This is a genomic window from Serinicoccus shuyuelongi (assembly GCF_045032955.1).
Taxonomy (GTDB): Bacteria; Actinomycetota; Actinomycetes; order Actinomycetales; family Dermatophilaceae; genus Ornithinicoccus.
Map to the genome: position 1 here is coordinate 166,707 of NZ_JBJFZU010000010.1, position 56,366 is coordinate 223,072.

The 56,366-nt window shown below is 73.2% G+C and carries 49 protein-coding genes (2 of these 49 cut by a window edge); 23 read left to right on the forward strand and 26 right to left on the reverse strand.

The window, feature by feature from the left end:
* The 9 genes in view from ACI3EY_RS12640 to ACI3EY_RS12680 are tightly spaced (at most 32 nt apart) and all read right to left on the reverse strand, a layout consistent with a single transcriptional unit that may run on beyond the window.
* A protein-coding gene (locus tag ACI3EY_RS12640) for a DUF58 domain-containing protein (RefSeq protein ID WP_405038263.1) crosses the window boundary here: on the reverse strand, window positions 1-155 show its start. It extends 1,153 nt beyond the left edge of the window; the window shows 155 of its 1,308 coding nt (coding positions 1-155); it begins with the start codon at window positions 153-155; the stop codon falls past the left edge of the window.
* A 7-nt stretch (window positions 156-162) separates the two neighbouring features.
* Complete coding sequence (locus ACI3EY_RS12645) at window positions 163-1,173, reverse strand: AAA family ATPase (protein WP_405040601.1); 1,011 nt, start codon at window positions 1,171-1,173, stop codon at window positions 163-165.
* Window positions 1,170-2,420, reverse strand: a complete 1,251-nt coding sequence (locus ACI3EY_RS12650; protein WP_405040602.1) for a DUF4350 domain-containing protein — start codon at window positions 2,418-2,420, stop codon at window positions 1,170-1,172. The genes ACI3EY_RS12645 and ACI3EY_RS12650 overlap by 4 nt, the downstream gene beginning before the upstream one ends.
* Window positions 2,417-3,088, reverse strand: coding sequence for a DUF4129 domain-containing protein (locus ACI3EY_RS12655; protein WP_405040603.1), 672 nt, complete (start codon window positions 3,086-3,088; stop codon window positions 2,417-2,419). The genes ACI3EY_RS12650 and ACI3EY_RS12655 overlap by 4 nt, the downstream gene beginning before the upstream one ends.
* 18 nt (window positions 3,089-3,106) lie before the next feature.
* Window positions 3,107-4,267, reverse strand: coding sequence for a hypothetical protein (locus ACI3EY_RS12660; RefSeq protein ID WP_405040604.1), 1,161 nt, complete (start codon window positions 4,265-4,267; stop codon window positions 3,107-3,109).
* Entirely contained in the window at window positions 4,264-4,920 is a 657-nt protein-coding gene (locus ACI3EY_RS12665; RefSeq protein ID WP_405040605.1) for a uridine kinase family protein, read from the reverse strand. Before ACI3EY_RS12665 ends, ACI3EY_RS12660 begins: the two co-directional genes overlap by 4 nt.
* Window positions 4,921-4,952: 32 nt before the next feature.
* Window positions 4,953-5,570: a hypothetical protein gene (locus ACI3EY_RS12670; RefSeq protein ID WP_405040606.1), complete on the reverse strand. Its 618-nt coding sequence runs from the start codon at window positions 5,568-5,570 to the stop codon at window positions 4,953-4,955.
* 21 nt (window positions 5,571-5,591) lie between these two features.
* Window positions 5,592-7,289, reverse strand: coding sequence for a phospho-sugar mutase (locus ACI3EY_RS12675; RefSeq protein WP_405040607.1), 1,698 nt, complete (start codon window positions 7,287-7,289; stop codon window positions 5,592-5,594).
* A 12-nt stretch (window positions 7,290-7,301) separates the two neighbouring features.
* Window positions 7,302-8,135, reverse strand: coding sequence for a purine-nucleoside phosphorylase (locus tag ACI3EY_RS12680; RefSeq protein WP_405040608.1), 834 nt, complete (start codon window positions 8,133-8,135; stop codon window positions 7,302-7,304).
* A 31-nt stretch (window positions 8,136-8,166) separates the two neighbouring features.
* On the opposite strand from ACI3EY_RS12680, the gene ACI3EY_RS12685 reads away from it, so the two are divergent.
* On the forward strand, window positions 8,167-9,633 hold the full coding sequence (locus ACI3EY_RS12685) for an NAD(P)H-quinone dehydrogenase (RefSeq protein ID WP_405040609.1): 1,467 nt from the start codon (window positions 8,167-8,169) through the stop codon (window positions 9,631-9,633).
* A gap of 38 nt (window positions 9,634-9,671) precedes the next feature.
* Window positions 9,672-9,854 (forward strand): PspC domain-containing protein, encoded by a 183-nt coding sequence (locus ACI3EY_RS12690; protein WP_405038253.1) that lies wholly within the window; start codon window positions 9,672-9,674, stop codon window positions 9,852-9,854.
* A gap of 136 nt (window positions 9,855-9,990) precedes the next feature.
* Here the strand turns inward: ACI3EY_RS12690 and ACI3EY_RS12695 are convergent, their stop codons facing one another.
* The gene (locus ACI3EY_RS12695) at window positions 9,991-11,766 is read right to left on the reverse strand and encodes an acetyl/propionyl/methylcrotonyl-CoA carboxylase subunit alpha (RefSeq protein ID WP_405040610.1); all 1,776 of its coding nucleotides are present in this window, start codon (window positions 11,764-11,766) and stop codon (window positions 9,991-9,993) included.
* A gap of 54 nt (window positions 11,767-11,820) precedes the next feature.
* Window positions 11,821-12,207, reverse strand: coding sequence for a MerR family transcriptional regulator (locus ACI3EY_RS12700; RefSeq protein ID WP_405038280.1), 387 nt, complete (start codon window positions 12,205-12,207; stop codon window positions 11,821-11,823).
* Between the two features lie 128 nt (window positions 12,208-12,335).
* Between ACI3EY_RS12700 and ACI3EY_RS12705 the strand changes: the two genes are divergently transcribed.
* The 3 genes from ACI3EY_RS12705 to ACI3EY_RS12715 all read left to right on the forward strand — a co-directional run bounded on the left by ACI3EY_RS12705 (window position 12,336) and on the right by ACI3EY_RS12715 (window position 15,688).
* Window positions 12,336-13,520, forward strand: coding sequence for an acyl-CoA dehydrogenase family protein (locus tag ACI3EY_RS12705; protein ID WP_405038251.1), 1,185 nt, complete (start codon window positions 12,336-12,338; stop codon window positions 13,518-13,520).
* A gap of 20 nt (window positions 13,521-13,540) precedes the next feature.
* Window positions 13,541-15,109 carry an acyl-CoA carboxylase subunit beta gene (locus ACI3EY_RS12710; protein WP_405040611.1) on the forward strand — a complete coding sequence of 523 codons (1,569 nt, stop codon included), beginning with the start codon at window positions 13,541-13,543 and terminating at the stop codon, window positions 15,107-15,109.
* 144 nt (window positions 15,110-15,253) lie between these two features.
* Entirely contained in the window at window positions 15,254-15,688 is a 435-nt protein-coding gene (locus tag ACI3EY_RS12715) for an SRPBCC family protein (protein ID WP_405040612.1), read from the forward strand.
* Between the two features lie 53 nt (window positions 15,689-15,741).
* Here ACI3EY_RS12715 and ACI3EY_RS12720 read toward each other — a convergent pair whose 3' ends face one another.
* A complete protein-coding gene (locus tag ACI3EY_RS12720) occupies window positions 15,742-16,218 on the reverse strand; it encodes a hypothetical protein (protein WP_405038247.1) in 477 nt (158 codons plus the stop codon).
* Window positions 16,219-16,289: 71 nt separating this feature from the next.
* Window positions 16,290-18,224: a S9 family peptidase gene (locus ACI3EY_RS12725; protein WP_405038246.1), complete on the reverse strand. Its 1,935-nt coding sequence runs from the start codon at window positions 18,222-18,224 to the stop codon at window positions 16,290-16,292.
* A gap of 63 nt (window positions 18,225-18,287) precedes the next feature.
* On the opposite strand from ACI3EY_RS12725, the gene ACI3EY_RS12730 reads away from it, so the two are divergent.
* Window positions 18,288-19,571, forward strand: a complete 1,284-nt coding sequence (locus tag ACI3EY_RS12730; protein ID WP_405040613.1) for an HNH endonuclease signature motif containing protein — start codon at window positions 18,288-18,290, stop codon at window positions 19,569-19,571.
* 77 nt (window positions 19,572-19,648) lie between these two features.
* Here ACI3EY_RS12730 and ACI3EY_RS12735 read toward each other — a convergent pair whose 3' ends face one another.
* Window positions 19,649-20,602: a dihydrofolate reductase gene (locus ACI3EY_RS12735; RefSeq protein ID WP_405038244.1), complete on the reverse strand. Its 954-nt coding sequence runs from the start codon at window positions 20,600-20,602 to the stop codon at window positions 19,649-19,651.
* A complete protein-coding gene (locus ACI3EY_RS12740) occupies window positions 20,599-21,420 on the reverse strand; it encodes a thymidylate synthase (protein WP_405040614.1) in 822 nt (273 codons plus the stop codon). The genes ACI3EY_RS12735 and ACI3EY_RS12740 overlap by 4 nt, the downstream gene beginning before the upstream one ends.
* Window positions 21,421-21,522: 102 nt before the next feature.
* Between ACI3EY_RS12740 and ACI3EY_RS12745 the strand changes: the two genes are divergently transcribed.
* Window positions 21,523-23,208: a ribonuclease J gene (locus tag ACI3EY_RS12745; RefSeq protein WP_405038242.1), complete on the forward strand. Its 1,686-nt coding sequence runs from the start codon at window positions 21,523-21,525 to the stop codon at window positions 23,206-23,208.
* Window positions 23,209-23,246: 38 nt separating this feature from the next.
* On the opposite strand, the gene ACI3EY_RS12750 is transcribed toward ACI3EY_RS12745, so the two are convergent.
* On the reverse strand, window positions 23,247-23,615 hold the full coding sequence (locus ACI3EY_RS12750; protein WP_405038241.1) for a 2TM domain-containing protein: 369 nt from the start codon (window positions 23,613-23,615) through the stop codon (window positions 23,247-23,249).
* Between the two features lie 10 nt (window positions 23,616-23,625).
* Window positions 23,626-24,021 carry a 2TM domain-containing protein gene (locus tag ACI3EY_RS12755; protein ID WP_405040615.1) on the reverse strand — a complete coding sequence of 132 codons (396 nt, stop codon included), beginning with the start codon at window positions 24,019-24,021 and terminating at the stop codon, window positions 23,626-23,628.
* A gap of 370 nt (window positions 24,022-24,391) precedes the next feature.
* Between ACI3EY_RS12755 and ACI3EY_RS12760 the strand changes: the two genes are divergently transcribed.
* The 8 genes from ACI3EY_RS12760 to ACI3EY_RS12795 all read left to right on the forward strand — a co-directional run bounded on the left by ACI3EY_RS12760 (window position 24,392) and on the right by ACI3EY_RS12795 (window position 32,822).
* The gene (locus tag ACI3EY_RS12760) at window positions 24,392-27,064 is read left to right on the forward strand and encodes an FtsK/SpoIIIE family DNA translocase (RefSeq protein WP_405040636.1); all 2,673 of its coding nucleotides are present in this window, start codon (window positions 24,392-24,394) and stop codon (window positions 27,062-27,064) included.
* Between the two features lie 4 nt (window positions 27,065-27,068).
* Window positions 27,069-27,833 carry a maleylpyruvate isomerase family mycothiol-dependent enzyme gene (locus ACI3EY_RS12765; RefSeq protein WP_405040616.1) on the forward strand — a complete coding sequence of 255 codons (765 nt, stop codon included), beginning with the start codon at window positions 27,069-27,071 and terminating at the stop codon, window positions 27,831-27,833.
* A gap of 53 nt (window positions 27,834-27,886) precedes the next feature.
* Window positions 27,887-29,392 carry a 30S ribosomal protein S12 methylthiotransferase RimO gene (gene rimO, locus ACI3EY_RS12770; RefSeq protein ID WP_405040617.1) on the forward strand — a complete coding sequence of 502 codons (1,506 nt, stop codon included), beginning with the start codon at window positions 27,887-27,889 and terminating at the stop codon, window positions 29,390-29,392.
* Window positions 29,389-30,000: a CDP-diacylglycerol--glycerol-3-phosphate 3-phosphatidyltransferase gene (pgsA, locus tag ACI3EY_RS12775; protein WP_405038237.1), complete on the forward strand. Its 612-nt coding sequence runs from the start codon at window positions 29,389-29,391 to the stop codon at window positions 29,998-30,000. Before rimO ends, pgsA begins: the two co-directional genes overlap by 4 nt.
* Entirely contained in the window at window positions 29,997-30,500 is a 504-nt protein-coding gene (locus ACI3EY_RS12780) for a CinA family protein (protein WP_405040618.1), read from the forward strand. The genes pgsA and ACI3EY_RS12780 overlap by 4 nt, the downstream gene beginning before the upstream one ends.
* An 82-nt stretch (window positions 30,501-30,582) precedes the next feature.
* The gene (locus tag ACI3EY_RS12785; RefSeq protein ID WP_405038278.1) at window positions 30,583-30,915 is read left to right on the forward strand and encodes a helix-turn-helix domain-containing protein; all 333 of its coding nucleotides are present in this window, start codon (window positions 30,583-30,585) and stop codon (window positions 30,913-30,915) included.
* A gap of 39 nt (window positions 30,916-30,954) precedes the next feature.
* Window positions 30,955-31,371: a rhodanese-like domain-containing protein gene (locus ACI3EY_RS12790; RefSeq protein WP_405040619.1), complete on the forward strand. Its 417-nt coding sequence runs from the start codon at window positions 30,955-30,957 to the stop codon at window positions 31,369-31,371.
* Window positions 31,371-32,822 (forward strand): DUF6395 domain-containing protein, encoded by a 1,452-nt coding sequence (locus ACI3EY_RS12795; RefSeq protein ID WP_405040620.1) that lies wholly within the window; start codon window positions 31,371-31,373, stop codon window positions 32,820-32,822. The genes ACI3EY_RS12790 and ACI3EY_RS12795 overlap by 1 nt, the downstream gene beginning before the upstream one ends.
* A 6-nt stretch (window positions 32,823-32,828) precedes the next feature.
* Here ACI3EY_RS12795 and ACI3EY_RS12800 read toward each other — a convergent pair whose 3' ends face one another.
* From ACI3EY_RS12800 to ACI3EY_RS12820, 5 genes are all read right to left on the reverse strand, one after another.
* Window positions 32,829-33,686, reverse strand: a complete 858-nt coding sequence (locus ACI3EY_RS12800; RefSeq protein WP_405040621.1) for a DNA-formamidopyrimidine glycosylase family protein — start codon at window positions 33,684-33,686, stop codon at window positions 32,829-32,831.
* A gap of 194 nt (window positions 33,687-33,880) precedes the next feature.
* Complete coding sequence (locus ACI3EY_RS12805) at window positions 33,881-35,608, reverse strand: ABC-F family ATP-binding cassette domain-containing protein (protein ID WP_405040622.1); 1,728 nt, start codon at window positions 35,606-35,608, stop codon at window positions 33,881-33,883.
* A gap of 111 nt (window positions 35,609-35,719) precedes the next feature.
* Entirely contained in the window at window positions 35,720-36,610 is an 891-nt protein-coding gene (locus ACI3EY_RS12810; RefSeq protein ID WP_405040623.1) for a hypothetical protein, read from the reverse strand.
* A 59-nt stretch (window positions 36,611-36,669) separates the two neighbouring features.
* On the reverse strand, window positions 36,670-41,661 hold the full coding sequence (locus ACI3EY_RS12815; RefSeq protein ID WP_405040624.1) for an Lhr family ATP-dependent helicase: 4,992 nt from the start codon (window positions 41,659-41,661) through the stop codon (window positions 36,670-36,672).
* A gap of 90 nt (window positions 41,662-41,751) precedes the next feature.
* The gene (locus ACI3EY_RS12820) at window positions 41,752-41,979 is read right to left on the reverse strand and encodes a hypothetical protein (protein ID WP_405038229.1); all 228 of its coding nucleotides are present in this window, start codon (window positions 41,977-41,979) and stop codon (window positions 41,752-41,754) included.
* Window positions 41,980-42,107: 128 nt separating this feature from the next.
* On the opposite strand from ACI3EY_RS12820, the gene ACI3EY_RS12825 reads away from it, so the two are divergent.
* Entirely contained in the window at window positions 42,108-44,009 is a 1,902-nt protein-coding gene (locus ACI3EY_RS12825) for an ABC transporter transmembrane domain-containing protein (RefSeq protein WP_405040625.1), read from the forward strand.
* A complete protein-coding gene (locus ACI3EY_RS12830) occupies window positions 44,006-45,955 on the forward strand; it encodes an ABC transporter ATP-binding protein (protein WP_405040626.1) in 1,950 nt (649 codons plus the stop codon). The genes ACI3EY_RS12825 and ACI3EY_RS12830 overlap by 4 nt, the downstream gene beginning before the upstream one ends.
* A gap of 58 nt (window positions 45,956-46,013) precedes the next feature.
* On the opposite strand, the gene ACI3EY_RS12835 is transcribed toward ACI3EY_RS12830, so the two are convergent.
* Complete coding sequence (locus tag ACI3EY_RS12835; protein ID WP_405038226.1) at window positions 46,014-47,897, reverse strand: carboxyl transferase domain-containing protein; 1,884 nt, start codon at window positions 47,895-47,897, stop codon at window positions 46,014-46,016.
* A gap of 64 nt (window positions 47,898-47,961) precedes the next feature.
* On the opposite strand from ACI3EY_RS12835, the gene ACI3EY_RS12840 reads away from it, so the two are divergent.
* Genes ACI3EY_RS12840 through ACI3EY_RS12850 form a run of 3 tightly spaced genes read left to right on the forward strand, consistent with a single transcriptional unit; the run spans window position 47,962 to window position 49,519 of the window.
* Window positions 47,962-48,882 (forward strand): AEC family transporter, encoded by a 921-nt coding sequence (locus tag ACI3EY_RS12840; RefSeq protein ID WP_405038225.1) that lies wholly within the window; start codon window positions 47,962-47,964, stop codon window positions 48,880-48,882.
* 14 nt (window positions 48,883-48,896) lie between these two features.
* Window positions 48,897-49,118: a DUF3046 domain-containing protein gene (locus tag ACI3EY_RS12845; protein WP_405040627.1), complete on the forward strand. Its 222-nt coding sequence runs from the start codon at window positions 48,897-48,899 to the stop codon at window positions 49,116-49,118.
* A gap of 17 nt (window positions 49,119-49,135) precedes the next feature.
* A complete protein-coding gene (locus ACI3EY_RS12850) occupies window positions 49,136-49,519 on the forward strand; it encodes a VOC family protein (protein WP_405040628.1) in 384 nt (127 codons plus the stop codon).
* A gap of 23 nt (window positions 49,520-49,542) precedes the next feature.
* On the opposite strand, the gene ACI3EY_RS12855 is transcribed toward ACI3EY_RS12850, so the two are convergent.
* Together ACI3EY_RS12855 and ACI3EY_RS12860 are read right to left on the reverse strand one after the other, a co-directional pair.
* Window positions 49,543-50,664, reverse strand: coding sequence for an aspartate-semialdehyde dehydrogenase (locus tag ACI3EY_RS12855; protein ID WP_405040637.1), 1,122 nt, complete (start codon window positions 50,662-50,664; stop codon window positions 49,543-49,545).
* Between the two features lie 41 nt (window positions 50,665-50,705).
* The gene (locus ACI3EY_RS12860; RefSeq protein ID WP_405040629.1) at window positions 50,706-51,977 is read right to left on the reverse strand and encodes an aspartate kinase; all 1,272 of its coding nucleotides are present in this window, start codon (window positions 51,975-51,977) and stop codon (window positions 50,706-50,708) included.
* Window positions 51,978-52,142: 165 nt separating this feature from the next.
* Between ACI3EY_RS12860 and ACI3EY_RS12865 the strand changes: the two genes are divergently transcribed.
* The 3 genes from ACI3EY_RS12865 to ACI3EY_RS12875 all read left to right on the forward strand — a co-directional run bounded on the left by ACI3EY_RS12865 (window position 52,143) and on the right by ACI3EY_RS12875 (window position 55,238).
* The gene (locus ACI3EY_RS12865) at window positions 52,143-53,294 is read left to right on the forward strand and encodes an NYN domain-containing protein (RefSeq protein ID WP_405038221.1); all 1,152 of its coding nucleotides are present in this window, start codon (window positions 52,143-52,145) and stop codon (window positions 53,292-53,294) included.
* A gap of 280 nt (window positions 53,295-53,574) precedes the next feature.
* Window positions 53,575-54,621 (forward strand): recombinase RecA, encoded by a 1,047-nt coding sequence (gene recA, locus ACI3EY_RS12870; protein ID WP_405038276.1) that lies wholly within the window; start codon window positions 53,575-53,577, stop codon window positions 54,619-54,621.
* A complete protein-coding gene (locus tag ACI3EY_RS12875; RefSeq protein ID WP_405038220.1) occupies window positions 54,621-55,238 on the forward strand; it encodes a regulatory protein RecX in 618 nt (205 codons plus the stop codon). Before recA ends, ACI3EY_RS12875 begins: the two co-directional genes overlap by 1 nt.
* Before the next feature lie 4 nt (window positions 55,239-55,242).
* On the opposite strand, the gene ACI3EY_RS12880 is transcribed toward ACI3EY_RS12875, so the two are convergent.
* Window positions 55,243-56,366, reverse strand: partial view of a S41 family peptidase gene (locus ACI3EY_RS12880; RefSeq protein ID WP_405040630.1) — the 3' end only. 2,152 nt of this gene lie beyond the right edge of the window; only the last 1,124 of its 3,276 coding nucleotides appear in the window; its start codon lies beyond the right edge, outside the window; it ends in the stop codon at window positions 55,243-55,245.

Consider the following 56,366-nt stretch of genomic DNA (forward strand, 5'->3'; position numbering starts at 1 on the left):
GCGGCGGGGGAGGTGGCCAGCAGCGTGTCCAGCACCACCAGCAGGGCGGTGCCGAGCAGCCAGGCGAGCGCCACCGGCCCGGCCCGGCCCGGCCACAGCAGGACCGGGACCAGGCCCAGCAGGACCAGGCCTACGACGGGTCCGCGGACGATCATCGACGCCTCAGCGCGGGACGGGGACGCTGGCCAGGACCGAGTCCAGCACCGAGGCTGCGGTGACGCCCTCGAGCTCGGCCTCGGGGCGCAGGGACACCCGGTGCGAGAGGGTGGCCCGGGCCAGCGCCTTCACGTCGTCGGGGGTGACGAACTCGCGTCCCGAGAGCCAGGCCCAGGCGCGGGCCGTGCCCATCAGGGCGGTGGCCCCACGGGGGCTCACGCCCAGCTGCAGGGACGGGGCGCTCCGGGTCGCCCGGGCCAGGTCCACGACATACCCGATGACCTCGGGGGTGAGCTGCACCTGGCGGACCGCCGCTGCCCCGGCGGCCAGGTCGGCGGGGGTCGCGACGGCGCGCACCCCGGCCGCGGCCAGGTCGCGGGGGTCGAAACCGGCGGCGTGCCGCTCCAGCACCTGGACCTCGTCCTCGCGGGGCGGCAGCGGCAGCACCACCTTCATCAGGAAGCGGTCCAGCTGGGCCTCGGGCAGCGGGTAGGTGCCCTCGTACTCGACCGGGTTCTGGGTGGCGGCGACCAGGAAGGGGGAGGGCAGCGGGCGGGCGGTGCCGTCCACCGTCACCTGACGCTCCTCCATCGCCTCCAGCAGCGCGGACTGGGTCTTCGGCGGGGTGCGGTTGATCTCGTCGGCCAGCATCAGGTTGGTGAAGACCGGTCCGGGGCGGAACTCGAACTCACCGCGCCCGGCGTCGTAGACCATCGACCCGGTGACGTCGCCGGGCATCAGGTCGGGGGTGAACTGCACCCGCTTGGTGTCGATGGACAGCGCCGCCGCGAGGGTCCGCACCAGCAGGGTCTTGGCGACCCCGGGCACCCCCTCGAGCAGGATGTGCCCGCCGGCCAGCAGCGCGACGATCATCCCGGAGACGGCCTGCTCCTGGCCCACGACGGCCTTGCCGACCTCGGCCCGCACGGCGTGCAGGGCGGCACGGGCCGCCGCACCGTCGGTGTCTGCGGTGCCGCGAGCGGTGTCCCGGTCCTGCGGGTCTGTCTCCTCGGTCATGGTGTCCTCTCGGTCGTGCCGGGCCCGGTCGTGCTCGGGTCGGTCGTGCTCGGGTCGGTGGTGCTCGGGTCGGTCGTGCCCTGTCGGGCGGGGTCGGACAGCTGCTCCTCCAGGACGCGGACCTGCCGCACCCGGTGCACCAGGGCGGCGTCGTCCGGGAGGTGGCCGGGGTCGACGAGCAGCGTCCTGACCTCCGCGGCGGTGCGGCCGGTGGCGGTGGCGACGGCGTCGGCGAGGGCCTCCGGGTCGATGCTGCGGGGCAGCCCGAGCCGGGGGGCGGTGCGCCGTCGTGCCCCGGCCTGCACGGCGCGCAGCGCGTGCTCCCGGTCGGCCGCCTGACGGTAGAGCCGACCCCGGCTGCTGGTGGTCTCGCTGGCGCGAACCACCGCCGGGAGCGGCTCGACGACGACCGGCCCGAGCCGGCGCCCCTGCCACAGGGCGAGGGCCAGCACCGCGCCGGTGAGCAGCACCACGGCGGCGGTCAGGTTGCGGGGCAGCACGTCCCACAGCGAGCCGGCGGCGTCCAGACCGGCGTCGCCGGGCTGCGGGAGGACCCAGACCAGCCGGTCCCCGCCGCCGAGCAGGCGCAGGGCCAGCGCGGCGTTGGCCTCCTCGGTGACCCGCGCGTTGGTCCAGCTGGTGGCCGCCCCGACCAGCACCGTCTCCGGCCGGTCCTCGGTCGCCGGGAAGGTCAGCAGCGCGCCCTCGCGTCCGCCTCCCAGGTTGTGGCCCGCCCCGGGCGGGTAGCAGGCGGTGACCTCGGTGCGGTCCGGGCCGTCGGCCGAGAGCAGCACGTCCCAGCCGCTGAGACGGTCCCCGTCCCGGGCGAACGGGTCGTCGCAGTCCGCGACCACCGGTATACCGGACCCCCAGGCGGTGCTCACGTCCAGGCCGAGGGCCTCTCCGACCCGGGTCTGGGCCCCCGGGACCAGCACCACCAGCCGGTCCGCCCCGGTCAACGAGGCCACCAGCTCGGGGCCGGACTCGGGGCCCAGGTAGTCGGTGTGCGGGAGCAGCACCGTGGTCCCGGCGGTGACGTCGCCCGGGTCCAGGTCGGCCGACCCGGTGACCAGCTGCACCTCGACGCCCTGCTGCTGCAGCACCTGGGCCACCGCCTGCGCACCGCCGGGGCCGTTGTTGCGCGGGTGCAGGGGTTCGTCGGCCTGCGGGGTGCTCAGCAGCGCGGCCACCAGCACGGTCGCGACCAGGAGCAGGACCCAGGGGGCGAACCGGCGCACCCGCGTCACCGGAACGGTCCTGCCAGGCCGGGCGCGGCCGCCAGCTCGGGCCGGGTGTCCCGCAGCCCCGCGTCGAGGTCGATCAGCTCCTGCGCCGTGCCGGCGTCGCCCCGCCCGCTGCCGTAGCGCACGGTGTCGAAGGCCTGGGCGGCGCGGCCCAGCGGGTCCGCGTGCCCGGGGAAGACCGGCCCGAGGGCGAGGGCCACCTCGTACGCGGTCAACCCCGGCCGGTCCTGCAGCAGGGTGCGTTCAACGGCGCCGGCGGTGATGGCGCGGTAGGCCTCGAGGGTGGCGGTGCCGTGCTCACCGCGGGCCAGGGCGGCACGGGCCTCGGCGCGGTACTCCTCGGCGCTACGGCGGACCCCGTCCAGCACCGACCTCCCGGGGGCCTGCTCGCGCAGCCGTCCGGTGCGCCAGCGGTCACGGGTGGCGAAGGCGAGCACCGCGGCGACCACGGCCAGCACCAGCACCAGCAGGGCCCACGGCGTCCACGAGGGCAGCTGCCCGGCGAGCGAGACGTCCGGGAGCAGGTCGACGAACCAGCTCCACAGCCGGACCAGCCAGGACTCGCGCAGCTGGTAGTCGCCGTCGGCGAGCTCGCTCTCGAGCAGCCGGCGCGCCTCGTCCCGGTCCGGGTCGAGGGCGGCGCGCGGCAGGGTCAGGACGCGGGGTGGCACGGGGTCGACGGCGTGGCCTCAGCGGGCCCGGGAGGCGGCGCGGTCCTGGGCGGCGCGGACCAGCACCAGGTCCAGGCCCTCACGACGCATCCGCTGGTCCAGGTAGAGCAGCGCCGTCACACCGGCGGTGAACGGGATGGTCACCGCCCCGACCACCAGCTGCAGCAGGTGGTCGGTCACCAGCACCGTCGTCGAGACGGGCGAGGTGGGCAGGCCCGCGGACTCCAGGCCGAAGATGAGCACGGCGGTGACCGGCAGCTGGACGACGGTCGCGAAGATCGTGGTGACGATGCCCGCCAGGAAGGTGATGCCGACGATGCGCCAGGCCTGGGCCCCCTTGGTCAGCTGCCAGGCGCGGGTCAGCCCCCGCCAGGGACCGACCCGCTCGAGGACGACCGGCGCCGGGGCGAGGGAGAGCCGGCAGCCGGCCCACACCATGACGACCAGGCCGCCGAGCACCAGCAGGATGATCCCGAGGACCCCCAGGACGCCCGATCCGGACTCGGACGCAGCCACCGCGACGCCGGCGATACCGAGGATCAGGCCGACCGTGAGGATGGCGAACAGCACGCCGATGAGCAGCACGGTCCCGATCAGCGCGGGCAGCCGGCCACGGACCGTCTGCCAGGTGCCGGCCAGGCCCGCGCGCTCGCCGAGCACGGCCTCGCCGACGACGTGCACGATCATCCCGGTCAGGGCGATCGAGGACAGCATCGAGAAGACCACGTTGATCAGCCCGGTCGCCGCGGCGGCGTCGACCTCGGACACCCCGGACAGCGCCTGCACGGCGAGCAGGGTGAGCAGCAGGGACGGGACCAGCAGCACGGCGAGCACGATCAGGCCCATGCCGATGGTGGCCTCGGGGTTGCGGCGCAGCGTCTGCAGCGCCCCGCCGAAGATGTCGCCGAGGGAGAGCGGGCGCAGCGGCACCACGCCCGGCTGGTGCATCCGGGCCAGCTGCTCCGGCGGGAGCTGGTGCCAGCTCGGCGGCTGCTGGCCGGTGCTGCCGGGGCCGTAGGCGGAGCCCTCAGCACCGAACCCGCCCGGGACCGGCTGACCCGGGACCGGCCCGCCCGGGGGCGCGACTCCGCCCGGGGCCTGCGGGATGGGGGGCGGGCCGGGCTCCCCGCCCGGGTGCCTGAAACCCCCGGGTGGCGGCCCGAAGGGTGGCTGGCTCATCCGCCTGCTCCTCGCGTCGTCCGTCGCTGGTCGGAGGCCTCCTGCACCGCGAACCCCCCGGCCCGCTGCTCTGCCTCGCGTGCGGTCATCGGCTCGGCGCCCAACGCCTCCTGCGCCGCCACGATACCCGGCTCGGCACGTCGCAGGACGTGCCCACGCCGCCACAGCGTGAGCGGCGGCTTGCGTCGTTCCGCGAGGTCGCGGACCAGCCGTCGCCCGAAGGTCGTCCAGGGTCGGTTGCGGATGCACCAGGCTTCCGCGAGCAGCCCGCGCTCACGCAGCCCGGCCACCGTGTGGGCCGCGAAGATGCCCTCGGCGATCACCACCGGGTGCTCGCCCCGCTCGACGACGTGGTGCCCGCTGACGGCGGAGGCCCCCAGGTCGTAGACCGGCATCCTGGCCTCGCGCCGGGTGCACAGCGTCTCCAGGGCCACCAGGGCCGCGTCCAGGTCCCAGGACCCGACGTCGTCCCAGTCGGGCAGACCGAGGGGGCTCATCGGCAGGTCGGTGTCGGTACCCGCGCGGTAGAAGTCGTCCAGCTGGACGACCGGCCACCCGTGCCCCTCGTGCAGCCGGGCGGCGAGCCGCGACTTGCCGGCACCGCTGGGTCCGGCGAGCACGAGGACCCGGGCGGTCGGCAGGGGGCGGTCCATGGGGGTCAAGTGTAGGCAGCGTCCGGGCCGGGTCAGCCCAGGACGGAGATCAGGCCCAGGGCCAGCGCCGCCCCGAGGGCGGCGATCGCGGGCCAGGACAGGTCCTGCCGCGTCCGGGCGCCCTCGCCGACCTGCAGCTGGCCCCCGTCGAGGCGCCAGCGCTGCAGGGCCCGCTGCACGACGTCGGCGACGGTCTGCGCGGTCACCCCACCGGTGCCGCGACGTCGGGTGGTCTCGGCGAAGTCGTCGATCCCGGTACGGCGCACCCGCTCGCGCTTCACCGGCACGGCCCAGGAGCTGTGCCGCCGTCCCTGGTGGTCACGCAGCTCGAGCGACCACTGGTGGGTGATCTCGTCGACGGCGTCGAAGGGGACGGTCGTGTCGCTCACCACGTTGGCCAGCACGACCCGGTCGGCCAGCAGCCGGACGTGCGGGCGCAGGAACAGCACCCACGCCACGGTGGCGATGCCGACGATCAGCGCGATCGCGCCCAGCACACCGTCCTGGCGGCCCACGGACACGTCCCAGGCGGTGAGCGCGGTGAGCACACCGGCCCCGGCGACCATGGTCCAGCCCAGGATGCGGGCGGGCATGGTGCGGTAGACACCGATCAGCTCACCGGTGGGCCGGGCACCCGGGGTCTGCGTCATGGGAAAAGTCTACGGGCCACCTCAGAGCGCGGTGAGCTCCTGCATACCGGCGCGCACCGCGTCCAGCCGAGCCGTGGCCTCGTCCCGGGCGGCGGCGAGCCCGTCGCGGGAGCCCACCGGGACGATCGCCTCCAGGTAGACCTTGAGCTTGGGCTCGGTGCCGCTGGGACGCACGATCACCCGGGTGTCGTCCTCGAGCAGGAAGCGCAGCCCGTCGGTCGGCGGCAGGTCACCGTCACCGAGCGACAGGTCCTCGACGCTGCGGACCGGCACCCCACCCAGGTCCCGCGGCGGCTGCTCCCGCAGCCGAGCCATCACCGGGGGGATCTGGGCGAGGTCGTCGACCCGGACCGAGAAGGCATCCGTCTGGTGGACCCCGTGCCGGACCGCCAGGTCGTCGAGCACGTCGGGCAGCGTGCGCCCCGCGGCCTTGAGCACGGCCGCCTGCTCGGCGGCCAGCAGGGCCGCCGTGACGCCGTCCTTGTCCGGCACGGTGGCCGGGTCGACGCAGTAGCCGAGCGCCTCCTCGTAGCCGTAGGCCAGGCCGGGGACCCGACCGATCCACTTGAACCCGGTCAGGGTCTCGACCGGTTCCAGCCCGGCGTCCACCGCCATCGCGCCGAGCAGCCGGGAGGAGACGATGGACCTGGCCAGCACCCGGCGCCCGCCGATGGCCCTGCCGCGGTCGATCACGTGCTGGCCGAGCAGCGCGCCCACCTCGTCGCCGCGCAGCATCCGCCAGCCGGCACCGTCGCGGACCGCCAGCGCGCACCGGTCGGCGTCCGGGTCGTTGGCGATGACCAGGTCCGGCCCGACCTGCTCCGCCAGCTCCAGCGCGGCGTCGATGGCGCCGGGCTCCTCCGGGTTCGGGAAGGCCACCGTGGGGAAGTCGGGGTCCGGGCGGGCCTGGGAGGCGACCAGGGCGGGGGCCGGGAAGCCGGCGCGCTCGAAGGCGGCCTGCACGACGTCGGAGCCGACCCCGTGCAGGGAGGTGTGCACCACCGACAGGTCCCGCGGGGTGGCCGGGTCCAGCACCGCCACCGCGGCCTCCAGGTAGGCCTCCAGCACGGACCCGTCCACCGTCTGCCACCCGTTCTCGGCGCGCGGGACCTCGGCGACCGAGGTCACGGCCGCGATCTGGTCGGCGATGTCGCGGTCCGCGGGCGGCACGATCTGCGACCCGTCGCCGAGGTAGACCTTGTAGCCGTTGTCCTGCGGTGGGTTGTGGCTGGCGGTGACCATCACCCCGGCGTCCGCGCCCAGGTGGCCGATCGCGAAGGCCAGGACCGGGGTCGGCAGCGGACCCGGCAGCACCAGCGCGCGGCCCCCCGCGGCGGTGACCACGGCGGCGGTGTCCAGCGCGAAGACGTCGGAGTCGTGCCGCGCGTCGAAGCCGATGACCACGGTCGGCCTGGTGGCGGCCGCGTCGTCACCGGGGTCGGCCTTCTCCAGCACGTCCTGCAGGTATGCCGTCAGCCCAGCCGCGGTGCGGATCACCACGGCCCGGTTCATCCGGTGCGGTCCCGCACCCAGCTCGCCCCGCAGCCCTGCGGTGCCGAACTCCAGGAAGCCCGAGAAGCGGTCGGCGAGGTCGGTCGCGGCCTCGTCGTCACCGGCCTCGGCCCGGTCGAGGACCTGGGCCAGCTCCTCCTGGGTCCGAGTGTCGGGGTCGTCGGCCAGCCAGGCCCGGGCGGTCGTCAGCAGCTCGTCGTGCGTCATGGCGCTCACCTCTCAGATGCGCTCGACGATGCGGGCCAGCAGCTCGCCGCAGCGTTGGGCGGCCGCCTGCCCGGCGTCGAGGACCTCCTGGTGGTCCAACGGGTTCTCGCTGATCCCGGCCGCGGCGTTGGTGACCAACGAGACGCCCAGCACCTCGAGCCCCGCCTGCCGGGCCGCGATCGCCTCCAGGGCGGTCGACATACCGACCAGGTCGCCACCGAGCACCCGGGCCATCCGCACCTCGGCGGGGGTCTCGTAGTGAGGTCCGGGGAACTGGACGTAGACGCCCTCGTCGAGGGAGGGGTCGATCTCGCGGGCGAGGTCGCGCAGCCTGGCGGAGTAGAGGTCGGTGAGGTCGACGAAGTTCGCGCCCTCGACCGGGGAGGTGGCGGTGAGGTTGATGTGGTCGCCGATGAGCACCGGGGTGCCCGGTGCCCACTCCGGACGCAGCCCGCCGCAGCCGTTGGTGAGCACGACGGTGGAGCACCCGGCGGCGGCCGCGGTGCGCACGGCGTGCACCACGGAGCGGACGCCCTTGCCCTCGTAGTAGTGGGTGCGGGTCCCGTAGACCAGGGCGCGGCGGCCGCTGGCCAGCGGGATCGAGCGCATCGTCCCGGAGTGGCCGGCCACCGCGGCGGCGGAGAAGCCCGGCACGTCCGCGTGGTCCACCTCCGCGTCGGCCGCACCGAGCGCGTCCGCCGCGGGCTTCCAGCCGCTGCCCAGCACCAGGGCGATGTCGTGCCGGTCGGCACCGGTCCGCTCGGCGATCACGGCGGCGGCCGCCCGGGCCACCTCCTGGGGGTCCGTGCGGGGGTCGTCGAGATCGAGGTCAGCACCAGAAGTCACGACGCCAGGGTAGCGATGGTTGGATGGGTGCGTGAGTGCTGCCAACAAGTCCGTCGTCGTCATCGGTGGTGGCCCGGGTGGCTATGAAGCTGCGCTGGCCGCCGCGCAACTCGGGGCGGAGGTGTGCGTCGTCGAGCGTTCGGGCCTGGGCGGGGCCGCGGTGCTCACCGACTGCGTGCCCAGCAAGGCCCTGATCGCCACCGCGGACTTCATGGACCGGTTCAGCGCGGCCAAGCGGATCGGGGTCCACTTCGACGGGGCGCAGGTGCCCGGCGACCAGGGGGTCACCGCGCACATCACCGACGTCAACGCGCGCATCCTGGAGCTGGCGCAGGCGCAGAGCCGGGACATCGGCGAGCGGCTGGAGTCCGCCGGGGTCGAGGTCGTCCAGGGCGCCGGTCGGCTGCTCGGCGGCGGACGGGTCGAGATCGTCGAAGGGGTCGGGGAGGTCGAGTCCGGCGAGGAGCCGGCTCCGCACGACGACGACGCGGCACGGGCCCGGGGCCGTCGGGAGCTGAGGGCCGACATCATCCTGGTCTCCTCCGGCGCCCGTCCCCGGGTGCTGGACACCGCCCGTCCGGACGGGGAGCGGATCCTCACCTGGCAGCAGATCTGGGACCTCACCGAGCTGCCCGAGCACCTCGTGGTGATCGGCTCGGGCGTCACCGGCGCCGAGCTCGCCCACGCCTACCTCGGGCTGGGCTGCAAGGTCACCCTCATCTCCTCCCGCGACCGGGTGCTGCCGGGGGAGGACGCGGACGCGGCCAACGTGGTCGAGGAGGTCTTCCGGCGTCGGGGGATGACCGTCCTGAACCGGTCGCGTGCCGCGGGCGTCCAGCGCGACGGTGACGGCGTGGTGGTCAGTCTCGAGGACGGCCGAGAGGTGCGCGGCAGCCACGCGCTGCTGGCCGTCGGCTCGCTGCCGAACACCACGGACATGGGCCTGGAGGAGGCCGGCGTCCGGGTCACCGGCTCCGGGCACGTCGAGGTGGACCGGGTCTCCCGGACCAGCGCCGCCGGCGTGTATGCCGCGGGGGACTGCACCGGTGTCTTCCCGCTCGCCTCGATCGCCGCCATGCAGGGCCGGATCGCGGTCGCGCACTCGCTCGGGGACGCGGTCGCTCCGCTGAGCCTGGGCAAGGTCAGCTCCAACATCTTCACCGACCCCGAGATCGCCACCGTCGGCGTCAGCCAGGCGGACGTGGACGAGGGCCGGGTGGACGCCCGGGCGGTGATGCTGCCGCTGAACAAGAACCCCCGCGCCAAGATGCAGAACCTGACGGACGGCTTCGTCAAGCTCTTCGCCCGCAGCGGCAGCGCGACCATCGTCGGAGGTGTGGTGGTGGCCCCCCGGGCCAGCGAGCTCATCTTCCCGATCGCGCTCGCGGTCGCCAACCGGCTCAACGTCGACCAGTTCGCGGCCACCTTCACGGTCTACCCGTCCATGTCGGGGTCGCTGTCCGAGGCGGCACGCCAGCTGCACGAGATCGCCGACTGACCCTGCACACTGGGGGTCCACGTCGAAAGGAACCTCACATGTCCAAGGCACTCGTCCGACCCCGCTCCGGCAAGATCCTCGCCGGGGTGTGCGCAGCACTGGCCACCCGCTTCGGGGTGCCGAAGTTCCTGGTCCGGCTCGGCTTCCTGATCTTCGGCGTGGTGGGCATCGGTGAGATCGTCTACATCCTGCTGTGGATCATGATCCCCAAGCAGGACTGACCACCCCTCTCCCCACCGGGCGTCGGGAGTGGTTGCTCTCAGGCGCACCGGGCGTCGGAAGTGGTTGCTGCTGACAGGTTCAGGCAACCACGAGCGACGCCCGGTGGGTCCATGAGCAACCACGGGCGACGCTCGGTCAGTCCTTGAGCTCGCAGATCGCCGCGCCGTTGCCGACGGTGTCGCCCACCGCGGCGGTCAGGCCGGTCACGGTGCCGGCCTTGTGCGCCTTGATCGGCTGCTCCATCTTCATCGCCTCGAGCACCACCACGACGTCGCCCTCGGCAAGCAACTGGCCCTCCTCGACGGAGATCTTGACGATGGTGCCTTGCATCGGTGCGGTCACCGCGTCCCCGGACGCGGCCGCGGCACCGCCGGCCCCCCGGGCCCGCTTGGGCGCCTTCTTCCGGCCACCGCCGTTGCCCGAGCCACCGCCCAGCGAGAGCCCGCCCGGCAGGGTGACCTCGATCCGCTGGCCGCCCACCTCGACGACCAGGCTCTGCCGCTCGGCTACCTCGCTCGGGTCCTCGGCGGTGGGCCCCGAGTACGGCTCGATCCGGTTGTCGAAGTCCGTCTCGATCCAGCGGGTATGCACGGTGAAGGGGGCGTCCGCGTCGTCCGGGGCGAACGCCGGGTCGGCGACCACGGCGCGGTGGAAGGTGAGCGCGGTCGGCATACCCTCCACCTCGAACTCGGCGAGCGCGCGACGGGACCGGGCCAGCGCCTGCTGACGGTCCCGGCCGGTGACGACCAGCTTGGCGAGCATCGAGTCGAAGGCGCCGGCCACGGCGTCGCCCTGCTCGACGCCGGAGTCCAGGCGCACGCCCGGACCGGTCGGCGGTCGGAAGACCAGGGCGGTGCCCGGCGCCGGCAGGAAGTCCCGGCCCGGGTCCTCGGCGTTGATCCGGAACTCGATCGAGTGCGCGTGCGGCTCCGGGTCGTCGTAGCCGATCTCCTCGCCGTCGGCGATGCGGAACTGCTCGCGGACGAGGTCGATCCCGGTGACCTCCTCGGTGACCGGGTGCTCCACCTGCAGCCGAGTGTTCACCTCCAGGAAGGAGATGTCCCCCTCGGGCCCGATGAGGAACTCACAGGTGCCCGCGCCGACATACCCGGCCGCGCGCATGATCGCCTTGCTCGCCCGCACCAGCTCGGTGTGCTGCTCGGCGGTCAGGAACGGCGCCGGGGCCTCCTCGACCAGCTTCTGGTTGCGGCGCTGCAGCGAGCAGTCGCGGGTGGAGACCACCACGACGTTGCCGTGCTGGTCGGCCAGGCACTGCGTCTCCACGTGCCGGGGACGGTCCAGGAAGCGCTCGACGAAGCACTCGCCGCGACCGAAGGCGGTGACCGCCTCGCGCACGGCCGAGTCGAAGAGGTCCGGGATCTCCTCGATCGTGCGGGCCACCTTGAGCCCGCGGCCCCCACCGCCGTAGGCGGCCTTGATGGCCACCGGCAGCCCGTGCTCCTCGGCGAAGGCGACGACCTCGTCCGGGCCGGCGACCGGGTCCTTGGTGCCGGGCACCAGGGGCGCCTGCGCCTCCAGGGCGATGTGCCGGGCCTTGACCTTGTCGCCCAGGCTGTCGATCGCCGCGGGGGAGGGGCCGATCCAGGTCAGCCCGGCCTCGATCACGGCGGCCGCGAACTCGGCGTTCTCGGCGAGGAAGCCGTATCCGGGGTGCACCGCGTCCGCACCGGACTCCGCCGCCACCTCCAGCAGCTTCTCCTGCACCAGGTACGACTCACCCGGGGTGGACCCGCCCAGGGAGTAGGCCTCGTCGGCGACCTTGACGTGCAGGGCGTCCCGGTCGGGGTCGGCATACACGGCCACGGCGCCCAGACCGGCGTCCTTGCAGGCTCGGGCGATGCGCACGGCGATCTCGCCGCGGTTGGCAATGAGGACCTTGCTGATCGGCATGACGCACACCCTAGACCCAGCGGTATGCCGGTCCGAACCGGTCCGCGCGTCGTCTCAGCTGAGCCGGGCGACGTCCTCGGCGCACCGTTGCTCCAGCTCGTCCAGCTCGCGCAGGCTGTCCTCGATGTCGCGCCGCCGGCGCTCCAGGTCGGAGCGACGGTCCCCGATCTGGGTCAGCAGGTAGCGCAGCTGGCCCACCTCTCCCGGCTGGTCGTCGTACATGTCCAGGATGGTCGCGATCTCCTCCAGGGAGAAGCCGAGACGCCGCCCGCGCAGGATCAGCGCCAACCGGGTCCGCTCCCGCCGGTGGTAGATCCGACGCTGCCCGTCGCGCTCGGGGGACAGCAGGCCGAGGTGCTCGTAGTGCCGCAGCGCTCGGTGGGTGACCGCGTACTCGTCGGCGATCTGGGCGATGGTCCACGTCGGCGTGGTCGGGTCGATCACGGTTGTCCTTACGTCAAGGGCGGGTGGTGCCATCTTGCTTGACCTTCGCGTCAAGGTCAAGCAGGATGGGAAGGACACGGGGGTGCCCCGCACCCCTTCCCGAGGCGAGCGAGGACCGGACGGCGATGTTCGAACTGACCCAGGACCACGAGGAGTTCCGAGCGCTGGTGCGCGAGTTTGCGCAGGGGGAGATCGCACCGCACGTCGAGCAGTGGGACAAGGACTCGCACTTCCCGACCGAGCTGGTGCCGAAGATGGGCGAGCTCGGGCTGTTCGGGCTGAACGCGCCGGAGGAGTTCGGCGGCGCCGGCACCGAGCACGGGGGCTTCACCTACACGTGCCTGGCGATCGAGGAGCTCGGGCGGGTGGACCAGTCCATCGGCATCACCCTCTCGGCGGGCGTCGGTCTGGGGATCAACCCGATCCTGTCCTTCGGGACCCAGGAGCAGAAGGAGCGCTTCCTGCCCGACCTGGTGGCCGGGCGGACGCTGGCCGGGTTCGGGTTGACCGAGCCCGACGCCGGGTCCGATGCGGGCGCGACCCGGACCCGGGCCCAGCTCGAGGACGGCAGCTGGGTGCTCAACGGGTCCAAGGCGTTCATCACCAACTCCGGCACCGACATCACCTCCGTGGTCACCGTCACCGCGAAGACCGGTGAGAGCGCCGAGGGCAAGCCCGAGATCAGCGCCGTCATGGTCCCGGCGGGGACCGACGGGTTCGTGGTGGAACCGGCATACCGCAAGCTGGGCTGGCACATCTCGGACACCCACGGCCTCACCTTCGAGAACTGCCGCGTGCCCGAGGACCACCTGCTCGGGGACCGGGGCGCCGGCTTCCGGCAGTTCCTCAAGACCCTCGACGACGGCCGGATCGCGATCTCCGCGCTGGCGCTCGGCTGCGCCCAGCGGATGCTGGACGAGTGCACCGCCTACAGCCAGCAGCGGATCGCCTTCGGCCGCCCGATCGCCGTCAACCAGGGGGTCTCTTTCCAGATCTCCGACCTGGCCGTGATGGTCGAGGCGGCCCGGGTGCTGACCTACAAGGCGGCCTGGCTCAAGGACGAGCAGGAGGCGGGGCGCCGGTCCGTCGAGCAGGTCAAGCAGGCCGCGGCCATCGCCAAGCTGTACTCCACCGAGGCCGCGGTGAGTGCGACCCGGATCGCCACCCAGATCTTCGGCGGCAACGGCTTCATGGAGGAGTACCCGGTGGCCCGGTTCTACCGCGACGCCAAGATCCTGGAGATCGGCGAGGGCACCTCGGAGGTGCAGCGGATGGTCATCGCCCGCGGTCTCGGGCTGCCGGCGCGCTGAGCCCGGCGGCTGGTGGCACGATGAGCGGCATGACCCACGACGGCGCCGCCGGGGACCCCCGGGTGGCCGACCTGCGCGAGCGGTTGCGCCGCGCCCACCAGGACTCGGCCGGCCCGAGCGAGCGGGCGCGCGCCAAGCTCGACTCGCAGAACAAGCTGTACGTGCGGGACCGCATCGCCCTGCTCTTCGACGAGGGGACCTTCGTCGAGGACGGCCGGTATGCCAACGCCACCGCGAGCGGGCTGCCCGCCGACGGGGTGGTCACCGGACGCGGTGAGGTGGACGGGCGCGCGGCGATCGTGGTGGCCAACGACCCCACGGTCAAGGCCGGGTCGTGGGGCGCCCGCACGGTGGAGAAGATCATCCGGGCCACCGAGGCGGCCCTGCGCGAGGAGCTGCCGGTCTTCTGGTTCGTCGACTCCGCCGGGGCGCGGATCACCGACCAGGTCGACCTCTTCCCGGGGCGTCGCGGGGCGGGGCGGATCTTCCACAACCAGGTCGCGCTGTCCGGCAAGGTGCCGCAGATCTGCTGCCTCTTCGGGCCGAGCGCGGCCGGCGGCGCCTACATCCCGAGCTTCACCGACCTGATTATCATGGTCGAGGGGAACGCCTCGATGTACCTGGGCAGCCCGCGGATGGCGGAGATGGTGGTGGGGGAGAAGGTCAGCCTGGAGGAGATGGGTGGCGCCCGGATGCACTGCACCGTCTCCGGGGTCGGCGACCTGCTCGCGGCGGACGACGCCGAGGCCATCGAGCTGGCCCGGCACTTCTTCTCCTACCTGCCCGAGTCGTGGCGCGCCCCGGTGCCCGCGTACCAGGGTGAGGAGCCGGCGGCACCGCTGCACCGGCATACCGTGCCCGAGGCGGAGACGGTGCCCTTCGACGTGCACGAGGTGATCGACGGTCTCGTCGACGACGACAGCTTCTTCGAGGTGAAGCCGCTGTTCGCCGGGGAGCTGGTGGTCGGCCTCGGCCGGGTCGACGGGCAGAGCGTGGGCATCGTCGCCAACAACTCGGCGGTCAAGGGCGGGGTCCTGTTCACCGACTCCGCGGACAAGGCCTCCCGCTTTATCTGGCTGTGCGACGCCTACGGCATCCCGCTGCTCTACCTGGCCGACGTGCCCGGTTTCATGATCGGCTCCGAGGTCGAGCGCGGGGGCATCATCCGGCACGGCGCCAAGATGGTCTCCGCCGTCTCCGAGGCCACCGTGCCGCAGCTGTGCGTGGTCGTGCGCAAGGCCTACGGCGCCGGTCTGTATGCCATGGGCGGGCCCGGGTTCGGCCCCGAGGCGACCATCGCGCTACCGACCGCTCGGATCGCGGTGATGGGCCCCGAAGCGGCCGTGAACGCGGTCTACGCCAACAAAATCGCCGAGATCGCCGACGAGGACGAGCGGCAGGCGTTCGTCGACGCCCGTCGCGCGGAGTACCTGGAGGACGTCGACCTCGAGCGGCTGGCTGCGGACCTGGTCATCGACGCGGTCGTGGAGCCGGAGGACCTGCGCGCCGAGGTGGTGCACCGCCTGCGGTATGCCGCCCGCCGGGACCGGCACTTCTCGACGCGGCACCGCAGCATCCCGCCGGTCTGACCGGTGGCCTCACCCCGCCCTGGTGCTGGGGCGCCCGCGTTGAGAGAGTAGGGCGCGAGAGCGCCGCTCCACCGCGAGCGGCCACCGTGACCGGCATGCCGTCCGAGCGTCGTGCCGGCCTGACCCCGCAGAGAAGGGCACGACATGAGCGCGAGCACGATCACCCTCAGCCGGCAGGTGCCGGTCCCCGCCGATCGGGCATACCGGGCGTGGGTGGAACCGGAGGAGCTCTCCGGCTGGTGGTGGCCCCAGTGGCAGGACACCCGTTACGACCTCGAGCCGAGGGAGGGCGCCGAGTTCCGCATCCACAGCGCCGAGGCAGGTGTCGGCGTCACCGGCGTCCTGACCACCGTCGAGGAGTCCCGGCTGCTCACCATGACCTGGTTGTGGATCAACGGCGAGGACACCATCGTCCAGGACCTGGTGGACGTGGTCGAGGTGCGCTTCACCGACAACGGCGAGGGGTCGGTGGTGACCGTGCTGCACACGTCGACCGAGCACGAGACCGATGGCGGCGCCGAGCAGGGCTGGAACGACGTCCTGGACCGGCTCCCGACATATTTGGTCGAGGCACGCTGAGCGCGCCCCGCTGAGCGCACACGCGGGGGACCGCCCCGCCCGTACCAGCCCGCTCAGGTGGTCAGGACGTCCACCCCGAGCGTGGCCAGCAGCCCGAAGGCGACGCCCCAGAGGATGATCGAGACCACCTGCCACAGCACCACCACGCGTGGCGTGGCGCCGAACGAGACCAGGGCGGCGGAGGTGATCTGGCTGGGCAGGATGGTCTGGCCGAGCAGGCTCACCCCGGCCACCCCGTAGCGGTCGAAGGCGTTGCGCAGTTTGGTCCGCCGCGGCGACATCTCCGGCGTTTCGCGGTCGCGCAGCGCGCGCGCCCGGGCCCCTTGGGTCACCCGCACGAAGACGAGCATCGAGATGATGTTGCCGACGATCGCCGCCGGCACCGCGACCAGCGGGTGGATCCCCGCCACGATGCCGATCGCCGAGCCGAGGTAGGACTCGACGAAGGGGATCGCCGAGATGGCGAGGACGCCGAGCACCGCGGTGAAGGTCGGGAGCGAGGCGACGAAGGCCTGCAGGTCGTTGATCATGAGTTCCCCTCGGAGTAGTACGGTGTGTTGGTGGCAACACTAACACGCCGTACTAGTCGCACTGGACGGGCTCAGCGCAGGTACTCCTCCCACCAGGCCAGGATGTGCTCGAAACGCTGCTGACGGTGCCGGGGCTGACCGGCGCGGGAGAGCTCGTGCCCCTCGCCGGGGAAGATGAGCAGCTTGCTCGGCACCCCGTTGCGCTGGAGCCGTGCGAAGAGCCGCTGGCCCTGCTCGAGCGGGCACCGGAAGTCGCGCTCCGAGTGGATCACCAGGGTGGGGGTGGTGATGTTGTCGGCCCAGGTCAGCGGCGACTGCTCGTGGGTGAACTGTCCGGCGTACTCGTCCGCGAAGAACCAGCCGATGTCGCTGGTCCCGGCGAAGCTGTCCCAGGCGTTGACGGCGCGCTCGCTGATCGCGGCGGTGAACCTGTCGGTATGCCCGACCAGCCAGGTCGTCATCAGTCCCCCGTAGGAGCCGCCCTGCACGCCGACCCGTGAGCCGTCCAGCCCCGGCAGGGTGAGGGCGTGGTCCAGCAGCGCGGTGAGGTCGGCGACGTCCACCGTGCCGATCGCCTCCTTGAGCACCCGGCCGTGGTCGGCGCCATAGCCGGAGCCGCCGCGCGGGTTGCCCATGACGACGGCATACCCCGCCCCGGCGAGCACCTGGGCCTCGTCGAAGAGGTTGCCGGAGTACTGCGCGTAGGGGCCACCGTGGATCATCAGCACCACCGGGTGCCCCGCCTTGCGGCGCGCACGGGTGCTGGGGCGGAACAACCACCCGTGCACCGGGTAGCCGTCGTTCGCGGAGGCGTTCAGCTCCTCCGGCTCGATCGGGTCGGCTGTCCCGGTGAGGTGACCGGCGAAGTCGGTCCGTCGAGTGAGCGGCTCGTCGGTGCGGCCCACGAAGATCTCCGCGTGCGAGGTGCGGGTGCCGCCGACCGCGACCACGACGTCACCGTTCGCGGCGAGCGCGCTCACGCTCACGTGCCCGTCCAGCAGCACCGCTCCGGAGGCGAGGTTCCGGACGACGCTGTCGCCCCGGTGCTCCAGGGCCGCGACCACGCTGCCGTCCCCGGCGATCACCGGCGGGCAGGCGGCACCGTCTGTCTCGGCGTCGGTCAGCGCGAGCCCCGGACCGTCGAGTCGGCGCAGCACGGCGTTCCGGGCGACGAAGTCCTGCTTGGACGGTCCGAGGTCGGCCGCGCCGTAGACGGCGGTCCCGTCGGGACCGACGTGCAGGCTGCCGACCGAGGAGGTGCCGTCGGTGTGCCGGCGGAAGCCGCGGCCGCGCAGGTCCACCGAGCAGATGTCGCTGACCAGGGTGTCCGGGACCCATCCGCCGCGTCGGTCCCGGGAGGCGACGAAGGCCACCCGGGTGCCGCCGTGCAGGAAGGTCGGGCCGAGGTCGTCGCCGCGACCACGGGTGAGCTGCGTGCTCTCCGGGAGCTTCTCGGCGTCCTCGGCGTCGGCGGCGGGCGCCTGCGACAGGTCGACGAGGAAGATCTTGCTGGGCCGGTCGAGCACGTAGCCGAGGCCGTCCGCCAGGTAGGTGGCGTGCTCGATGAGCCGAGGTGCCTCCTGATCGGGCTTGATGTCGTCGTCGGTCCCGTACCGCCCCTCCTCGGGGACGCGGGCGGCGTACGCCAGGTGGGTCCCGTCCGGCGACCAGCCGAAGGAGGAGACCCCGAGCGGCTGCTCGGTGAGCCGTCGGGCGTCACCACCGTCGGCCGGGAGCACGTGCAGCTGCGGGGGTCCGTCCTCGCCGCCGCGCAGGAAGGCCAGCCGCGAGCCGTCGGGGGAGTAGCGCGGTGCGGAGTCGCGGGTGTCCTGGGTCAGGCGCACCGGCTCACTGCCCTCCTCCCGCAGGTCGAGGCGCCACAGGCTGGTGCGGTAGCGGTTGTCCTCCACGTCCGGTCGGGCGACGGTGAAGACCACGTCTCGGCCGTCGGGGTGGACCGTGGGGGAGGACAGGGTGCGGATCTTGGTCAGGTCTCCAGGCTTCACCCGTCCGACCCTACGCCGGTCGTCGGGAGCGGGTGTGTCGGTGCCGGTTCGTACACTTGTTCTATGGACGAGGGGGTCGCGGTGCAGGGACCGCCCGGCGAAGGGGCCGTGGCGGTCCTGGGTATGCTGCGCGCCGCGCTGGACCGCAGCGTCACCGCGCTGTCCGCTCCGGCCCTGCTGCAGGAGGGTGAGCTCGGGGACGTGCTGGGAGCCCTGGACGCGGTGACCAGCCGGAGCCACGCATTGATGGTCGCGGTGCTGCGGGAGGCGATCGCCCGGGGCCTGCACGGTGAGTCGGGGTTCAGCGAGGTCGACTGGTTGCGCCTGGTCTGCCCCGCGGTGTCGTCCCGCGAGGCCGCTGAGATCGCCTGCCTCGCCCGGGCCGGGCAGGAGCAGGTGCACGGGCCGCTGCTGGAGGCGGTGCGCAGCGGGGCGCTGCCGGTGGGACGCGCCGCGGCGGTGGTCCGGGCGCTGGGGCGGGTCCGGACGGCTATCGGTCCCACGGAGTATGCGCGGGCGGCCGAGCTGATGACCATGGCCGCGACGGATGCCCGACTGGGTGAGGCGGACCTGGCCAGGGTGGGCGCGCAGCTGGTCGCCACCTGTCTGTCGGAGGGCGAGCAGGTCGCCCGTGACCGGGCGCGGGAGCAGCTGAGGGACGTGCACGAGTCGAGCCTGGCCGACGGCTCGGTGCGGCGGGTGGTCATCACCTTCGGCCAGGATGCGGACTACGCCGCATTCCGTGCGGTGATGATGTCACCGCTCGCCGCGCCGGCCACCCTGGAGGAGACACGTGCCACCGGGCAGGTGGAGACCAGGACGCCCGGGCAACGACGTTACGACGCGCTGATGGCCGTGCTGCGCCGCGGTGTGGCCGGGAGCACCGGTCAACCGACGACCCCCAAGGCGCAGCTGATGGTCACCATCCCGCTGGGCGTCCTGACCGGGCAGGACCCGGGGTGCGGCGTCAGCGGCTCCGGCGGGCCGGGTGGGGCGGGCGGACCGGCGCTGAGCGCGCACCGGGCCCGTCAGCTGGCATGTGAGGCGGACCTGATCCCGGCCGTGCTGGGCACCCGCAGCGAGATCCTGGACCTGGGGCGTGCGGCCCGCCTGGTCACCCCCGGCCAGCGACGTGCGCTGGCCCACCGGGACCAAGGTTGCACCTTCCCCGGCTGCTACGTGCCCGCGAGCTGGTGCGACGCGCACCACATCGTCCACTGGTCCCGTGGCGGGCGCTCGGACCTCGCCAACTACGCACTGCTGTGCGCCCGTCACCACACCTGGGTCCACCAGCACGAGAGCACCGCGACGACCGACGTCACCGGCGTCACCTGGCATCTCCGATGACCCTGCCCCGCACCCGGCCGTCACCGGCCGGGTGACCGGCATGCGCCCAGCGCTCGCCGGGCTCGCGGCACCACCGCTCAGCGGCGTCGCCAGGTCACCCAGGCGAGGACGTCCCCCTCGCCGGGGAGGCGTTCGGTCTCGCGCCAGAGCGAGGTGTCCACCTCGGGGAACCGGGTCGATCCCGGCGGCGCGAGGTCGACCTCGGTGAGCAGCAGCCGGTCCGCCGCGGCGATCGTCTGCGCGTAGATCTCGCCCCCGCCGGCCACGAAGACCTCACCGTCCCCCGCCATCAGCAGGGCCTCCGGCAGGGAGTGGGCGACCTCGGCGCCGGGGCCGGTCCAGTCGCGCTGCCGGGTCACCACGATCGTGCGTCGACCCGGCAGCGCCCGACCGATGGAGTCCCAGGTGCCTCGACCCATGACCAGGACACCGCCGGTGGTCGTCTCCTTGAAGAAGCGGAGGTCCGCCGGCAGGTGCCATGGCATCACCGCCCCGTCACCGATGACCCCGTTGCGTCCGCGGGCCGCGATCAGCGTCAACCGCTGGTCGAACCCGTGCTCCAGCAGGCACCCGAGCTGCCCGTCCCGCAGCGCGGCCAAGGCGCGCCGCTCGTGCGGGACGGTCCTGGCGGGAAGGTCGTCCAGCGGCCACCACGCGAGCCGCTCGGCCTTGTCCGGCTCCGCCAGGTGCGGCTCGCCGTCCCAACGTCGGGCGGTCAGGAAGACGTCCACCCTCTGCTCGACCGGGTCGGGCAGGGCGCAGCTGCGCTGCACGGTCGCCCAGTACTCCAGGTCCTCCTCGGCGAGGCGGACGCCCAGCTCCTCCTGCGCCTCCCGGAGGCCCGCGGCCCGGAACGTCTCGCCCGGCTCCACGTGCCCCGCGGCCCCGCACGCCCACCAGCCGTCCATGTACGGCGTGCCCCGTCTCAGCTGGAGCAGCACCTCGGGGCCGCGTGCCCCGTCACGCTGCAGCGCCACGTAGGTCGCGGGCACCAGGGCCCCGGGCCGGGGCGTCGCCGGGGGAACCGTCATACCGCGATCGGTGCCTTGATGGACGGGGCGGCCACGTAGTCCCGCACCTCCACGTCCTCCAGCTCGAAGGCGTCGATCGCCCTCACCTCCGGGTTGAGCCACAGCGTCGGCAGCGGACCGGGGGAGCGGGTCAGCTGCTCGGCCGCCTGGTCGAGGTGGTTGAGGTAGAGGTGGGCGTCGCCCAGGGTGTGCACGAAGTCCTTGGCCCGCAGGTCGGTGACCTGGGCCACCATGTGCGTCAGCAGCGCGTACGACGCGATGTTGAAGGGGACGCCCAGGAAGGTGTCGGCGCTGCGCTGGTACAGCTGGCAGGACAGCCACCCGCGCCGGTCGGGGTCCTCCGGCGCGGCCGGGGCGACGTAGAACTGGAAGAGGGTGTGGCACGGGGGTAGCGCCATCTGCTCGACCTCGGCGACGTTCCAGGCGGAGACGATGTGCCGGCGCGAGTCGGGGTTGGCCCGCAGCCCGGTGACGAGCCGCTGGATCTGGTCGATCGTCCCGCCGTCCGGGCTGGGCCAGGAGCGCCACTGGTGCCCGTAGACGGGCCCCAGGTCGCCCTGGTCGTCCGCCCACTCGTCCCAGATCGTGATCCTGCGCTCCTGCAGCCAGCGCACGTTGGTGTCCCCGCGCAGGAACCAGAGCAGCTCGCCGATGATCGAGCGCAGGTGCAGCCTCTTGGTCGTCAGGGCCGGGAAGCCCTCGGTCAGGTCGAAGCGCATCTGGTGCCCGAAGACCGAGAGGGTCCCCGTCCCGGTGCGGTCCTCCTTACGGATCCCCTCGGTGCGGATCCGGTCCAGGAGGTCGAGGTATGCCTGCATGAAGCCAGCGTAGACGCGGGCGGGGACAGGACGTACGAGGCGCCCGGGCACCCCTTCACCCGTCCTGACGACGGCCCCGCGCCCCGGCTACCCTCGTGTGCCATGAGCCACCCGCACCCCGAGCTGACCGCGCCCCCGCCCCTCCCGGACGGGGGCGTGCGTGTCATCGCGCTGGGGGGCCTGGGCGAGGTGGGCCGCAACATGGCGGTCATCGAGCACCGGGGCAAGCTGCTCGTCATCGACTGCGGGGTCCTCTTCCCCGAGGAGCATCAGCCCGGGGTGGACCTGATCCTGCCGGACTTCACCGCCATCGAGGACCGGCTCGAGGACATCGTGGCGATCGTCCTGACGCACGGCCACGAGGACCACATCGGGGCTGTGCCCTACCTGCTGCGGATGAAGCCGGACATCCCCCTGGTCGGCTCCCAGCTGACCCTGGCGCTGATCGAGGCCAAGCTCAAGGAGCACCGGATCCGGCCCCTCACCCTCGGGGTCGCCGAGGGGCGACGCGAGGTGCTGGGGCCCTTCGACTGCGAGTTCATCGCCGTCAACCACTCGATCCCGGACGCGCTGGCGGTCTTCGTCCGTACCTCGGGCGGCACCATCCTGCACACCGGCGACTTCAAGATGGACCAGCTGCCGCTGGACGGCCGGATCACCGACCTACGCGCCTTCGCCCGGCTGGGGGAGGAGGGCGTCGACCTGTTCATGACGGACAGCACCAACGCGCACGTGCCGGGGTTCACCACCCCCGAGCGGCAGATCATGCCCGCCATCGAGCGCGTCTTCCACCATGCCGGTCGCCGGATCATCGTCGCCTGCTTCTCCTCGCACGTGCACCGCGTCCAGCAGGTGCTGGACGCGGCCGAGCGGTCCGGGCGCAAGGTCGCGATGGTGGGCCGCTCGATGCTCCGGAACATGGGCATCGCCGCCGAGCTGGGCTACCTGCGCGTCCCGGACGGGGTGCTCGTCGACCTGGCCAGGCTGACCCAGCTCCCCGACGACCAGCAGGTCCTCATCTGCACCGGCTCCCAGGGCGAGCCGATGGCGGCCCTGTCCCGGATGGCCAACGGCGACCACAAGATCGACGTGGGGCAGGGGGACACCGTGCTGCTCGCCTCCTCGCTCATCCCGGGGAACGAGAACGCGGTCCACCGCGTCATCAACGGCCTCACCCGGCTCGGTGCCGACGTGGTGCACAAGGAGAACGCCCTCGTCCACGTCTCCGGCCACGCCAGCGCGGGCGAGCTGCTCTACTGCTACAACATCGTGCGACCGCGCAACGTGATGCCGGTGCACGGGGAGTGGCGCCACATGGTGGCCAACGGCGACCTGGCCGTGCAGACCGGTGTGCCCCGCGACCGTGTGGTCATCGCCGAGGACGGGGTGGTGGTGGACCTCGTCGCGGGGCAGGCCCGCATCGTCGGCGCGGTGGAGTGCGGCTACGTGTACGTGGACGGCTCGCTGGTCGGGGCCGCGGACGAGACCATGCTGAAGGACCGTCGGATCCTGCGCGACGAGGGCTTCGTCACCATCATCGTGGTGCGCGACGCCTCGACCGGCACCATCGCGGCCGGCCCCGAGATCCAGACCCGTGGTTTCGCGGAGGGTCAGGAGATCTTCGGACGGGTCCGTCCCCAGCTGGTCGCGGCCCTGGAGGAGGCCCAGCGCCGGGGCAACCCGGACACCTACCAGCTGCAGCAGGTGATCCGCCGCACCGTCGGGTCCTTCGTCGGCGGCAAGCTGCGCCGGCGACCGATGATCATCCCGGTCGTCATCGACGCCTAGCCCGTCCGCGGGCTCCCCGACCCTGTCGGTCGCGTCCGTCAGTCGTGCAGCTCGTGCTCGCCCCGTCGACGCCGCAGCCGCGCCGCCTCCTGAGCGATCTGCTCCTCCGACGGCTCGCGCTCGATGAGCACCGACGCCCCGTGGATGACCACCCCGACGCCCCAGCCGAGCATCGGGAACACCGGCCAGAACAGGGTGCTGACGCCACCGGTGACCAGCCAGATCCCGGTGAGCATCGTCATCACCGCGAGATAGGTGACCAGGTGTATGCGGAAGGCGTTGCGCTCCTCGATCCGCTCCCGCGCCCGCTTGCGCAGGTCCGGGTCCAGCTCTCCGCCGGGCCGGTAGGGCTGCAGCGGGGGTGGGCCGTCGACCGCGTCGTGCGGGCCGTCCTGGGGAGGGTTCACCCGCATCAGCCTACCCACCGTCGGTGGCCCTGCGGGGAGAGCGCGAGAGGGCGTCGGTGACCTGCGGGACCAGGCACCACCCCCAGCCGATCATCGCCCAGAGCGGCCAGAAGTGGCCACCACCGCTGACCGCCCACACCCCGATCAGCATCACCATCATGAAGGCGTAGAGAGCGATCGGGTGGGCCGAGGCGGCGAGGGTCCCCGGGCCCCGCATCCGCGCGCACGAGCCAGGACGGTGGCCGTCGGCCACCTCCGGCCGAGCACCGTGGCCGGCGGTGTCCGGCAGCTCCTCACGACCTCCGGTGCCCGGCGGCGGCAGCGGGGGAGGTTTGGACGGCAGGACGGGGCCGGTCGCGGCATACCCGAGCCGGGCGGGGCCCGCGGTGCTGGTCGGTTCGCTCATCTGCGTGCCTCGCGTCCTCGTCCCGGTCCGGGTGCGGTACCGCACCCTTCGTGATCCCGAGGTTAGGGCCGGTCCAGGGGATCCGGCAGTGACAGGTGTCAGGTCCTGATCCCCTCCCTACGGGCGTGGGACACCTGTGGCTGAGGTGAACATTGGGTACGGTGCGACCGTGGCCAAGACTGCGACAACCTCGACCCGCGCCAGCTCCGGTGGCGCCTCCCGTCGTCCGGCGAGCCGGACGACGGCGACCCGCGGCAAGGGTTCCTCCGGTCCCAGCCGCGGGACCCAGCCGCCGGTCGACCGTGGGCCCTCGCTGCCCGGTCGGGCCCTGCGCGGGATCGCCGGCGCGACCGGGGGGACGGTGCGCGCGATGACCGACACCGCCCGCGACCTCGAGCCGGAGCACCGCCGTGACGGCGCCGGCTTCGTGCTGCTGGCGCTCGCCCTCGTCGTCGCCCTCCGGGAGTGGTGGCAGCTCGACGGCATCTTCGGCGACATCGTGCACGCGGGGGTGGCCGGCACCTTCGGCCGCGTCGGCCTGGCGCTGCCGCTGGTCCTGCTCGCCTTCGCCGTGCGCCTCTTCCGGTCGCCCGACGATCAACGGGCCACCAACAGGATGACGATCGGCACCACCGCGATGCTGGTGGCCGCCAGCGGCATCACCCACCTGGTCGCGGGCAACCCGGACTACGCCGAGGGTGCGCTGGTCATGCAGAGCTCCGGCGGGGTGCTCGGCTTCATGGCCTCCTCCATCCCGGCGTCCGCGATCACGGTGACCGGGGCCTACATCGTGCTGAGCCTGCTCGGGGCCTTCGGCTTCCTGGTGCTCACCCGGACCCCGGTGCACCGCATCCCGGACCGGATCCGTGAGGTGGAGCAGCAGCTCTTCGACTCCGCGCGTTTCGACGAGGTCGACGAGCAGGGACGCCCGGTGCACCGCCGACGTCGTCGCTCCGGGGACCTCGACGGTCCGCGCGAGGGCGACATCGCCTTCGAGCAGGCCGCACAGGTGGACAGCCAGGGCGCCCGCCGTCGTTCGCTGCGGGCCGGCGCCCGGCGCCGTCGCGGCACGGACGCCGAGGCGGCCACCGAGAGCACCGACACGGCCACCGGACCAGCCTCGACCTCGGCTTCGGCCGCCCCGCGCCGCGCGACGGGCTCGCCGGCCCCGGCGAAGAGCGCGCCGACCACGGCGGACGTCGCGGCCGAGGGCGAGAACACCGAGGAGATCCCGTCCCTGCGACCCGGGCAGCGGCGCCCCGCGCCGCCCAGCGCCGCGGAGAAGCTGCGCACCCGCGCAGCCGAGTCGAAGCGTGAGGCCGCGGCGCAGCTCGAGGCCCCGCCCACCACCCAGCTGCCGCAGCGGGTGGAGCAGCTGCAGCTCGCCGGTGACGTCACGTACACGCTGCCCGACTCCGCCATGCTCAAGCCGGGCACCCCGCACAAGGAACGGTCGGAGGCCAACGACAAGATCGTCGACGCGCTGACCGGGGTGCTCGAGGACTTCAACATCGACGCCCAGGTCACCGACTTCACCCGCGGGCCCACCGTGACCCGGTACGAGGTCGAGCTCGGCCCCGGAGTGAAGGTGGAGCGGATCACCGCCCTCTCCAAGAACATCGCGTATGCCGTCGCCAGCGCCGACGTGCGCATCCTCTCCCCGATCCCGGGCAAGTCGGCGGTCGGTGTCGAGATCCCCAACACCGACCGGGAGAACGTCAGCCTCGGCGACGTGCTGCGCAGCCAGGCAGCCCGCAACAACGTGCACCCGATGGTGATGGGCGTCGGCAAGGACGTCGAGGGTGGCTACGTCATCGCCAACCTGGCGAAGATGCCGCACCTGCTGGTCGCCGGTGCCACCGGCTCGGGCAAGTCCAGCTTCGTGAACTCGATGATCACCTCGGTCCTGATGCGCTCCACCCCCGACGAGGTCCGGCTGATCCTGGTCGACCCCAAGCGGGTGGAGCTCACGGCATACGAGGGGATCCCGCACCTGATCACCCCGATCATCACCAACCCGAAGAAGGCGGCGGAGGCGCTGGCCTGGGTCGTCAAGGAGATGGACCACCGCTACGACGACCTGGCGACCTACGGCTACAAGCACGTCGACGACTTCAACAAGGCCATCAGGGCCGGCAAGATCACCCCACCGGCGGGCTCTGAGCGGGTCATGCAGCCCTACCCGTACCTGCTGGTCGTGGTGGATGAGCTCGCCGACCTGATGATGGTCGCCCCGCGCGACGTTGAGGAGTCGGTGGTCCGCATCACCCAGCTCGCCCGGGCCGCCGGGATCCACCTGGTGCTGGCCACCCAGCGGCCGTCGGTGGACGTGGTGACAGGCCTGATCAAGGCCAACGTCCCCAGCCGGATGGCGTTCGCGACCTCGTCGCTGGCCGACTCCCGCGTCGTGCTCGACCAGCCCGGCGCCGAGAAGCTCATCGGCATGGGGGACGCGCTGTTCCTGCCGATGGGTGCCAGCAAGACCATGCGAGTCCAGGGCGCCTGGGTGACGGAGACGGAGATCCACGACGTGGTCGCCCACGTCACCGGTCAGCTGAAGCCGAAGTACGTCGAGGAGGTCATCGCCGCCCCGGTGAGCAAGCAGGTCGACGAGGAGATCGGCGACGACCTCGACCTGCTGCTGCAGGCCACGGAGCAGGTCGTCACCACCCAGTTCGGCTCGACCTCGATGCTGCAGCGCAAGCTGCGCGTCGGCTTCGCCAAGGCCGGGCGGCTGATGGACCTGATGGAGACCCGCGGCATCGTGGGCCCCTCCGAGGGCAGCAAGGCCCGCGAGGTGCTGGTCCGGCCGGACGACCTGGAGACCACCCTGGCGCTGCTGCAGGGCCAGGACCCGCCCCGGCCAGAGCCGGAGAGCGACTCCGAGCCCTTCTCGGCGAACCCGAGCGAGGTCGTCGATGTGCAGGACCCGCAGGACGGGGTGCGGGACGCCCGCTACGACGGGGACCCGATCGGCGCGTCCGCCGTTCCCGAGGACGAGGAGCCCGAGAGCGAGGACGCCTGGGACCTGACCGGGCGGTGAGGTGGTGGCACCGGCGCGGGAGAGCTCGTTGGAGCTGCTCGAGGTGGGGACGGACCTGTGGGAGGACGCGCTCGCCGCGTTGTCCGACCAGGACCTGACCGGGCTGTCCACCCTGCCCGGGTGGAGCCGGGCGCACGTGGTCGCGCACGTCGCGCTCAACGCCGTGGCGCTGACCAACCTCGTCACCTGGGCACGGACCGGCGTGGTGACGCCGATGTATGCCTCGCCTCAGGCCCGGGACGCGGACATCGAGGCGCTGTCCCTGCGCCCGGCGGCAGAGCTGCGGGAGGCGTCCGCACGCGCCGCGCTGGGACTGCGGGAAGGTCTGGCGGCGATGCCCCGGCGCGCGTGGGCGCGCAAGGTCAGGGTACGGCAGGGGACCGAGGTCGAGGCCACGGTGATCCCGTGGCTGCGGGTCCGGGAGGTCTTCCTGCACGCCCTGGACCTGGGGTCCGGGGTCACCGACGCCGACCTGCCGGAGGTCTTCGCCGACCTGGTCGTCGGGGACGTGGTCCGACAGCGGTCCCGGGTGCAGGGGCACCCCCGGCTGCACCTGCGTGCCGACCCCGGCGATGCCCGGTGGGACATCGGTGCGCCCGGCCCGGAGGACCCCGTGGTGGTCGGTGACGTCCGAGCGCTGGCCGCCTACGTGAGCGGCCGGGCCGCCACCCTGCCGCTGAGACGCACCGACGGTGCAGGGGCCGATGTCGATGCGGATGCCACGGGCGGGGCCGGGTTCGCGCCGCCGGAGCTGCCCCCCTGGCTCTGAGCGTCCGGGGCGTGCCGGTCGTCGGCCCGCGGCCGCGCACCTACACTCGAGGCATGTCTTCAGCCCGTAGCGTCGCCGTGGTCACCCTGGGCTGCACCCGCAACGAGGTGGACTCCGAGGAGCTGGCCGGAAGGCTCGCCTCACAGGGGTGGACCCTGGTCGAGGACGCCGCCGAGGCAGACGTCGCCGTGGTCAACACCTGCGGCTTCGTCGAGCAGGCCAAGAAGGACTCCGTCGACGCCCTGCTGGAGGCCAACGAGCTCAAGCAGACCGGCAGGACCCAGAAGGTGGTCGCCGTCGGCTGCATGGCGGAGCGCTACGGCGAGCAGCTCGCCGCCGAGCTCCCGGAGGCGGACGCCGTCCTGGGCTTCGACTCCTACGCCGACATGTCGACCCACCTGCGCAACATCCTCGCGGGGGAGCGGCCCGCCTCGCACGTGCCCCGCGACCGGCGCCGACTGCTCCCGATCTCCCCGTCGGACCGGCGCGGTGCCGCGGGTGCGGTGTCGCTGCCCGGCCACCAGCAGGAGGAGACCGCCGAGCCCCTGGTCCCGCTGGAGCAGGTCGCCCCGGCGACCGGGCCCAGGGTGGTCCGGGCGCGGCTGGACGGCCGCCCGTGGGCACCGCTGAAGATCGCCTCCGGCTGCGACCGGCGGTGCGCCTTCTGCGCCATCCCGATGTTCCGCGGCGCCTTCGTCTCGCGGGCCCCCGCCGAGATCGTGGCGGAGGGTGCCTGGCTCGCCGAGCGGGGGGTCAAGGAGCTCTTCCTGGTCAGCGAGAACACCACCTCCTACGGCAAGGACCTCGGTGACCTGCGCCTGGTGGACGCCCTGCTGCCCGAGCTCGCCGAGCTGCCGGGCGTGGAGCGGGTCCGGGTGTCGTACCTGCAGCCGGCCGAGATCCGTCCCGAGCTGCTGGACGCGATGGCCCGCACCCCCGGCGTGGTGCCCTACTTCGACATCTCCTTCCAGCACGCCTCCGGGCCGCTGCTGCGCCGGATGCGCCGCTTCGGCGACCGGGCCTCCTTCCTGGGGCTGCTGGAGCAGGTCCGTGACCGGGTGCCGGAGGCGGGGATCCGCACCAACGTGATCGTCGGCTTCCCCGGCGAGACCGAGGAGGACCTGGCCGAGCTCACCGACTTCCTCTGCGAGGCGCGGCTGGACGTGGTCGGCGTGTTCGGCTACTCCGACGAGGACGGGACCGAGGCCGAGGACTACGAGGGCAAGCACGACGAGGACACCATCCGGGAGCGGGTCGAGCGGGTGAGCGCGCTGGTGGAGGAGCTCACCGCGCAGCGCGCTGCGGACAGGATCGGCACCCGGGTCGAGGTGCTCGTCGAGTCGGTGGAGGACGAGGGCGAGGAGCTCCCGCGCCTGGTGGGCCGTGCCGGGCAGCAGGGTCCGGACGTCGACGGGGTCACCTATCTCGTCGACGACGACGGGGGTATGCCGTCGCTGCAGCCGGGGGACATCGTCACCGCGACCGTCGTCGCCACCGAGGGGGTGGACCTGGTGGCGGTGCCTGAGCCGTCCACCGACCCGCGGGGGCCGGGACGATGATCGGCCCGCACGACCCGGACGGCCCCGAGATCGCCACGGCTCGGGTATCGCCCCGGGTCTCGGTGTGGAACCTGCCGAACGCGCTGACCATGCTTCGCATCGCGCTCGTACCGGTCTTCGGGTGGCTGCTGCTCACGGAGCCCGGGGACGGGTCTCTGCGCTGGTGGGCGTTGGTCGTCTTCCTGCTCGCCATCGGCACCGACTGGGTGGACGGCTACCTGGCGCGCCGGTACGGGCTGATCACCGACTTCGGCAAGCTGATGGACCCGATCGCGGACAAGGCGCTGATCGGGACCGCGCTCATCGGGCTCTCGATCCTCGACCTGCTGCCCTGGTGGGTGACCGTGGTGATCCTGGTCCGGGAGGTCGCGATCACGCTGATGCGGTTCGTGGTGATCCGGCGGGGGGTCATCCCGGCCAGCCGCGGCGGCAAGCTCAAGACCGTGCTGCAGGCCGTCGGGATCAGCATCGTCCTCGCCCCGGTGGGGGGTCTGCTCGGTGACCTCGGGCTGTGGGTGATGTACCTGGCGGCAGCGGTGACCCTGGTGACCGGGATCGACTACGTCCGGCAGGCGTTCGCCGCGCCGCCCCCGCGACCCTCGAGATGAGCGACGACGCCGCCGGTGCCGTGCTGGCGCTGCTGCTGGAGCGCGGGCAGAGCGTGGCCACCGCCGAGTCGCTCACCGGCGGGTGGGTGTGCGCGGCGCTGACCGCGGTGCCCGGCGCCAGTGCCGCGGTGCGCGGCGGGGTGACGGCCTATGCGGTGGGGGTGAAGCACACGGTCCTGGGCGTCCCGGCGGAGGTGCTGGACGGGGTCGGTGCGGTCTCGCCCGCGTGCGCGGTGGCGATGGCACGTGGCGGGGCCCGGCTGCTGGGGGCCGACTGGTGCGTCGCCACGACCGGGGTGGCCGGCCCCGGCCCCAGCGACGGACACCCGGCAGGCACCGTCCACCTGGCGGTGGCCGGTGGGGAACACGGCGTGGCGCACCGTGCGTTGCACCTGCACGGGTCCCGTGAGCAGATCCGCCGACAGACCGTGACGGCGGCGCTGGACCTCCTGGAGGAGAGGCTCGACACGTGCCTGTCACAGTCGCGGGGTACGGTATAAGCATCGGTCGGCACCCCGACCGGTGGGAACGGACCGAGACGACCCGGCGGAGCCGGGACGAGGAGAGTGAGGAGGGATGACGATGGTGCTGTTGCGGCGCGAGCTGGGGGACGCCCTCCGTGAGACCCGACAGGTCCAGGGGCGCACCCTGCGTGAGGTCAGTGCCTCCGCGGCCTGCTCCCTCGGGTACCTCTCCGAGATCGAGCGCGGCGAGAAGGAAGCCTCCTCGGAGCTGCTCGCCTCGATCTGCAAGGCCCTGGACGTCTCCCTCTCCCAGATGCTCTCCACGGTCGCCGACCGGGCCAGCCTGGCCGAGGCTGCCGAGGCCCAGATGACGACGGTCCTGACCACGGGCCTGGCGCGCCCCCTGCACCGACGGGTGCGCGACGAGCGCTCGGTCGTCTCCGCGGCCTGACACCCGGTCCCGACACGACCCCGCGATGAGCCCCTCCCGATGACGCGACGACGCAGCATCGTCCCCCTGGCGGCCGCGGCCCTGCTGCTGTCCGGGTGCTCGGTGGGCCCGGAGGAGTCGGGACAGCCGGCGACCGGGCAGACCCTGGACGTGCAGGCGTTCGCCGACCGGGTCGGCCAGGACGGCACCATCGTGCTGGACGTCCGTACCCCGCAGGAGTATGCCGGGGGGCACCTGCCGGACGCGGTCAACATCGACCTCGCCGCGGACGACTTCGCGGAACGGATCGAAGAGCTGGAGCTGGGGGCCACCTACGCCGTGTACTGCCGCACCGGGAACCGCTCTGCGGAGGCGATGGAGACCATGCTGGACGGCGGCTTCGTCGACGTCGCCCACCTGGAGGGCGGCATCACGGCCTGGGAGTCCGCCGGGAGAGACGTGGTCAGCACACGCTGATGGAGCTCGGCATCGTCCATCGTCCCGGAAGGGTCGAGATCACCCTCACCCCGGGCACGCAGGGGGCGGCTCCGGCGTCGCGCGCCCGGCTGGCCCGGCGGACCGCCACCTTCGAGGTGGACGCGGAGCTGGGGGCGGTGCATCCCGACCTGCTGGTCCTGTCGGCGCTGCTGTGCGCGCGACCCTGGGTCGGTACCCGCACCGAGATCACCTCGTCGGTGGCCGCCAGTCCGGCGCTGGCGGAGGCGCTCCGGACCGGCCCACGGCTGCGGCTGCGGTCGGTCTCCCCGGACGTGCAGCCACGTCCGCGTCCCGGCGGCGACGGCCGTGACGGGGATGGCGACGGGGGCGGTGTGCCCGGCCTGTGCTTCAGCGGCGGCACCGACAGCGTGGCCGCCCTGGCGATGATGCCGGAGCGGACCCGCTCCTATCACCTGCTCCGCCGGGCGCCCGTGGACGAGCGTCGCGCCACCATGTTCGACACCCGTGCGGCCGAGCAGTCCTGCGCCCGGGTCCGCGCGACCGGCCGGGCCGTCGTCGTGGTCCCCAGCGACGTCGAGTACCTGCGCGACCCGACGGGCTTCCCGCACGACTTCACCACCGCGGTTCCCCTGCTGCTGCACGCGGACGCGGACCGGCTGGACGCGGTGGCCTGGGGAGCCCCGCTGGAGGCCACCTACCGGTTGCAGCGCGGGATCTTCCGGGACCTGGCCGACTCCCCGTTCCTGCGCGAGTGGGGTGCCGTCTTCGACGCCGTCGGCCTGCCCGTGCTGCTGCCCGTGGCGGGGGTCTCCGAGGTGGTGACCAGCACCATCGTGGCGCGGCACGAGCTGGGCTCCGCCGCCCAGTCCTGTGTCCGCGGTCCTCGGCTCGGACGGCCGTGCGGGCGGTGCGCCAAGTGCGCCCGCAAGACCCTGCTGGCCGGTGCGGTCACCGGCAGCTGGCCGGACGACCACGTGCTGCAGCGGCAGTGGCGAGGGGTGGAGCCGCGCCAGCACCTGCTCGCCGACCCGATCAAGGTGGAGCCGGTGGTGTCGCATTGCGTGCACCGGTACCTCGCCGACGGTGGCGCCGACCCGTTGCTGCGCCTGGTCGTGGCCAAGACCGGCCCGGACCCGCTGCCCTGGCTGACCCGGTCCTACCCGCCCGCCCTCGAGCACCTGCCCGCCCCCTACCGCCAGGAGGTGCAGCAGCGGCTGCTCACCGTCGCGGAGCCGATGACCGCCGAGCAGGAGCAGGCCGTGCGGGACTATGCCGTCCCCGGCCCGGAGGACCCGAGCCGAGCCGCCGCCCAACGCGAGCTGGAGGCTTGGCTGGCCGCGCACCCCTCCCATGACCGGATGGCGCGGTCCGTGAGCCGGGTCCGCCGCGTGCTGAGGGCCGGGGTGCGTCGGTGGGGACCCAGGACCTGGGCCATCCGAGGCCCGGGCTCGAATACAGGTTCAGGGTAGGCGGGTCTAGGTGTAGCGGCGCCGGGCGTGACCCAGCGGCGTCTGCGGGGCACCGTCGTCGGTGGGGGCACGGCCGCCTTGGCAGCCGGGGCACGAGAACATCACCCGCTGCTGCGGCTGCTGACCGATGGGGGCCAGCCTGATCGGGACACCGCAGCGTTTGCAGGGCAGACCGACCCGTCCGTGCACCCACGCGTCGTCGTCCGCGACGTCCCCGCGGCCGGTGATCGTGGTTCGACCCTGGCGGCAGCTGAGTACGAGCAGCCGGCGGGCGGTGGACAGCAGCTCCTCGACCTGACCGGGGTCCAACCCGCCCACCGGTGTCCACGGGTTGATGCCGAGCAGGAAGAGCGGCTCGGCGGTGAAGATGGTGCCCATCCCGGCGACGTTGCGCTGGTCCAGACAGGCCTCGGTGATGGTGCGGTGCGGGTCGGCCCGCACGTTGGCCAGGGCGACCTGCGCGTCGTACCCGGGGTCCAGCAGGTCCGGCCCGAGGTGCCCCACCACCCGGTGCTCCTGGCTGGTAAGCACCAGGTCGAGCATCCCGAGGCTGTCCCCGACGGCGACCCGGCGGGTCGACCACAGCAGGGCACGGACGGTGTGCCGGTGTCCGAGGGCGTGCCGTCGACCGACCGGGTGCACCCGCCAGGAGCCCTCCATCCGCAGGTGGCTGTGCACGGTGAGGTCACCCTCGACCCGGTGCAGCAGGTGCTTGCCCCTCGGCACCACCTCCAGGGTGCGTCGCCCGGACAGGTCGGCGGTGGCATGGGCGGGCACCCTGATGTCGGACCCGGCCAACCGGTCCCCGGCCAACCCCTCGTGCAGGCGCTGCGCGGTACGCCAGACCGCGTCCCCCTCAGGCACGGCCCCGACCCCTGGCTCTGGCCCTCATCCTGCCCACCCTGCCCACCCCGACCGGGCGAGCGTTGTGCTCGGACCGGGCGAGCGTTGTGCTCGGACCGGGCGAGCCTCATGCATGCACCACGGGTATGCCGGGCCGCGCGTCGCCCGCGCGCGCCGCAGGGCGTCCGTCGGTTCGGCTACCGGTGGCGGGGTCATCACCCCAGTGTCCCCTCCGGAAGGTGCAGGCGCTCGCCGTGCCAGTCCTCACGCAGCCAGCGGTCATGGCTGGCGACCACCACGGCACCCGGGTAGTCGGGCAACGACAGCTCCAGCTCGGACACCAGCAGGAGCGAGAGGTGGTTCGTGGGCTCGTCGAGCAGCAGCACGTCCGGCGGGTCAGCGAGGACGACCGCCAGGTCCAACCGACGGCGCTGTCCGACGGACAGGTCGCCCACCCGACGGTCGAGGTCCCGCTCGGCGAGCAGCCCGTGGTCGGCCAGGGGGTGCCGTGACGCCTGCTCCTGGCCGACGGCGACGGCATACTCCTGCCGTACCGACCGTGCGGAGGGCCGGGGCAGGGGCTCCTGGCTGAGCAGTCCGACCCTGACCCCGGGCGCCACCATGAGCACGCCGCCGGCGGCCGTCCCCGTCGGGAGACCACGTCCCGCGCCGGCGAGCACCTCCAGCAGCGTCGACTTGCCGGACCCGTTCGCACCGGTCACCAGCAGCCGCGTGCGCCTGGACACCGTCAGCGACACCTCGCCCAGCCGCCCGTGCACACCGATCCGGTCAGCGGTCAGCACCGGGCCAGGGGGAATCGTGCGCCCGACCGACCCCGGCGGTCCACGGAAACGCAGCCGCGCCGGTGGCTGTCTGACCTGCGCCGCCTCCAGCCGCTCCAGGGCGGTGGCGGCGTCGTTGACCCGCCGGGCGACGACGGTGGCGTTGCGGTCGGAGTAGAACTTCCGGCTGGCGCGGGCCTCGGTGCGGGGAGCGCGGTCCGCATGCCCGACCTGCTGGTCGGTCCGCACCCGGGTCCGCAGCCGGTGCAGCTCCTCCTGCTCCTCCCGGTACCGGTGCACCCAGCGACGCCGGTCGTCCCGGCGCTGCTGCAGGTATGCCGAGTAGCTACCGGTGAAGCGGGTGAGCCCGAACCCGGACCCGGGGGAGTCGGCGTCGGTGTCCCCGCCGATCCCGGCACGCGGCATCGGTGCCGGGTCGAGGTCCAGCAGGGTCGTACCGGCCTCGTCCAGGAAGGCCCGGTCATGACTGGCCAGCAGCACCGGACCCGCCCACCCTCGGAGCAGCTCCACCAACAGCTCGGTGCCTTCGTCATCCAGGTGGTTGGTGGGCTCGTCCAGCAGCAGGGTGTCGGGGGAGCGGAGCAGCATCCACGCCAAGGACAGCCGGGACCGCTGCCCACCCGACAGGTCCGCGGCCGGGCGGTCCCGGGGCACGGACGCCAGGCCCAGCCCCTGCACGAGCCGGTCGGTGCGGTGCTCGGTGTCCCACGCCCGGTGGCGACGCGCGGACTCCAGCGCGGCATCCAGACGGGCGCCGGCGCCGGGGTCCTCGTCGGCCAGCGCCGCCGCCTCGGCCTCCACCCGTGCGGCGAGGGCCCGCAGCGGTGCGGTGGCCTCCGCGAGCACCTGCCTCATGCTCAGCCGCGGGTCGAAGGGAGGTTCCTGGTGGTGCAGCCCGACGGTGCCGGGCACCTGGACCGTCCCGGTGTCCGGGCGGTCCAGACCGGCGATGATCCGCAGCAACGTGGACTTGCCGGACCCGTTCTCACCGATCAGGCAGGCCCGCTCGCCGGAGGACACGACGAGCGAGACGTCGGTGAGCACGCGACGGTCGGGGAAGGACCGGGAGATGCCGTCCACACGCAGGTGGGCCGGGCCGGACGCGGTCGAGGCGGGGAGGGAGGACAGCGGAGCGGGCATGGGGGATCTCCTGAGCAGGGGGGACGGGCAGCGCGCACCAGCGCGTCGGGCGGTCGTCAGGAGATCCACACGGCCACGACGGTAGCAAGGGTGGCCCCGGTCCACACCGGGTTATCCGGTGAGGGCGGCCAGTTCTGCGCGCAGCCCGTCCAGGGCCGTCCGGGTGTCGGTGTCGTCCTCGTGGGGTCCTCGCAGCCACTGCGCGTAGGAGCGCACCTCCGACAGCCGCCACTCGAGCCGGAAGAGGTGCAGCAGGTCCGGGTCGTGCTCGACCCGCTCGTGGTAGCCGTCCAGCAGGTCCCGCTCACGGGGCGCGAGCCGCAAGGTCTCCCAGTCCAGGAGGAGCAGGCGTCCGTCCTCGGTGCGCCACTGGTTGTGCGCGCCGGGCTCCCCGTGGGTGGGTACGTAGGTCGCGTGATCCAGGCCTTGGCGCAGCCGCAGGTATGTCGTGAGGCCCCGTTCGACGGCGCCGCTCAGCCCGGCGCGCACGTGCGCCCTGGCGACCTCCCCGTGCGGTCCCGCCCATCCGTCCCCGGCGACCCAGGCCGTGAGCTCGTCCACCAGGTCGGCCGCCACCGTCGGTTCCCAGGTGAGCACGCCAGGTGGCGGCGGGGATGCATGCAGCCGGTGGAGGGCTTCCACGGCTTCGGGCCCCACCGAGGGGGGCCGGTGTCCTTCCAGCCACGCGGTGCAGCTGAGCCAGCCCTGGTCGAACCGGCTGGTGAGACGACCTGCCCGGGTCGGGAGACAGGCGTGCACGACGTCCAGCGTGCGGGCCAGGTGAGCGGCGGCGGCGTAGGTGGCCTCCGCCGACTCCGCGGTGTGCCACAGCGGCGGGTCCAGCGTGACGAAGAGTCGGGCGGTCCCCTCGACCTCTGCTCGCCAGTGCCAGGCACCGAACCCGACGGCGAGGTGGCGCACGGCAGTGACGTCCGGGCACCACTCGGTGCGCACCCGGTCGAGGACCTGCTGGTCCGAGAGGCTCGTCGGTGGCTGGTGCACACGGGCAGGCTAGAGCAGTGACACCGCCACCGGTCGCCGTGTCACCGACGCGGCCTCGCTCACCGCCGCAGGCGCAACCCGCTCGGCGAGGTGTGGAAGCCGGCGGCGGTCAGGGCCGCGGCCAGGGGATGCTCCGAGCCGAGCGCCCCGGCGCCGTCGATCTTCGTGATGGTCAGGCCTCGCAGGGCGCCCTGCCGCACCGCCGTCGCCAGGGCACCGGCGACGTCAGGCCACAGGTCGTCGCCGGAGGTCTGCGGTCCGGTGGCGAAGGTCAGGGCGCTGCGCCCGCCCCGCTCCAGGTAGAGCGCCGGGACACCGTCCACCAGGACCACCATCGCCCCGGCCTTGCGTCCCGGGCGGTGGGTGCCCTCACCGGTGCCCTGCTCGGGCCAGGGGACCGCGGCGCCGAAGGGGTTCGCGGGATCGGTCGCGGCGAGCAGTACCGTCTCGCGGTCGTCGTCGGTCCCGGGGACGCCCTGGGTGCCACGGGCGGCGTGGTCCAGGGCTCGGAGCCGGTCGATGGCGCCCGCACTGCCGAACTGGGCCGCACCCAGCCCCTCGACGACATACCCTCGGCGGACCCTGCCGGCCTCCTCGGCGCCGGCCAGCACCCGGTAGACACCGGAGAACCCGCCCGGGACGCCCTCGGCGACCACGGAGCCCCTGGTCAGCACCCCGTACCGGTCCAGCAGCGTCTCCGCCGTGGCCAGCCCGAGCACGGTCGGGTCGGTCTCCACCGGTGGCAGCAGCGACCAGCGGCCGACCGCCGTCGGCGGGCCGGACCGGGCCGGCATCGAGGGTCGTCCCGGGCGGGACGACAGCGCCACCGACCCGCGCGACCACCGACCGCCCCGGGAGGGGGCCCGTCGCGCCTTGTGGGTGCTCCGTCCCCCGGCCAGCAGGGCACGCACCGGCGCGAAGGTGTCCGCCGAGACCCGCCCGGCCCACACCAGGTCCCACAGCGAGGTGGTCAGCCGCTGGTCGTCGGTGGACCCGGCGGCCTCGGCCAGGGCCCGGAAGAAGTAGGCCCCGCCGGCGACCCGTTCGAGGACGTCGAGCACCGTCCGGGCGTATGCGTCCTCGACCTCGTCGGCCGCGGCCATCGTCAGGTGCGCGCTCTCACCCAGGTGCAGGGACACCCAGCCGTCGTCGCCGGGCAGCGACCCGTGCCCCTGCCAGAGGGCCTCGCCCGAGGTCATCAGCTCGTCCAGCATGCCGGGGGAGTAGCCGCGGACCCGGACCGGCAGGATCAGCGACTCGACGGCGGAGGCCGGCACCCGGGCCCCGGCGAGCTGCTCGACCGCGCGGGCCAGCCCGTCCAGGCCGTGCAGCTCGCCCACGGACTGCCACCGGGGCAGGAACCGCGCGTACGCCTGCTGCGGGACCGGCTCGACCTCCTGCCGCAGCGCGGCGAGCGAGCGCCGTCTCAGCAGGCGCATCACCTCGGCGTCGCACACGTCGTCGTCGCCGGCGCCGTCCGGGACCAGCGCGCCCTGGACCATCCGTCCGGCCGAGACCTGGCGCCGCAGGACGTCGCGGACCACGGCGGTGCCCAGGCCCAGGCGGGTGGCGAGGCTCTCGGGGGTGAACGGGGTATGCGTCCGCGCGTGCCGCACCACCAGGTCACCCAGGGGGTCGGGGACACCCTCCAGGAAGGCCGCCGGGACGCCGACCGGGACCGCCGCACCGAGGGCGTCACGCAGGCGGGCGGCATCCTGGGCGTCGGCCCAGCGTTGCTGTCCGGCCACCCGGACCTCGATGACGCGGCGGGACCCGGACAGCCCGAGCAGCCAGTCGGTCACCTGGTCACGGTGCTCCTCGCGCGTCCGCGCGGCCACCTCGTCGGTGGACAGCGGCCCCAGGACCCGTAGCAGGTCGACGACCTCCTCGGGGTCCCGGGCCGAGCGTGCCTCCGTGAGCCGCTGCAGCTCCTGGCCGGTGCGGGCCACCACCTCGGGGTCCAGCAGGTCGCGCAGTGCCGCCCCCTCGCCGCGGCCGAGCAGCTCGGCGAGCAGGCTCGGGTCCAGCGAGAGCGCGGCGGCCCGGCGCTCCGCCAGCGGGGAGTCACCCTCGTAGAGGAACTGCGCGATGTAGCCCATCAGCAGCGAGCGGGCGAACGGGGACGGTGCGCTGGAGGACACCGAGACCAGCCGGATGCCACGGGAGGCGATAGAGCGCATCAACGTCCGCAGGGCCTCCACGTCGTAGACGTCCTGCACACATTCACGCACCGCTTCCAGCACGATCGGGAAGGTGGGGTAGCGGGAGGCGACCTCCAGCAGCTGCGCGGACCGCTGCCGTTGCTGCCAGAGGGGCTGGCGACGCCCGGGGTTGCGTCGGGGCAGCAGCAGCGCACGGGCGGCGCACTCGCGGAACCGGGAGGCGAACAGCGCGGACCCGCCGATCTCCTGGGTCACCAGGTCCGCGACCTCGTCCGGGTCCAGGGTGAGCAGCTCGGCGATCTCGGCGTCCAGCCGCGCTCCGTCGGTATGCCCGCCCGCCCGGCGGCCGGCGCCGTCCGGCTCCTCCTCATCCGGTGCGTCGTCGACCCCGAGGTCGGGAAGGCGCAGCACGATTCCGTCGTCGGCGGCGAGGGCCTGCACCTCGGTGCCGAGACGTTCGCGCATCCGCGCGGCCAGGCAGAGCGCCCAGGGGGCGTGCACCGGCATACCCCACGGGGAGTGGACCACGACCCGCCAGTCACCGATCTCGTCGCGGAAGCGCTCGACCACGATCGTCCGGTCGTCCGGGAGGTGTCCCACGCTGGTCCGCTGGTCGGTGAGGTAGGTGACCAGGTTGTCCGCGGCGAAGGCGTCCAGCCCGCGGCCGAGCAGCGTGGCCCGGGCCTCCTCCGGGGAGGAGGCGCCGATCTCCCGGACGAAGGCGCCGACGGCCCCGCCGAGCTCGGCGGGCCGACCCTGGGACTCGCCCTTCCAGAACGGCAGCCGCCCGATCTGTCCGGGCGCCGGGGTGACCAGCACCTGGTCGTGGGTGATGTCCTCGATCCGCCAGCTGGTGGTGCCGAGGGTGAAGACGTCCCCCACCCGGCTCTCGTAGACCATCTCCTCGTCCAGCTCACCGACCCGACGTCCGGGGCCCTCACCGGTGGCGAGCATCACCGCGTAGAGCCCCCGGTCGGGGATGGTCCCCCCGGAGGTCACGGCCAGCAGCTGCGCCCCCCGGCGGGCGCTGAGGGTGTCGGTGACCCGGTCCCAGACGATGCGCGGACGCAGCTCGGCGAAGTCCTCGCCGGGGTAGCGGCCGGCCAGCATGTCCAGCACCGCGTCCAGCACCGAGCGGGGCAGCGAGGCGTAGGACGCCGAGCGACGCACCAGCTCGAACAGGTCGGTGACCGTCCAGTCGTCCATCGCCAGCATCGCCACGATCTGCTGGGCGAGCACGTCCAACGGGTTCGTGGGCACCCGGACCTGCTCGATCATCCCGGCACGCATCCGGTCCACCACGACGGCCGTCTGGACCAGGTCGGCGCGGTGGGTGGGGAAGAAGACACCGTGGCTGACGGCGCCCACGTGGTGGCCGGCGCGGCCCACCCGCTGCAGGCCGGACGCGACGCTGGGCGGGCTGGCGACCTGGGCGACCAGGTCCACGGCCCCCATGTCGATGCCCAGCTCCAGGCTGCTGGTGGCCACCACCGCGGGCAGCCGCCCGGTCTTGAGGGCCTCCTCGATCTCGGCGCGCTGCTCCTTGCTCACCGACCCGTGGTGCGCCCGGGCCAGCACCGGGGGCGCGCTGGTGCCCGCACCCGACTGGGCCATCACCTGCGCCGGCGGGCGCTGTCCGGGGGACGGCTCGGCCTCGTCCTCGCCGGGGCGCTGCCGGGCGTCCCAGGCCTCGTTCAGTCGGGAGGTGAACCGCTCGGCGACCCGGCGCGAGTTGGTGAAGACCAGTGTCGAGGTCTGCGCGGCGACCAGGTCGACCACCCGGCGCTCGATGTGCGGCCACAGGGAGGCCCGTTCCTCCGGGTCGGGGTCCGGGGCCGGCGCCCAGACGTCCTCACCCTCGAGCTCGGGCAGCACCGGCCCGGCGCCGACCGCCGGCTCGTCGCCGCTCTCGTCGCTCTCGATGTCGTCCGTCCGGCCATCGGTCCCGTCGTCGGTCCCGGGGTTCTCCGCGCCCCAGTCCGGGCTGGTCCCGGCCCGCTGGGCCGGTGGCTCAGGAGGCCCGATGGTTCCCGCCACCTCCACGCTGCCGGGGTCGGACATGTCCGGCACCGGGACCACGACCTGCAGGTCCCACTCCTTGGTCGAGGGCGGCTGGACGGTGGTCACCGGCCGGCCGCCGGCGAGGTAGCGACCGATCTCCTCGACCGGGCGGACGGTGGCGGACAACCCGATCCGTTGGGCGGGGCGCACCAGCAGCTGGTCCAGCCGGTCCAGGGTCAGCGCCAGGTGCGCGCCGCGCTTGGTGCCGGCCACCGCGTGCACCTCGTCGATGATGACCGACTCGACGCCCGTCAGCGCGCTGCGTGCCTGCGAGGTCAGCAGCAGGAAGAGCGACTCCGGCGTGGTGATGAGGATCTCCGCGCCGTCCTTGGCGAACGCCCGCCGCTGCGCCGCCGGGGTGTCCCCCGAGCGGACCGCGACGGACACCGCAGGGGAGGGCAGCCCGAGGCGGGTGGCGGCATGCCCGATGCCGACCAGCGGGGAGCGCAGGTTGCGCTCGACGTCGACGGCCAGCGCCTTCAGCGGCGAGACGTAGAGCACCCGGCAGCGGCCGACGTCCTCGGTCTCCTCCGCCCCGCCGCCCGCCCTCGCACCGGCGCCACGGGACGCGCGGCCGGCTGTCCGTCCAAGCCTTCTAGCCGCCGGTGCGGGCCGGGGGTCGGCAATGATCCTGTCCATCGCCCACAGGAAGGCGGAGAGCGTCTTGCCCGACCCGGTGGGAGCGACGACCAGGGTGTGGTCGCCCTGGCTGATCGCGTCCCAGGCGCCGGTCTGGGCCGGCGTCGGCCCGGGGAACGACGCGTCGAACCACGCGCGGGTCGCGGGGGAGAAACGGTCCAGCACGGGGGCCGGTCGGGCGTCGGTCACCGTGTCACTGTGCCACGCGCCACCGACAGTGGCAGGGCGGCGAGGAAGGGTCCGTCGAGGACCTTGCCCCGGAGCTCGCCGGGGCCGGTGTCAGTCGGAGGGGCCGCGGCTGGTCGCGCCGGGGTCGTCGCCGCGCTGCGGCACCAGCCGGCGACGCGTCTCGGCGACGACCTTGTTGCCGTAGGCGCCGCTGACGGGCGGCATCGGAGGCCGCTCCATCTCCTTCTTCTCATGGTGGTCGGTACGGTGCGGCGGGCGCCACAGCTGTGCCGCGACGAGCAGCTTCTGCCACCAGGCCAGGTCCTGCGTCGAGCTCATGGTGTCCTCCAGTGCGTGCCGTCGATGAGAGCGGCACCATCCTCTCATCCCGGGGCGGTCCCTCGGCAGCGGGAGGGCGGAAAACCGCTGGTGGCCCGTCGGTGGCCGGGCATACGCTGCAGCACGCTATGCGCGACTTCCCCCCCACCGTCACCGCCTGGACCGACGACGCCCCGACGGGCGCCGACCGGCGGACCGGCGACGTGCCCGACACCCGCTCGCCGGCCCGTTTCCTCTGGTGGCTGCTGCGCCGGCAGACGGACCTCGTGCTCGCGGGCTGCCTGGGCAGCCTGCTCTGGTTGCTGCCCACGGCGCTGACCCCGTGGGTGCTCGGCCGGGCCATCGACGAGGGCATCGTGCCCGGCGACCAGCGCCAGGTCTGGCTCTGGTGCGGAGTGCTGCTGCTGATCACCGTCGTCGGGGCGGCCAGCGGGGTGTTCTACCACACGGTCGTGGTCCGGTCCTGGCTGGTCGCGGCCTACGGGCAGACCCGGCTGGTGACGCACAAGGCGGTCGGCCTGGGACACGTGCTGCCGCGTCGTGCCCCCACCGGTGAGGTGCTCAGCGTCAACGGCAGCGACGGGGAACAGCTGGGCGAGTTCATCGAGGTCTTCTCCCGCCTGATCGGCAACGTGGTGGCCTATGCCGTCGTGGCCCTCATCGTGCTGCAGATCTCGGTCCCGCTGGGCTCCGTGGTGCTGCTCGTGGCACCGGTGCTGGTCCTCGCCTCCGGGGCGCTGCTGCGCCCCCTGACCTCGGCCCAGACCCAGGAGCGGAGCCGCACCTCCGAGCTCACCTCGATGGCCACCGACATCGTCGCCGGCCTGCGCATCCTGCGGGGCATCGGCGGCGAGCGCATCTTCGGCGACAACTACGCCCGGCAGAGCCAACGGGTCCGCCGCTCCGGTGTGCAGGCGGGTCGCTGGGGCGCCCTCGTCGAGGCCGTCGGGGTGCTGCTGTCCGGTCTGTTCGTCGTCGCCCTGATGGTGATGGGGGTGGAGCAGGTGCGGGCCGGGCGGCTGCAGATCGGCGAGCTCGTCACCTTCCTCGGGTATGCCATCTTCCTCGTCCAGCCCATCCGTGTGGTCTTCGAGTCGGCGCAGAAGATCACCCGCTCGGTGGTCTCGGCGCGCACCACGATCGGTGTCCTCGGCACCGGCGACCCGTGGCCGCGGCGCCCGGATGTCGGGGCCGGGGAGCTGACCCGGCTGGCGGCCGGCGAGCTGGTCGACTCCGTCTCCGGGCTGCGGGTGCGACCCGGTCTGCTGACGATGGTGGTCAGTGCCGAGCCGGACGAGAGCGCGGCGCTCGCGGACCGGCTGGGACGCTACCTGCCCTCCGGGGAGTCCGTCCCCGGGGTGGAGGACGACGAGGCGAGTGGCCGCGTCGCCCGGCGTGCCGCGCGTGCCCGTTCCCGGGCCCGCGCCGAGCTGGAACGGCGTGACACGGAGCGCGCCGACGCTCCCTGGGGGGTATGCCTGGCCGGCACCGACCTCGGTGACCTCCCGCTGTCCCGGGTCCGGAAGCTGGTCCTGGTCAGCGACACCGCCGCGCACGTCTTCGCCGGGACGCTGCAGGACGCGGTCGACCCCTCGGGGCGGGTTTCCCGCGAGGAGGCCGAGGCGGCCCTGGTCGCCGCGGCCGCCGAGGACGTCTTCGACATCCTCCCCGGCGGCTGGCAGGGCGTGCTCGACGAGCGGGGCCGCGGGCTCTCCGGCGGGCAGCGCCAGCGGCTGGTGCTGACCCGAGCGCTGGCCGCCGACCCGCCCGTCCTGGTGCTGGTGGAGCCCACCTCCGCGGTGGACGCGCATACCGAGTCGCGGATCGCCCGACGGCTGCCCGAGCACCGACGGGGCCGCACCACGGTGGTCATGACGGCGTCCCCGCTGATGCTGCACCATGCCGACGAGATCGCCGTCCTGGAGGGCGGGACGGTGGTCGCCACCGGCACCCACCAGGAGCTCGCGGCCTCCCACCGCGGCTACCGCGACACCGTGCTGCGCGGTGCGGACGAGGAGGTACGGACATGAGCAGCCCCCTGCGTCAGGACCTGGCCGCGGCGTCCGAGGCGACCTGGCGCGCGGAGGTGGAGCTGCCCCCGGTGGTCCCGGACCAGCTGCGACCCCCGGAGCCCGGAACCGCCGGCACCCGGGAACGTCACCGACTGCTGTGGGAACGGCACGCCCTGCGGCGCGAGCGTGCCCGGGCGAACCTGACGACCGCGCTGGACCCCGAGCGCGGGCTGCCGGTCGCCTCGACCTCGACGGTCGTGGCCTACCTGCGGGCCCTGCTGCGGCGACGCGCCGGGCTGGTGACGGTGGTCACCGCCACCAACGCCCTGGCCGCCGCCGCCGGGCTCGCGGTGCCCTTCCTGCTGGGCCGGCTGGTGGACGTCGTGGTCGCCGCCGACGGCGACCCGGCGCTGAGCACCGTGCGCACCTTCGGGGTGCTGCTCGTGGTCGTCCTGCTCGCGCAGGCGGTGCTGACCTTCCTGGCCAAGACGCTCGCGGCCGTGCTCGGGCAGGGCGTCCTGGCCGAGGCCCGCGAGGACGTCATCCGGGCCGTGCTGCGGCTGCCGCTGGGCAAGGTCGAGGCGGCCAGCACCGGTGACCTGGTCACCCGCGTCACCCGTGACGTCGGGTCGATGAGCGGGGCGGTGCGCTGGGCGCTGCCCGAGTTCATCATCGGCGTGGTGACGGTGCTGCTGACCGTGGGCGCGATGGTGCTCAACTCGTGGGCGCTCGCCGCGCCCACCCTGGTGATGGCCACCCTGTCGCTGTGGCAGGTGCGTCGCTACCTGCAGCAGGCCCCGGCGGCATACCTGCTGGAGGGCGCCACCTACAGCGACATCAACACCGCCCTGACCGAGACCGTCGAGGGTGTGCGCACCGTCGAGGCCTACGGCCTGCAGCGGGCCCGGCGCCGCGCCGGGGTGGACGACATCGAGGTGTCCGCCCAGGCCGAGCGCTACGGCCTGACGCTGCGCAACATCCTCTTCGCGGTGATGGACATGGCGTTCTCGCTGCCCCGGGTCCTGACCCTGGTGGTCGGCGCGCTGCTGTACACCCAGGGCGGCGTGACCCTGGGCCAGATCACCACCGCGATGCTCTTCATCGAGACCTTCTACGGTCCCTTCGACCGGCTGGTCGGGACCGTCGACCGGCTCCAGGTCGGGGTCGCCTCGACGACCCGGCTGCTGGGCATCGCCGAGGTGCCGGCGGACCGCGAACCCGGCACCGGCAGGCCCCGCGGCGACCGGCTGCTGGGCCGTGGGCTGCGCTACGCCTACCGTCCTGGCCACGACGTGCTGCACGGGATCGACCTCACCCTGGAGCCGGGGGAGCGGCTGGCGATCGTGGGCCCGTCGGGGTCTGGGAAGTCCACCCTGGGCCGGCTGCTCGCCGGCATCCACGCACCGGTCTCCGGCTCGGTCACGGTCGGCGGGGTGGAGCTGGTGGAGCTGCCGTTGGAGGCGCTGCGCAACCAGGTCGCCCTGGTCACCCAGGAGCACCACGTCTTCCGCGGCTCGGTGCGGGACAACGTCGAGCTGGCCCGTGAGGGCTCGGGGGAGGAGCCGGTATGGCGTGCGCTGGCGGCGGTGGACGCCGACGCCTGGGTGCGCGAGCTGCCGGACGGGCTGGACACCGTGCTCGGCTCCGGCCAGCACCCGCTCACCCCTGCGCAGGCGCAGCAGGTGGCGCTGGCGCGGCTGATCCTGGCCGACCCGCACACCCTGGTGCTGGACGAGGCGACCAGCCTCATCGACCCGCGCACGGCCCGGCACCTCGAGGGCTCGATGAGCGCGCTGCTCACCGGGCGCACCGTGGTGGCGATCGCGCACCGGCTGCACACGGCGCACGACGCCGACCGGATCGCGGTCGTCCAGGACGGGCGGATCGTGGAGCTGGGCAGCCACGACGAGCTCATCGAGCAGGACGGCGAGTACGCCTCCCTGTGGCGGGCCTGGACCAGCTGAGCAGCCGGCCCGACGAGCACCGCCAGCAGGCCCCGTCAGATCTGCCCGTCAGCTCCCGTCAGCCCTGCTGGTCGGACCCGTCGCCGTCGTCGGCCGCCTTCTCCTCCGCGCTCGCCAGCTTGCCCAGGGTGCGGGGGCGGAGCCGGTCGTCGGCCTGGCGGCGCAGCCGTCGCGGGTTGAGGCCGTGCTGGGCGTTGTAGCCCTTCACGATCGCCGAGCGCAGCTCGCGGACGGTGGCCAACGGGTTGTCCGCGTCGTGCACGATGGTGTCCACCAGACCCTGCGCCTTGAGGTCCAGGGCGGAGGCCTTCATGGTCTCCAGGGTCATCCCGACCTGCTCCAGCGACGGGTTCGACTCGTTGTAGAGGATCGTCGCGGTCGAGCGCGGCTCGGACACGAAGCCCAGGGCGCTGTCGAACATGATGGTCTCGCGCCCGAACGGGGTGGTCGCCAGCCCGCCGCCGCTGCCCATCGCCCCGGTGATCACCGAGACCGTCGGGAAGGGGTGCGAGGCGGCCCGCTTGATGCTCTGCGCGATGGCCCGTGACTGGCCACGCCGCTCCGCGGCCATCGAGGGCATGGCGCCCAGGGTGTCGGTGAAGAACACGATCGGCAGCTCCCAGCGCTCCGCGGCGGTCATCATCCGCACCGCGTACTCGAAGTCCTCCGGGCTCGGGTTCGCCGGACGCTTGCCGACGTAGGCCCCGGAGATCGTGTAGGAGGGCTGGTCGCCGATGACGACGAACGACTGGCCCCCGAGGGTGGCCAGTGCCGCGACGATGCTCGGGTATGCCTTCTCGTCCTCGAACCGGACGTGGTTGTAGAACGGGACCGCGGAGTCGAAGACGTGCCGCAGCAGGAACTCGGTGTCCAGCCGGCCGGCGCCGGCCGCGATCTCGTTGTAGCGCGCCATCAGCGCCTCCCGGGGGGAGCCGCTGGTGCGGTCCCGCCGGGCCCGGGGCACGTCGATGCGCTGGTCGACCTCCTGACGGCCCCACAGGGCCGCGGAGAAGCCCTCGGGGCCGGCGCTGACCTCGCGGCTGCCGGAGTCGGCCAGCTCCTCGAGGGTCTCCTCCTCGCGCAGCCGGTGCGAGATCCGGCCCGAGGAGAGCACCTGGCCGATGAACTCGACGAGCTCCTCGACGCCCTTGACCAGGACGTCCACGTTGCGGTCCAGGTAGTTGGCCTCCGCGCTCTGCAGCCCCCGGGGCACCTCGCGTCCCTCGAAGGTCTCGATGACGCGCCGTCCGGCGAAGCCGTAGTCGGTGCCCTCCAACGCGACGATCAGGTCCGCGACCGGGACGGCGCTGGCGGACATGCCGCCCCATACCTGCCCGGCGAGCACGGAGATGTAGGGCCGGTTGGTGGTGTGCTGGAACTTGTTGGCCGCGGCCGCCATCCGCTGCATCTGGACCAGGCCCAGGACGTTCTCGTGCTGGCGCACCCCGGAGGAGGCCCCCATGCTGATCAGCGGCAGGCCCTCGCGCTCGGCCAGCTCGGCCGCCTGCACGAACTTCTCCCCGGCGACCTCGCCGAGCGATCCGGCGAAGAAGGCCCAGTCGACGACGTAGACGACGGCCCGCTGACCGCCGAAGTCGCCGATCCCGAACCGCGCCGACTCGTTGGTGCCGCTGCGGGCCTCCGCGTTGCGCAGCTTGTCGGTGTACCGCTCGATCGTGTCGCCGACCCGGCGCTGCAGCCCGATCAGGTCGTCGACGACGCGCAGGTGGCCGTAGCGCTCCTGCAGGGAGATGCTCTCGACGAAGGTGGCGATGGCCTGGGTGGGGTTGAGGCCCGGACGGCTCTCGTAGAGGCTGGCCACGGTGCGCGGCACCACCGGGCGACGGTCGAGCAGGTCCCGGGTCACTCCACCCTCGCCGTAGACGTCGTCGACGTCGGGATCGGTGTCCGAGGCGTGGTGCTTCTCCGGGGGTGCTGCCATGCGCCGAACGCTAGCAGCAGGGCCGCCCGGATCCGGTCACCGTCAGGGCGGATAATGGTCCCCCGTGGTCGCCGTCCTGGAGGGTTTCGCGCTGATCGCGGCGATCGTCGCGGTGGGCTGGCTGCTCGGGCACTCGGGGCTCTTCGGGAGGCGCGAGGAGAGGATGCTGGCGCGGCTGACGTTCTACGTCGGCTCCCCGTCTCTGCTCTTCCTCGTCGTCTCCCGCGCCGACGTCCGGGTCATCTTCTCGGGCTTCCTGGTGGCGACCGTGATCGCGGTCGCGGTGTGCTCGGTCGCCTACCTGCTGATCGCCCGGCTGGTCTTCCACAGGCGGTGGGCGCAGAGCGTGATGGGCGGGATGGCCGCCAGCTACGCCAACTCCAACAACCTGGGTCTGCCCATCGCGATCTACGTGCTGGGCGACGCGACCTGGGCGGCACCGTTGCTGCTCATGCAGCTCCTGCTGCTGCAGCCGGCCTGGCTGGCCGCGCTGGACGCCACCCGCAGCGGGCAGGTCTCCTGGCTACGGGTGCTGCGCTCACCCTTCACCAACCCGTTGACGATCAGCACCCTGCTGGGCCTGGGCTTCGCGCTCGCGGGCCGGCAGCTGCCGGAGCCGGTGCTGGCCCCGGTGGAGATCCTGGGCGGGCTGGCGATCCCGTGCATGCTGATCGCCTTCGGCATCTCGCTGCGGCTGTCGCCGGTGCCCGGCGGGCGCGGCAACCGGGCCGAGATCGCCACCGTGGTGCTCATCAAGCTGCTGCTGATGCCGGCCGTGGCCTGGCTGGTGGCGGGGCCGGTGCTGGGCCTGTCCACCGCCGAGGTGATGGCCGTGGTGGTGATGGCCTCGCTGCCCACGGCGCAGAACGTCTACGTGCTGTCGGTGGCCTACGGCCGGTCCGAGGACCTGGCCCGGGACACCGTCTTCCTCACCACCGTGCTGGCCCTCCCGGCGATGCTGGGCGTGGTGGCCGTCCTCGGGTGACCTAGCCTGGGGTGATGCGGTTGAGCGAGTTCTGGGGCCTGATGGAGCGGGAGTTCGGCTCGGGGTATGCCTCGATCGTGGCCGGGAGCCAGGCGCTGGGCAGCCTGGGCGGACGCACCGCCGACCAGTCCCTCGAGGGCGGGGAGAAGGTCCGTCTGGTGTGGGAGGCGATCTGCCGGGACATGGACGTGCCGCCGGAGCACCAGGAGCTGCCCGACCCGCCGCGCCGCGCCTGACGCCCTATCCTGCTGGGATGTCCTCGCTGCGGCTCTACAGCACGGTGGTCGACTGCCACGACGCGCTCGCGCTGTCCCGGTTCTGGGCCGCTGCCCTGGGGTGGGAGCTGCGGCAGCAGGAGCCGGACTGGGCCAGCGTGGGGGACCCGGACGGGCCGCAGCGGCTCGGCTTCGAGCCGGTGCCGGAGGGGAAGACGGTCAAGAACCGTCTCCATCTCGACCTGCTGCCCCAGCAGGGTGTCGACCGTGAGGTCGAGCGGGCCCGCCTGGAGGCGCTCGGGGCACGGCTGCTGCGCACCGTGCTCGAGGGCGACCTCGTCGCGCACGACGTCATGGCCGACCCGGAGGGCAACGAGTTCTGCCTGCTCGAGCCCTACGACGCCTACTTCATCGAGGACTGAACGGAGCCGGGCGGACCGACCGGTCAGCCGTCACCCCGGACAGCCGGGACGAGGCCACGCTCCAGCAGCACCTCGGCGATCTGCACGGTGTTCAGCGCCGCGCCCTTGCGCAGGTTGTCCGAGGAGATGAACAGCACCAGCCCACGCCCGTCCGGCACCGACTGGTCCACCCGGATCCGGCCCACGAGCGAGGGGTCACGGCCGGCCGCGGCCAACGGGGTGGGCACGTCGGTGACCTCCACCCCCGGCGCGCCGGTCAGCAGCTCGGTGGCCCGACCGGGGGTCAGGGGTGCGCCGAACTCGGCGTGCACGGCGAGGCTGTGCCCGGTGAAGACCGGCACCCGCACGCAGGTCCCGGAGACCGCCAGGGCGGGGATGCCGAGGATCTTGCGCGACTCGTTGCGCAGCTTGGCCTCCTCGCTGGTCTCGTCGTCGGCGCCCAGCTCCCCGGCCATCGGGAGCACGTTGAAGGCGATCGGCGCGACGTAGGAGTGCGGGTCCGGCATCCGGACCGCGGCCCCGTCGTGGGTCAGCGCCTCTACCGGGACGTCACCGGTGAGTGCCCCCCGGGCCTGGTCCGCGAGCTCGCTGACCCCGGCCAGCCCCGACCCGGAGACGGCCTGGTAGGTGGCCACCCGCAGCCGTTCCAGGCCCGCCTCGGCGTGCAGCGGGCGCAGCACCGGCATCGCGGCCATCGTCGTGCAGTTGGGGTTGGCCACGATCCGGGAGCCGTCCGGGCCGAGCGCCAGGTCGAGGTCGTCGGGGTTGACCTCGCTGACGACCAGCGGCACCCGGGGGTCCATCCGCCAGGCCGAGGAGTTGTCGATCACCACGGCACCGGCCGCGGCGAAGCGCGGGGCGTGCTCCTTGCTGGCAGAGCCACCGGCCGAGAAGAGCGCGATGTCGATGCCGGACAGGTCGGCGGTCGCGACGTCCTCGACCTCGATCTCCCGAGGCTCGACGAGGTCGGGGGCGGCGGACGGGCAGCCCGCCCAGCCCAGGCTCGTGCCGGCCGACCGCGAGGAGGCCAGGTAGCGCACCGAGGCCACCGGCAGGTCACGCTCGGCCAGCAGGCGGCGCATCACCGCGCCGACCTGACCGGTGGCCCCGACGACGGCGACCCGCACCCGCCGGCGCGAGGGCATACCCGCGTCCTCGGCCTCTTGCTGGTGCTGCTGCACGGCGCTCACCGTCCCGTCCCACCGTAGACCACGGCCTCGTCCTCGGTGTCCAGCCCGAAGGCGGTATGCACCGAGCGCACCGCGTCCTCGAGGTTGGACTGGTCGCAGATCACCGAGATCCGGATCTCGGAGGTACTGATCATCTCGATGTTCACCCCGGCGTCGGCCAGGGCCGAGAAGAGCTTGCTGGCGACCGAGGGGTTGGACCGCATGCCGGCCCCCACCAGGGAGATCTTGCCGACGTGGCTGGTGTAGAGCACGTCGGTGAAGCCCATCTGCTCCTGCAGCTCGCGGACCGCGGCGACCGCGGTGCGACCGTCCGTCTCCGGGATGGTGAAGGAGATGTCGGAGGTCTCGGCGTTCGACGTCGACACGTTCTGCACGATCATGTCGATCGCCACGCCGGCCCGGGCGACGGCACCGACGACGGCCGCGGCCGCCCCGGGCCGGTCGGGGATGCCGACGGCGGTGACCTTGCCCAGCGACTTGTCGTGGGCGATGCCGGAGATGATCGGTTCTTCCATGGTGTCCTCCGTGAGGGGTCGTCCGACGAGGATCCAGGTCCCTTCCTTGTCGGAGAAGCTGCTGCGGACGTGCAGGGGCACCTGGAAGCGGCGGGCGTACTCCACCGCGCGCAGGTGCAGGATCTTGGCGCCGTGCGCCGCCATCTCCAGGGTCTCCTCGATGGTGAGCCGGGTGACGCGGCGTGCGCTGGGGACGATGCGCGGGTCGGCGGTGTAGAGGCCGTCGACGTCGGTGTAGATCTCGCAGACGTCGGCGTCGAGGGCGGCGGCCAGCGCCACCGCGGTGGTGTCCGAGCCGCCCCGGCCCAGGGTGGTGATGTCGTCGTCGGTGGAGATGCCCTGGAAGCCGGCGACGATCGCGACCGCGCCGTTCTCCAGGGTGCCCCGGACCCGCCCCGGCTGGACGTCCAGCAAGCGGGCCTGACCGTGTGCGGTGTCGGTGCGCATACCGGCCTGGGCGCCGGTGTAGCTGCGGGCCGGGACCCCCAGCTGCTCGATGGCCATCGCGAGCAGCGCCATCGAGATGCGCTCGCCCGCCGAGAGCAGCATGTCCATCTCCCGGACCGGCGGGGTGCCGGAGGCGATCTGCCCGGCCAGGTCGAGGAGGTCGTCGGTGGTGTCGCCCATCGCCGAGACGACGACTGCCACCCGGTCACCGGCGTGGTGGGCGGAGACGACCCGCTGGGCGACCCGACGCATCGCGTCGGCGTCGGCCACGGACGAACCGCCGAACTTCATCACGAGCAGAGCCATGGGACTTCCTGTGCAGGGTGTCGTGGCAGGGGGACGGGATCTCCCCTGCCGGGCGAGCAGCCAGTCTAGGGGGCGGACCGGTCAGCCCTTGACGCTGGGGAAGCACGGGTGCGGCCTGGCGCGGGCGGGACGGGGGAGGGCCCGTGGTGGCCTACGCTCGTCGACATGGACGACGAGGACCGGATCGCGCTGCTCATCGACTACGAGAACCTCGCGCTCGGATCGCGCGACCACCTCGGGGTCCCCTTCGACCTACGTCCGGTGGCCGACGCGCTGGCCGAGCGGGGACGGGTGGTGACCCGGCGCGCCTATGCCGACTGGTCCTACTTCGACGAGGACCGGCGGATGCTGACCCGCAACCACGTCGAGCTGATCGAGATGACCCAGCGGATGGGGGCCTCACGCAAGAACGCCGCTGACATCAAGATGGCGGTCGACGCGATCGAGATGGCCTACGAGCGGGACTACCTGACCACCTTCGCCATCTGCACCGGGGACAGCGACTTCACCCCGCTGGTGCACAAGCTGCGCGAGCTCAACAAGCGGGTGATCGGGTTCGGCGTCCGCGACTCCACCTCGACGATGCTGCCGCCCGCCTGCGACGAGTTCATGTACTACGACGACCTCGACGGGGTGGTGCCGGCCGAGCCGGACGCCGTCCGGCCGAGCACCGGGCGCACCCGGGGCAAGGCACGCCGGGTGCGCACCGAGGCGGCACCGGTGACCGAGGTCGCGGACGAGGCGGTGGCCGGCGCCGAGGCCCCGGCCGGCACCCAGGGTGTCGGCGTGGAGCCGGGCCACGAGCCCGGGCACGAGTCCGGACACGAGCCGGAGGTGGAGCAGCAGGACACGGACCTGCCCTCGCTGGTGGCGCAGACCGTCTCCGGTCTGCAGCGCAGCTCCGGGGGAGCCGTGACCGCCTCGGTGCTGAAGCGCACCCTGCTCCGCAAGGACTCGACGTTCTCCGAGGCCACCCACGGGTTCCGTGCCTTCGGGGAGCTGCTGGACCACCTGGCGGGCCGCGGCATCATCGAGCTGAGCCCGGGCCCGGCCAAGGGGGACCCGGAGGTGACGCTGCCCGAGGAGGGTGGCCGGCAGGAGGCCTTCCTGCTGCTCCGCGAGACCGTGGCGGACCTGGACGAGGGCTCCGGGGTGGCGCTGTCCGGGCTCAAGGACCAGGTCCGGGGCCGCCGGGAGGGCTTCTCCGAGAAGCCTCTCGGGTACGGGTCGTTCCTGCAGTTCTGCAAGGGCGCTGCTGCGTCCGGCATGGTCGAGCTGACCCGCAAGGGCAACGGGTACCTGGTCACGGCACCCTGACCGACACGCCTGCGTGTCCTGGTCGTCTTCGTACGCACGTGCGACTACCGTGTCCACAAGGTGCCGCCGACAGGCACGGTTGTCCACAGATCCATCGTGGAGCCCCGGGACTGTCGGTGCCGGCCCCTAGCGTCTGACCCAGACATCGGGCCCGTCCCCCGGGACGGTCCCGGGTCGGTCGAAGGTAGGCGCGCCCGCCACGAGACGAAGGAGCAGGCAGATGCCACAGGCAAGCAAGACCACCGGTGCGGCCGGGGTCAAGAACGACAGGACCCGGGCCCTGGACACCGTCCTGGCCCAGATCGAGAAGCAGCACGGCAAGGGGTCCGTGATGCGGCTGGGCGACGAGGACCGTCCGCCGATCCAGGTCATCCCGACCGGAGCCATCGCCCTCGACGTGGCCCTGGGGGTCGGTGGGCTGCCGCGCGGTCGCGTGGTCGAGATCTACGGCCCGGAGAGCAGCGGTAAGACCACGGTCGCCCTGCACGCCGTGGCCAACGCCCAGAAGGCCGGCGGGATCGCGGCCTTCATCGACGCCGAGCACGCGCTCGACCCGGAGTACGCCAAGAAGCTGGGTGTCGACACCGACGCGCTGCTGGTCAGCCAGCCGGACACCGGTGAGCAGGCGCTGGAGATCATGGACATGCTGATCCGCTCCGGCGCGCTGGACATCGTCGTCATCGACTCGGTGGCGGCCCTGGTCCCGCGGGCGGAGATCGAGGGCGAGATGGGGGACAGCCACGTGGGTCTGCAGGCGCGGCTGATGTCGCAGGCGCTGCGCAAGATCACCGGTGCCCTCAGCACCACCGGCACCACCGCCATCTTCATCAACCAGCTGCGCGAGAAGATCGGCGTCATGTTCGGCTCGCCCGAGACGACGACCGGTGGCAAGGCGCTGAAGTTCTACGCCTCGGTGCGGATCGACGTCCGCCGGATCGAGACGCTCAAGGACGGCACGGACGCGGTCGGCAACCGGACGCGGGCCAAGATCGTCAAGAACAAGGTCTCCCCGCCCTTCAAGCAGGCCGAGTTCGACATCCTCTACGGGCACGGCATCTCCCGCGAGGGTGGCCTGATCGACATGGGCGTGGAGCACGGCTTCGTCCGCAAGTCCGGTGCCTGGTACACCTACGAGGGCGAGCAGATGGGGCAGGGCAAGGAGAACGCCCGACAGTTCCTCAAGGACAACGCCGACATCGCGGACACCATCGACCGCAACATCAAGTCCAAGCTGGGGATCGGTGCATCCGCCGCCCCGGCCACCAGCAGCGAGGACCTCCCGGCCGGGGTCGACCCGGTCACCGGTGAGGTCTCGGTCGACTTCTGATGGCCACCGCAGACCGACTGTCTGCGGCGCAGGACGCACTGGCCGCCGCGGAGGCGGCGGCCAGTGCGTACGGCCTCCGTCCCGCCCGCGGCGGGGATCCCGAGCGCGCCCCGTCGGTAGGGACGCAGGCCGAGCCGGACCCGCACTCGGTGGCTCGGCGAGTGGTCCTGCGGCAGCTGGCGATGGGTCCACGGACCCGGCGCCAGCTGGAGGACAAGCTCCGCGACAAGGGGTGCGACCCGGTCGTCGGTGCGCAGGTCCTGGACCGGATGGGCGAGGTCGGCCTGGTCGACGACGAGGCCTACGCCGAGATGTACGTCCGGTCCAAGCAGGAGACCAAGGGCCTGGCCGCGAGTGCGCTCCGGCACGAGCTGCGCCAGAAGGGGGTCGCCGACGAGGTCGTCGACGCCGCCCTGGAGGAGATCGACCCCGAGCACGAGCGCGCCCAGGCGCAGGCTCTGGTGGCCCGGAGGGCGCGCAGCCTGCGCGGCCTGGACCGCGAGACCCAGACCCGTCGCCTCGCCGGCTTCCTGGCCCGCAAGGGGTACAGCTCCGGGGTGTCGTACCAGGTCATCCGTGAGGCCCTGGACGCCCTGCCCGAGCACGGTCGGGACTGACGCGTCAGCCCCGTCGGCGCACCCGCACCCGCGGCTCTGGCAGCGGGGGCGGGGTCGCCGCGGGGCGCTCGGCCAGCAGTCGGAGGGCCTCCTCGACCGCACGGTCGAGCTGACGGTCGGTCCCTGCGGCGAGGTCGCCGGGGGAGTGGACCACCTCGATGTCGGGGTCGACGCCGTGGTTCTCCACCGCGAACCCCTTGCCCTCCAGCCAGAAGGCATAGCGAGGCTGGGTGACCGACGTGCCGTCCACGAGGTCGAACCGGCCGTCGATGCCGACGACGCCGCCCCAGGTGCGCTCGCCGACGACGGGACCCAGGCCCAGCGCCTGGGCCCCCGCGTTGACGATGTCCCCGTCCGACCCGGAGAACCGGTTGGCGACCAGCACGACCGGCCCGCGCGGAGCCTGTGCGGGGTAGGAGCCGACCTGCGCGTAGTGGCGGGCGTGCGTCCACCCCACGACCCGGGCACCGAGCCGGGCGAGCACCAGCTGGCTGGTGTGCCCGCCCCGGTTGTAGCGGACGTCCACCACCAGGCCCTCGCACCGGGTCGCCAGGTGCAGGTCACGGTGGAGCTGCGCCCAGCCGACGCTCATCATGTCCGGGATGTGCAGGTAGCCGAGCCGGCCCTGGGAGCTGTCCGCGACGTACTCCCGGCGTGACTGCACCCAGTCCTGGTAGCGCAGCACCTCCTCGTCGCCCAGCGGGACCACGACGACGCGTCGGTCGGTGCCCTCCCTCCGCAGGGTCAGCTGGACCGGCACCTCGGCGGCCCCGACGAGCAACGGTGCCGGGCCGTGGGCCGGGTCGACGGGGCGCCCGTCGACGGCGACGAGCACGTCGCCGGCGCGGGCGTCGACGCCCGCCGCCTGCAGCGGGGAACGGGCCTCGGGGTCGCTGGACTCACCGGGGAGGATCCGCTCGATGCGCCAGCCGTCCTCGGCGCGGGACAGGTCGGCCCCGAGCAGCCCCAGGCGCTGGCTCTGGTCGCCCAGCGGCTCCGGGGGACTCACGTAGGCGTGCGAGGTGTTCAGCTCCGCGACCGTCTCCCACAGCAGGTCGACGAGGTCGTCATGGGTGGCCAGCCGCGGGACCAGGGGCCGCCATCGCGCCACGACGGCCTCCCAGTCGA

What these genes read in the sequence shown, in the direction of transcription:
- ACI3EY_RS12645 (WP_405040601.1), bottom strand. Translation starts at nt 1,173, where the DNA reads ATGACCGAGGAGACAGACCCGCAGGACCGGGACACCGCTCGCGGCACC.
- ACI3EY_RS12660 (WP_405040604.1), bottom strand. Translation starts at nt 4,267, where the DNA reads ATGAGCCAGCCACCCTTCGGGCCGCCACCCGGGGGTTTCAGGCACCCG.
- ACI3EY_RS12665 (WP_405040605.1), bottom strand. Translation starts at nt 4,920, where the DNA reads ATGGACCGCCCCCTGCCGACCGCCCGGGTCCTCGTGCTCGCCGGACCC.
- ACI3EY_RS12670 (WP_405040606.1), bottom strand. Translation starts at nt 5,570, where the DNA reads ATGACGCAGACCCCGGGTGCCCGGCCCACCGGTGAGCTGATCGGTGTC.
- ACI3EY_RS12675 (WP_405040607.1), bottom strand. Translation starts at nt 7,289, where the DNA reads ATGACGCACGACGAGCTGCTGACGACCGCCCGGGCCTGGCTGGCCGAC.
- ACI3EY_RS12690 (WP_405038253.1), top strand. Translation starts at nt 9,672, where the DNA reads ATGTCCAAGGCACTCGTCCGACCCCGCTCCGGCAAGATCCTCGCCGGG.
- ACI3EY_RS12695 (WP_405040610.1), bottom strand. Translation starts at nt 11,766, where the DNA reads ATGCCGATCAGCAAGGTCCTCATTGCCAACCGCGGCGAGATCGCCGTG.
- ACI3EY_RS12705 (WP_405038251.1), top strand. Translation starts at nt 12,336, where the DNA reads ATGTTCGAACTGACCCAGGACCACGAGGAGTTCCGAGCGCTGGTGCGC.
- ACI3EY_RS12710 (WP_405040611.1), top strand. Translation starts at nt 13,541, where the DNA reads ATGAGCGGCATGACCCACGACGGCGCCGCCGGGGACCCCCGGGTGGCC.
- ACI3EY_RS12715 (WP_405040612.1), top strand. Translation starts at nt 15,254, where the DNA reads ATGAGCGCGAGCACGATCACCCTCAGCCGGCAGGTGCCGGTCCCCGCC.
- ACI3EY_RS12720 (WP_405038247.1), bottom strand. Translation starts at nt 16,218, where the DNA reads ATGATCAACGACCTGCAGGCCTTCGTCGCCTCGCTCCCGACCTTCACC.
- ACI3EY_RS12730 (WP_405040613.1), top strand. Translation starts at nt 18,288, where the DNA reads ATGGACGAGGGGGTCGCGGTGCAGGGACCGCCCGGCGAAGGGGCCGTG.
- ACI3EY_RS12735 (WP_405038244.1), bottom strand. Translation starts at nt 20,602, where the DNA reads ATGACGGTTCCCCCGGCGACGCCCCGGCCCGGGGCCCTGGTGCCCGCG.
- ACI3EY_RS12740 (WP_405040614.1), bottom strand. Translation starts at nt 21,420, where the DNA reads ATGCAGGCATACCTCGACCTCCTGGACCGGATCCGCACCGAGGGGATC.
- ACI3EY_RS12745 (WP_405038242.1), top strand. Translation starts at nt 21,523, where the DNA reads ATGAGCCACCCGCACCCCGAGCTGACCGCGCCCCCGCCCCTCCCGGAC.
- ACI3EY_RS12755 (WP_405040615.1), bottom strand. Translation starts at nt 24,021, where the DNA reads ATGAGCGAACCGACCAGCACCGCGGGCCCCGCCCGGCTCGGGTATGCC.
- ACI3EY_RS12760 (WP_405040636.1), top strand. Translation starts at nt 24,392, where the DNA reads ATGACCGACACCGCCCGCGACCTCGAGCCGGAGCACCGCCGTGACGGC.
- rimO (WP_405040617.1), top strand. Translation starts at nt 27,887, where the DNA reads ATGTCTTCAGCCCGTAGCGTCGCCGTGGTCACCCTGGGCTGCACCCGC.
- pgsA (WP_405038237.1), top strand. Translation starts at nt 29,389, where the DNA reads ATGATCGGCCCGCACGACCCGGACGGCCCCGAGATCGCCACGGCTCGG.
- ACI3EY_RS12780 (WP_405040618.1), top strand. Translation starts at nt 29,997, where the DNA reads ATGAGCGACGACGCCGCCGGTGCCGTGCTGGCGCTGCTGCTGGAGCGC.
- ACI3EY_RS12785 (WP_405038278.1), top strand. Translation starts at nt 30,583, where the DNA reads ATGGTGCTGTTGCGGCGCGAGCTGGGGGACGCCCTCCGTGAGACCCGA.
- ACI3EY_RS12790 (WP_405040619.1), top strand. Translation starts at nt 30,955, where the DNA reads ATGACGCGACGACGCAGCATCGTCCCCCTGGCGGCCGCGGCCCTGCTG.
- ACI3EY_RS12795 (WP_405040620.1), top strand. Translation starts at nt 31,371, where the DNA reads ATGGAGCTCGGCATCGTCCATCGTCCCGGAAGGGTCGAGATCACCCTC.
- ACI3EY_RS12805 (WP_405040622.1), bottom strand. Translation starts at nt 35,608, where the DNA reads ATGCCCGCTCCGCTGTCCTCCCTCCCCGCCTCGACCGCGTCCGGCCCG.
- ACI3EY_RS12820 (WP_405038229.1), bottom strand. Translation starts at nt 41,979, where the DNA reads ATGAGCTCGACGCAGGACCTGGCCTGGTGGCAGAAGCTGCTCGTCGCG.
- ACI3EY_RS12825 (WP_405040625.1), top strand. Translation starts at nt 42,108, where the DNA reads ATGCGCGACTTCCCCCCCACCGTCACCGCCTGGACCGACGACGCCCCG.
- ACI3EY_RS12830 (WP_405040626.1), top strand. Translation starts at nt 44,006, where the DNA reads ATGAGCAGCCCCCTGCGTCAGGACCTGGCCGCGGCGTCCGAGGCGACC.
- ACI3EY_RS12835 (WP_405038226.1), bottom strand. Translation starts at nt 47,897, where the DNA reads ATGGCAGCACCCCCGGAGAAGCACCACGCCTCGGACACCGATCCCGAC.
- ACI3EY_RS12845 (WP_405040627.1), top strand. Translation starts at nt 48,897, where the DNA reads ATGCGGTTGAGCGAGTTCTGGGGCCTGATGGAGCGGGAGTTCGGCTCG.
- ACI3EY_RS12850 (WP_405040628.1), top strand. Translation starts at nt 49,136, where the DNA reads ATGTCCTCGCTGCGGCTCTACAGCACGGTGGTCGACTGCCACGACGCG.
- ACI3EY_RS12855 (WP_405040637.1), bottom strand. Translation starts at nt 50,664, where the DNA reads ATGCCCTCGCGCCGGCGGGTGCGGGTCGCCGTCGTCGGGGCCACCGGT.
- ACI3EY_RS12860 (WP_405040629.1), bottom strand. Translation starts at nt 51,977, where the DNA reads ATGGCTCTGCTCGTGATGAAGTTCGGCGGTTCGTCCGTGGCCGACGCC.
- ACI3EY_RS12865 (WP_405038221.1), top strand. Translation starts at nt 52,143, where the DNA reads ATGGACGACGAGGACCGGATCGCGCTGCTCATCGACTACGAGAACCTC.
- ACI3EY_RS12875 (WP_405038220.1), top strand. Translation starts at nt 54,621, where the DNA reads ATGGCCACCGCAGACCGACTGTCTGCGGCGCAGGACGCACTGGCCGCC.